This is a genomic window from Halolamina salina, assembly GCF_054653455.1.
Genome location: NZ_BAAIGE010000002.1, coordinates 479503 through 533225 on the forward strand (window position 1 = coordinate 479503; position 53723 = coordinate 533225).

General features: G+C 67.3%; 57 protein-coding genes, 3 tRNA genes, 3 rRNA genes and 1 pseudogene (2 of these 64 only partly in view). 25 read left to right on the forward strand and 39 right to left on the reverse strand.

The window, feature by feature from the left end; translation table 11 throughout:
• A protein-coding gene (locus tag ACYQZ5_RS03035) for an HhH-GPD family protein (protein ID WP_379730873.1) crosses the window boundary here: on the forward strand, window positions 1-63 show its final stretch. Its footprint begins 882 nt before the window's first position; 63 of the gene's 945 nt are visible here — the last part of the coding sequence; its start codon lies off the left edge, out of view; it ends in the stop codon at window positions 61-63.
• Window positions 64-93: 30 nt separating this feature from the next.
• Here ACYQZ5_RS03035 and ACYQZ5_RS03040 read toward each other — a convergent pair whose 3' ends face one another.
• From ACYQZ5_RS03040 to ACYQZ5_RS03080, 9 genes are all read right to left on the reverse strand, one after another.
• Window positions 94-645 carry a cob(I)yrinic acid a,c-diamide adenosyltransferase gene (locus ACYQZ5_RS03040; protein ID WP_379730874.1) on the reverse strand — a complete coding sequence of 184 codons (552 nt, stop codon included), beginning with the start codon at window positions 643-645 and terminating at the stop codon, window positions 94-96.
• A 227-nt stretch (window positions 646-872) separates the two neighbouring features.
• Window positions 873-2003: a hypothetical protein gene (locus tag ACYQZ5_RS03045; protein ID WP_379730875.1), complete on the reverse strand. Its 1131-nt coding sequence runs from the start codon at window positions 2001-2003 to the stop codon at window positions 873-875.
• An 87-nt stretch (window positions 2004-2090) separates the two neighbouring features.
• Window positions 2091-2414: an antibiotic biosynthesis monooxygenase family protein gene (locus ACYQZ5_RS03050; protein WP_379730876.1), complete on the reverse strand. Its 324-nt coding sequence runs from the start codon at window positions 2412-2414 to the stop codon at window positions 2091-2093.
• 90 nt (window positions 2415-2504) lie between these two features.
• Complete coding sequence (locus ACYQZ5_RS03055) at window positions 2505-3167, reverse strand: helix-turn-helix domain-containing protein (RefSeq protein WP_379730877.1); 663 nt, start codon at window positions 3165-3167, stop codon at window positions 2505-2507.
• 150 nt (window positions 3168-3317) lie between these two features.
• Window positions 3318-3944 (reverse strand): DUF7998 family protein, encoded by a 627-nt coding sequence (locus tag ACYQZ5_RS03060; RefSeq protein WP_379730878.1) that lies wholly within the window; start codon window positions 3942-3944, stop codon window positions 3318-3320.
• Between the two features lie 101 nt (window positions 3945-4045).
• Window positions 4046-4336, reverse strand: a complete 291-nt coding sequence (locus ACYQZ5_RS03065) for a hypothetical protein (protein ID WP_379730879.1) — start codon at window positions 4334-4336, stop codon at window positions 4046-4048.
• 2 nt (window positions 4337-4338) lie between these two features.
• Window positions 4339-5514: a DUF2249 domain-containing protein gene (locus ACYQZ5_RS03070; protein ID WP_379730880.1), complete on the reverse strand. Its 1176-nt coding sequence runs from the start codon at window positions 5512-5514 to the stop codon at window positions 4339-4341.
• A 64-nt stretch (window positions 5515-5578) separates the two neighbouring features.
• Window positions 5579-6046: a metal-dependent transcriptional regulator gene (locus tag ACYQZ5_RS03075; RefSeq protein WP_379730881.1), complete on the reverse strand. Its 468-nt coding sequence runs from the start codon at window positions 6044-6046 to the stop codon at window positions 5579-5581.
• 90 nt (window positions 6047-6136) lie between these two features.
• Window positions 6137-7033: a hypothetical protein gene (locus ACYQZ5_RS03080; protein WP_379730882.1), complete on the reverse strand. Its 897-nt coding sequence runs from the start codon at window positions 7031-7033 to the stop codon at window positions 6137-6139.
• Window positions 7034-7288: 255 nt separating this feature from the next.
• Between ACYQZ5_RS03080 and ACYQZ5_RS03085 the strand changes: the two genes are divergently transcribed.
• From ACYQZ5_RS03085 to ACYQZ5_RS03095, 3 genes are read left to right on the forward strand one after another with little or no spacing between them, the layout of a single operon-like run.
• Entirely contained in the window at window positions 7289-8290 is a 1002-nt protein-coding gene (locus ACYQZ5_RS03085; protein ID WP_379730883.1) for a hypothetical protein, read from the forward strand.
• Window positions 8283-8567 carry a sulfurtransferase TusA family protein gene (locus ACYQZ5_RS03090; protein WP_379730884.1) on the forward strand — a complete coding sequence of 95 codons (285 nt, stop codon included), beginning with the start codon at window positions 8283-8285 and terminating at the stop codon, window positions 8565-8567. The genes ACYQZ5_RS03085 and ACYQZ5_RS03090 overlap by 8 nt, the downstream gene beginning before the upstream one ends.
• Window positions 8560-9240, forward strand: coding sequence for a hypothetical protein (locus ACYQZ5_RS03095; RefSeq protein ID WP_379730885.1), 681 nt, complete (start codon window positions 8560-8562; stop codon window positions 9238-9240). The genes ACYQZ5_RS03090 and ACYQZ5_RS03095 overlap by 8 nt, the downstream gene beginning before the upstream one ends.
• A 33-nt stretch (window positions 9241-9273) precedes the next feature.
• On the opposite strand, the gene ACYQZ5_RS03100 is transcribed toward ACYQZ5_RS03095, so the two are convergent.
• The 5 genes from ACYQZ5_RS03100 to ACYQZ5_RS03120 form a co-directional block, all read right to left on the reverse strand.
• Complete coding sequence (locus tag ACYQZ5_RS03100; RefSeq protein ID WP_379818293.1) at window positions 9274-9927, reverse strand: rhomboid family intramembrane serine protease; 654 nt, start codon at window positions 9925-9927, stop codon at window positions 9274-9276.
• 3 nt (window positions 9928-9930) lie between these two features.
• Window positions 9931-10440 carry a hypothetical protein gene (locus tag ACYQZ5_RS03105; protein WP_459845122.1) on the reverse strand — a complete coding sequence of 170 codons (510 nt, stop codon included), beginning with the start codon at window positions 10438-10440 and terminating at the stop codon, window positions 9931-9933.
• Window positions 10441-10489: 49 nt separating this feature from the next.
• Window positions 10490-10921, reverse strand: coding sequence for a histone acetyltransferase (locus ACYQZ5_RS03110; RefSeq protein WP_379730992.1), 432 nt, complete (start codon window positions 10919-10921; stop codon window positions 10490-10492).
• Window positions 10921-12102 (reverse strand): redox-regulated ATPase YchF, encoded by a 1182-nt coding sequence (locus ACYQZ5_RS03115; RefSeq protein WP_379730993.1) that lies wholly within the window; start codon window positions 12100-12102, stop codon window positions 10921-10923. The genes ACYQZ5_RS03110 and ACYQZ5_RS03115 overlap by 1 nt, the downstream gene beginning before the upstream one ends.
• A 395-nt stretch (window positions 12103-12497) precedes the next feature.
• Complete coding sequence (locus tag ACYQZ5_RS03120; RefSeq protein WP_379730994.1) at window positions 12498-13379, reverse strand: polymer-forming cytoskeletal protein; 882 nt, start codon at window positions 13377-13379, stop codon at window positions 12498-12500.
• Between the two features lie 168 nt (window positions 13380-13547).
• Between ACYQZ5_RS03120 and ACYQZ5_RS03125 the strand changes: the two genes are divergently transcribed.
• Entirely contained in the window at window positions 13548-13751 is a 204-nt protein-coding gene (locus tag ACYQZ5_RS03125; protein ID WP_379730995.1) for a DUF5800 family protein, read from the forward strand.
• A gap of 7 nt (window positions 13752-13758) precedes the next feature.
• Here ACYQZ5_RS03125 and ACYQZ5_RS03130 read toward each other — a convergent pair.
• Window positions 13759-14025, reverse strand: a pseudogene (locus ACYQZ5_RS03130) (DUF8002 family protein); the annotation flags it as partial.
• Between the two features lie 37 nt (window positions 14026-14062).
• Window positions 14063-14803, reverse strand: a complete 741-nt coding sequence (locus ACYQZ5_RS03135; protein WP_379730997.1) for a ribonuclease H-like domain-containing protein — start codon at window positions 14801-14803, stop codon at window positions 14063-14065.
• Window positions 14804-14893: 90 nt separating this feature from the next.
• Here ACYQZ5_RS03135 and ACYQZ5_RS03140 point away from each other — a divergent pair, with 90 nt between their 5' ends.
• The gene (locus ACYQZ5_RS03140) at window positions 14894-15070 is read left to right on the forward strand and encodes a hypothetical protein (protein ID WP_379730998.1); all 177 of its coding nucleotides are present in this window, start codon (window positions 14894-14896) and stop codon (window positions 15068-15070) included.
• Here the strand turns inward: ACYQZ5_RS03140 and ACYQZ5_RS03145 are convergent, their stop codons facing one another.
• A complete protein-coding gene (locus tag ACYQZ5_RS03145; protein WP_379730999.1) occupies window positions 15071-16024 on the reverse strand; it encodes an NAD-dependent epimerase/dehydratase family protein in 954 nt (317 codons plus the stop codon).
• 178 nt (window positions 16025-16202) lie between these two features.
• Here ACYQZ5_RS03145 and ACYQZ5_RS03150 point away from each other — a divergent pair, with 178 nt between their 5' ends.
• Window positions 16203-16736, forward strand: a complete 534-nt coding sequence (locus tag ACYQZ5_RS03150) for an Rrf2 family transcriptional regulator (protein WP_379731000.1) — start codon at window positions 16203-16205, stop codon at window positions 16734-16736.
• A 24-nt stretch (window positions 16737-16760) separates the two neighbouring features.
• On the opposite strand, the gene ACYQZ5_RS03155 is transcribed toward ACYQZ5_RS03150, so the two are convergent.
• The 3 genes from ACYQZ5_RS03155 to ligA form a co-directional block, all read right to left on the reverse strand.
• Window positions 16761-17540 carry an MBL fold metallo-hydrolase gene (locus tag ACYQZ5_RS03155; protein ID WP_379731001.1) on the reverse strand — a complete coding sequence of 260 codons (780 nt, stop codon included), beginning with the start codon at window positions 17538-17540 and terminating at the stop codon, window positions 16761-16763.
• Between the two features lie 495 nt (window positions 17541-18035).
• Window positions 18036-18812: an MBL fold metallo-hydrolase gene (locus ACYQZ5_RS03160; RefSeq protein ID WP_379731002.1), complete on the reverse strand. Its 777-nt coding sequence runs from the start codon at window positions 18810-18812 to the stop codon at window positions 18036-18038.
• Window positions 18813-18923: 111 nt separating this feature from the next.
• Entirely contained in the window at window positions 18924-20663 is a 1740-nt protein-coding gene (ligA, locus tag ACYQZ5_RS03165; protein WP_459845130.1) for an ATP-dependent DNA ligase LigA, read from the reverse strand.
• 96 nt (window positions 20664-20759) lie between these two features.
• Between ligA and ACYQZ5_RS03170 the strand changes: the two genes are divergently transcribed.
• Entirely contained in the window at window positions 20760-22295 is a 1536-nt protein-coding gene (locus ACYQZ5_RS03170; protein ID WP_379731767.1) for a glutamate-cysteine ligase family protein, read from the forward strand.
• Window positions 22296-22426: 131 nt separating this feature from the next.
• On the opposite strand, the gene psmB is transcribed toward ACYQZ5_RS03170, so the two are convergent.
• Both psmB and ACYQZ5_RS03180 read right to left on the reverse strand, forming a co-directional pair.
• Window positions 22427-23152 (reverse strand): archaeal proteasome endopeptidase complex subunit beta, encoded by a 726-nt coding sequence (gene psmB, locus ACYQZ5_RS03175; RefSeq protein WP_379731766.1) that lies wholly within the window; start codon window positions 23150-23152, stop codon window positions 22427-22429.
• Between the two features lie 114 nt (window positions 23153-23266).
• A complete protein-coding gene (locus tag ACYQZ5_RS03180) occupies window positions 23267-23434 on the reverse strand; it encodes a hypothetical protein (RefSeq protein WP_379731765.1) in 168 nt (55 codons plus the stop codon).
• A 254-nt stretch (window positions 23435-23688) separates the two neighbouring features.
• Here ACYQZ5_RS03180 and ACYQZ5_RS03185 point away from each other — a divergent pair, with 254 nt between their 5' ends.
• Window positions 23689-24141: a DUF5799 family protein gene (locus ACYQZ5_RS03185; protein WP_379731764.1), complete on the forward strand. Its 453-nt coding sequence runs from the start codon at window positions 23689-23691 to the stop codon at window positions 24139-24141.
• A 19-nt stretch (window positions 24142-24160) separates the two neighbouring features.
• Here ACYQZ5_RS03185 and ACYQZ5_RS03190 read toward each other — a convergent pair whose 3' ends face one another.
• Window positions 24161-24373 carry a hypothetical protein gene (locus ACYQZ5_RS03190; protein ID WP_379731763.1) on the reverse strand — a complete coding sequence of 71 codons (213 nt, stop codon included), beginning with the start codon at window positions 24371-24373 and terminating at the stop codon, window positions 24161-24163.
• A gap of 82 nt (window positions 24374-24455) precedes the next feature.
• Here ACYQZ5_RS03190 and ACYQZ5_RS03195 point away from each other — a divergent pair, with 82 nt between their 5' ends.
• On the forward strand, window positions 24456-24743 hold the full coding sequence (locus tag ACYQZ5_RS03195) for a DUF5779 family protein (protein ID WP_379731761.1): 288 nt from the start codon (window positions 24456-24458) through the stop codon (window positions 24741-24743).
• Between the two features lie 108 nt (window positions 24744-24851).
• Entirely contained in the window at window positions 24852-25331 is a 480-nt protein-coding gene (locus ACYQZ5_RS03200) for an SRPBCC family protein (protein ID WP_379731760.1), read from the forward strand.
• Between the two features lie 7 nt (window positions 25332-25338).
• Here the strand turns inward: ACYQZ5_RS03200 and ACYQZ5_RS03205 are convergent, their stop codons facing one another.
• Window positions 25339-25851: a carotenoid biosynthesis protein gene (locus ACYQZ5_RS03205; protein WP_379818365.1), complete on the reverse strand. Its 513-nt coding sequence runs from the start codon at window positions 25849-25851 to the stop codon at window positions 25339-25341.
• Window positions 25844-26731 (reverse strand): DMT family transporter, encoded by an 888-nt coding sequence (locus tag ACYQZ5_RS03210; protein WP_379732255.1) that lies wholly within the window; start codon window positions 26729-26731, stop codon window positions 25844-25846. The genes ACYQZ5_RS03205 and ACYQZ5_RS03210 overlap by 8 nt, the downstream gene beginning before the upstream one ends.
• 204 nt (window positions 26732-26935) lie before the next feature.
• Between ACYQZ5_RS03210 and ACYQZ5_RS03215 the strand changes: the two genes are divergently transcribed.
• Window positions 26936-27009, forward strand: a tRNA-Tyr gene (locus tag ACYQZ5_RS03215).
• A gap of 188 nt (window positions 27010-27197) precedes the next feature.
• On the opposite strand, the gene ACYQZ5_RS03220 is transcribed toward ACYQZ5_RS03215, so the two are convergent.
• The 5 genes from ACYQZ5_RS03220 to ACYQZ5_RS03240 all read right to left on the reverse strand — a co-directional run bounded on the left by ACYQZ5_RS03220 (window position 27198) and on the right by ACYQZ5_RS03240 (window position 32536).
• On the reverse strand, window positions 27198-28367 hold the full coding sequence (locus ACYQZ5_RS03220; protein WP_379732254.1) for a CaiB/BaiF CoA transferase family protein: 1170 nt from the start codon (window positions 28365-28367) through the stop codon (window positions 27198-27200).
• Between the two features lie 99 nt (window positions 28368-28466).
• Complete coding sequence (locus ACYQZ5_RS03225) at window positions 28467-29228, reverse strand: hypothetical protein (protein ID WP_379818364.1); 762 nt, start codon at window positions 29226-29228, stop codon at window positions 28467-28469.
• An 83-nt stretch (window positions 29229-29311) separates the two neighbouring features.
• Window positions 29312-31207: a DEAD/DEAH box helicase gene (locus tag ACYQZ5_RS03230; RefSeq protein ID WP_459845138.1), complete on the reverse strand. Its 1896-nt coding sequence runs from the start codon at window positions 31205-31207 to the stop codon at window positions 29312-29314.
• A gap of 61 nt (window positions 31208-31268) precedes the next feature.
• Window positions 31269-31880, reverse strand: a complete 612-nt coding sequence (locus ACYQZ5_RS03235; RefSeq protein WP_379732204.1) for a hypothetical protein — start codon at window positions 31878-31880, stop codon at window positions 31269-31271.
• A gap of 95 nt (window positions 31881-31975) precedes the next feature.
• Window positions 31976-32536 carry a TATA-box-binding protein gene (locus ACYQZ5_RS03240; RefSeq protein ID WP_379732203.1) on the reverse strand — a complete coding sequence of 187 codons (561 nt, stop codon included), beginning with the start codon at window positions 32534-32536 and terminating at the stop codon, window positions 31976-31978.
• Between the two features lie 440 nt (window positions 32537-32976).
• Between ACYQZ5_RS03240 and ACYQZ5_RS03245 the strand changes: the two genes are divergently transcribed.
• From ACYQZ5_RS03245 to ACYQZ5_RS03265, 5 genes are all read left to right on the forward strand, one after another.
• Window positions 32977-34448, forward strand: a 16S ribosomal RNA gene (locus ACYQZ5_RS03245).
• Between the two features lie 91 nt (window positions 34449-34539).
• Window positions 34540-34611, forward strand: a tRNA-Ala gene (locus tag ACYQZ5_RS03250).
• Between the two features lie 214 nt (window positions 34612-34825).
• A 23S ribosomal RNA gene (locus ACYQZ5_RS03255) occupies window positions 34826-37737 on the forward strand.
• Window positions 37738-37861: 124 nt separating this feature from the next.
• Window positions 37862-37983 (forward strand): 5S ribosomal RNA (gene rrf, locus ACYQZ5_RS03260).
• Together the 16S, 23S and 5S rRNA genes with 1 tRNA gene alongside form the textbook arrangement of a ribosomal RNA operon.
• 185 nt (window positions 37984-38168) lie before the next feature.
• A complete protein-coding gene (locus ACYQZ5_RS03265; RefSeq protein WP_459845142.1) occupies window positions 38169-38960 on the forward strand; it encodes a DUF7504 family protein in 792 nt (263 codons plus the stop codon).
• Here the strand turns inward: ACYQZ5_RS03265 and ACYQZ5_RS03270 are convergent.
• Complete coding sequence (locus ACYQZ5_RS03270; RefSeq protein ID WP_379731367.1) at window positions 38946-39260, reverse strand: DUF8124 family protein; 315 nt, start codon at window positions 39258-39260, stop codon at window positions 38946-38948. The genes ACYQZ5_RS03265 and ACYQZ5_RS03270 overlap by 15 nt on opposite strands.
• A gap of 117 nt (window positions 39261-39377) precedes the next feature.
• Between ACYQZ5_RS03270 and ACYQZ5_RS03275 the strand changes: the two genes are divergently transcribed.
• Together ACYQZ5_RS03275 and ACYQZ5_RS03280 are read left to right on the forward strand one after the other, a co-directional pair.
• Window positions 39378-40568: a redox-regulated ATPase YchF gene (locus ACYQZ5_RS03275; RefSeq protein WP_379731366.1), complete on the forward strand. Its 1191-nt coding sequence runs from the start codon at window positions 39378-39380 to the stop codon at window positions 40566-40568.
• A 39-nt stretch (window positions 40569-40607) separates the two neighbouring features.
• Window positions 40608-40892, forward strand: a complete 285-nt coding sequence (locus ACYQZ5_RS03280) for a ubiquitin-like small modifier protein 1 (protein WP_379731365.1) — start codon at window positions 40608-40610, stop codon at window positions 40890-40892.
• A 21-nt stretch (window positions 40893-40913) separates the two neighbouring features.
• On the opposite strand, the gene ACYQZ5_RS03285 is transcribed toward ACYQZ5_RS03280, so the two are convergent.
• Window positions 40914-42599, reverse strand: coding sequence for an aldehyde ferredoxin oxidoreductase C-terminal domain-containing protein (locus ACYQZ5_RS03285; protein WP_379731364.1), 1686 nt, complete (start codon window positions 42597-42599; stop codon window positions 40914-40916).
• 147 nt (window positions 42600-42746) lie between these two features.
• Here ACYQZ5_RS03285 and coxB point away from each other — a divergent pair, with 147 nt between their 5' ends.
• The 4 genes from coxB (at window position 42747) to ACYQZ5_RS03305 (ending at window position 47029) form a co-directional block, all read left to right on the forward strand.
• Window positions 42747-43505, forward strand: a complete 759-nt coding sequence (coxB, locus tag ACYQZ5_RS03290; protein WP_379731363.1) for a cytochrome c oxidase subunit II — start codon at window positions 42747-42749, stop codon at window positions 43503-43505.
• Window positions 43506-43508: 3 nt separating this feature from the next.
• Complete coding sequence (locus ACYQZ5_RS03295; RefSeq protein ID WP_459845145.1) at window positions 43509-46040, forward strand: cbb3-type cytochrome c oxidase subunit I; 2532 nt, start codon at window positions 43509-43511, stop codon at window positions 46038-46040.
• Between the two features lie 4 nt (window positions 46041-46044).
• Entirely contained in the window at window positions 46045-46314 is a 270-nt protein-coding gene (locus ACYQZ5_RS03300) for a cytochrome C oxidase subunit IV family protein (RefSeq protein WP_379732407.1), read from the forward strand.
• 94 nt (window positions 46315-46408) lie between these two features.
• The gene (locus tag ACYQZ5_RS03305; protein WP_379732408.1) at window positions 46409-47029 is read left to right on the forward strand and encodes a metallophosphoesterase family protein; all 621 of its coding nucleotides are present in this window, start codon (window positions 46409-46411) and stop codon (window positions 47027-47029) included.
• 9 nt (window positions 47030-47038) lie between these two features.
• On the opposite strand, the gene ACYQZ5_RS03310 is transcribed toward ACYQZ5_RS03305, so the two are convergent.
• The 6 genes from ACYQZ5_RS03310 to ACYQZ5_RS03335 form a co-directional block, all read right to left on the reverse strand.
• The gene (locus ACYQZ5_RS03310) at window positions 47039-47323 is read right to left on the reverse strand and encodes a DUF7410 domain-containing protein (protein ID WP_379732409.1); all 285 of its coding nucleotides are present in this window, start codon (window positions 47321-47323) and stop codon (window positions 47039-47041) included.
• A 2-nt stretch (window positions 47324-47325) separates the two neighbouring features.
• Window positions 47326-48786 (reverse strand): hypothetical protein, encoded by a 1461-nt coding sequence (locus ACYQZ5_RS03315; protein WP_379818791.1) that lies wholly within the window; start codon window positions 48784-48786, stop codon window positions 47326-47328.
• Between the two features lie 49 nt (window positions 48787-48835).
• The gene (locus tag ACYQZ5_RS03320; RefSeq protein ID WP_459845150.1) at window positions 48836-49267 is read right to left on the reverse strand and encodes a hypothetical protein; all 432 of its coding nucleotides are present in this window, start codon (window positions 49265-49267) and stop codon (window positions 48836-48838) included.
• Between the two features lie 141 nt (window positions 49268-49408).
• A tRNA-Glu gene (locus tag ACYQZ5_RS03325) sits at window positions 49409-49483 on the reverse strand.
• Between the two features lie 96 nt (window positions 49484-49579).
• Window positions 49580-50734: a metal-dependent hydrolase family protein gene (locus ACYQZ5_RS03330; protein ID WP_379732134.1), complete on the reverse strand. Its 1155-nt coding sequence runs from the start codon at window positions 50732-50734 to the stop codon at window positions 49580-49582.
• Window positions 50735-50813: 79 nt separating this feature from the next.
• Window positions 50814-51572, reverse strand: a complete 759-nt coding sequence (locus ACYQZ5_RS03335) for an archaeal proteasome endopeptidase complex subunit alpha (protein ID WP_379732135.1) — start codon at window positions 51570-51572, stop codon at window positions 50814-50816.
• 204 nt (window positions 51573-51776) lie between these two features.
• Between ACYQZ5_RS03335 and ACYQZ5_RS03340 the strand changes: the two genes are divergently transcribed.
• Both ACYQZ5_RS03340 and yqeC read left to right on the forward strand, forming a co-directional pair.
• A complete protein-coding gene (locus tag ACYQZ5_RS03340; protein WP_459845152.1) occupies window positions 51777-52598 on the forward strand; it encodes a polysaccharide deacetylase family protein in 822 nt (273 codons plus the stop codon).
• 46 nt (window positions 52599-52644) lie between these two features.
• Window positions 52645-53376 (forward strand): selenium cofactor biosynthesis protein YqeC, encoded by a 732-nt coding sequence (yqeC, locus tag ACYQZ5_RS03345; RefSeq protein ID WP_379731303.1) that lies wholly within the window; start codon window positions 52645-52647, stop codon window positions 53374-53376.
• Here yqeC and ACYQZ5_RS03350 read toward each other — a convergent pair whose 3' ends face one another.
• Window positions 53377-53723, reverse strand: partial view of a molybdenum cofactor guanylyltransferase gene (locus ACYQZ5_RS03350; protein WP_379731302.1) — the 3' portion only. 310 nt of this gene lie beyond the right edge of the window; the window shows 347 of its 657 coding nt (coding positions 311-657); its start codon lies beyond the right edge, outside the window; its stop codon occupies window positions 53377-53379.

The window sequence follows — 53723 nt, forward strand, 5'->3', positions numbered from 1 at the left end:
AATGACGGGCTTGTCGCCGTCGACGAATCCGGCGGAGAGACGACCGTCCGCCTGCAGGGATAAGGAGGGGAACGGAGCGGCGACGTCTCCGCTTCAGTCCGGCTGCAGTTCGTACGTCGGTTGGTCCGGGATACTTCCCTCTCGGTGGTTGCTGAGGCGGGAGTACGTGTACAGGAGGTCCGAGAGCCGATTTAGATACGTCACGACGAGTGGATCGAGGGGCGCCGACATCTCGTCGAGCACGACAGCGCGGCGTTCCGCCCGGCGGCACACCGTACACGCGTGGTGTAACGCCGACCCGGTGTCCGTCCCGCCCGGGAGGAGAAACGAGTCCTGCTTCGGTAGCTCGGCCTCCGCGTCGTCGATCCACTCCTCGAGGAGTTCGACGTGTTCGTCCGTGATCTCCGGGGTCTCCTCGTGGCTCTCCGGATCCGCCAGTTCGGCCTGCAGGACGAACAAGTGGTTCTGGACCGCCTCCAGGGTGTCGTCGACATCGCCTGCGGGTGCCGGACGGACTCGGCCGAGCAACGCGTTCAACTCGTCGACGGTGCCGTAGGCCTCGATACGCGGATGCGTCTTCGAGACCCGGTCGCCGCCCCGCAGGTCGGTGTTCCCGTTGTCGCCTCGACCGGTGTAGACCGTCATCGGGTCACCTCCGCCGTTTGGGGTTTCGAACGGCGACTCGCGTAATCCGGGCGGAGTATCTGGGTTCCTGTGGCGGCTATCGCCGAATCACTCATGCGGGGAGGAGGCGCCGCGGGAACCGAACCAGTTCTCCCGAAGATGTTCACGGCCGCCGTTGTGGTTCGCCTACGGGGAACTCAGCGGTTCGTGTGTTCGCTGCGACGACCCCGTGAGAGGTCCATCGGAACTCACTCTCCGTTCAACCCCCATCGCAGTCGGCGGACCATCAGGTACGCGTACCCGCCGGCGCCAAGGAAGGAGAGAACCCCGCCCGCAATCGGGAGCCAGGGGAGTTCGACGGCCGTACCGAGTGCGTAGAGTCCGGTACCCGTTCCGAGGAGGAGGATCGTGGTCCGTCCGGACCGTTCGGTCGCCCCCGGGAACTGCCCGCTCGTCACGGGGAAGAACTGGTAGGCGTACCCCAGAACCGTCAGGAGCAGAAACCCGTTGAGCGCGCCGACGACGTGAACGCCGATAGCGAGAGGATCGAGAAAGCCCGTCACCCGGGCGACTGCGACGCCGACGGCGAGTACCCCGGCGAGCGCCCCGAGCCAGATGCCGGACAGGCCGACGCGGCGCCGGTCCGTTCGGGAGACGACGATCGTCACCGCGACGCCGTAGCCGACCATCGCGACTAGTTCGAGGCCCGCACCGACGACGAACCACGGCGGCCGGTAGAACGTCGTCGCCAGCAGTCCCGGAGCGATCCCGCCGGAGAGAAGGAGGAGGTACGTCAGCGGCCTGGGCGGCGCGACCCTGAAGAAGCCGGCCATGAGCTGAACCCCGAGCGCGAAGATCAGGAGTGCGACGAACCCCGTCGCGTAGAAGTGGACGACCGTCGGGAACGTGGGGGTGAGGGGTATCGGGAGGTCGAACGCGATCGAGAGGAGTACGACCGTCCCGGCGACGAGGTACCCGAACCCGACGGGGATCGCGACCGTCGCGAGACGCGTCGATCGTCGGGACTGCGTTCCCGAGAGACCCACGAGGTCCTGCGACGTTCCGAGGGCCGGACCGACGGTCCGGAGAAGCGTTGCGACGAAGACGGCGACCCCGATGCTCCAGCAGACGATCCCGGCGGTCATCACGATACGGCGCAGTCCGAACAGCTCGTGGGCGACGAGCAGCCCCGTCCCGACGTAGCTCGCGACGAACTGAACCCCGGGGAGCCGTCCGGTCGAGAGCGTCCGACCGACGTAGGAGGGGATCAGGAGGTACGCCATCCCGAAGACCATCGGGAGCACGGCGCCGAACAGTCCGAGGAGGGCGACGACCCGATAGCCGGCGTCGAACAGCCACGCCGCCTGGAGGCCGACCATGGAAACCGCACTCGCGACAGCGAAGCGGTGAGTCCACCGACTGACGCCCCCTGAGCCAACCATCCCTGTGATCAGAAGCCGCGCTCTCTAATCGGACTGTCCCACGTCGTCGGCCGGCTCCCGTTCGACGACCACCTCGTGGATCTCGACGTCGTTCGGCCGCTCGAAGGCGTCCGCCGCCGACGAGTTCTCGTGTGCGCGTTCGTACGCGCTCCCCTCACGCCAATCCTCGTAGTCGTCGATCGAGTCCCAGAACGTCATCGTGACGTGCCCCTCCGCATCGACCGGGGAGAGCACCTTCATCCCCCGAAACCCAGAGTGGTCCTCGATACCGTGGTCAGTCCGGAGCCGATCGAGAAAGGCGTCGATGCGTGCGTCGGGCACCTGAACCCGGTTCGAAACTACGATCATTACGGAGCCGGCTTCGCGTTCGACTCGCCCGTACAGAAAGCTACAGCCGCATATGTTCGTCCGATCCGGACCGCTGCTGGCGGGGAACTATCAGTCGGGAGACGCCGCGACTTCGGCCATGGCGTCGCGATCGTCGCTCCTGTACTGTTTCAACACTCGCCCCTCCGCTCGGTGGAGGATCTCGCTGCACGTCGACTTCGCCATGCCCAGTTCGTCCGCGAGGTTCACGAGCGTCGTCTCCCGCGGCGTGTCGTAGTAGCCGCGGTCGATCGCCTCGTCGAGGACCAACTGCTGCCGATCGGTCAGTAGCGGGTCCGAATCCACGTCCTGCTGGATCCGCTCGACGGTGTAGTGGATGCCGAACTCGTCGAGGGTTTCGCCGAGTTCGGAGAGCGTCTGCTGTGGGATGGTCGCTTCGAGCGTCATCTCGCCGCCCCGGACCTCGAACGGCATCTCGAGGGGGACGCCGGAGTCCTGCAACGCACTCAGTAGCAGCGGCACCGTCGTTTTGACCTGCACCCGACTCATTCCGGGCTCGGTTTCGAACACCGTCAGATCTGTCACCGAGTCGTAGCCGCGGATCTCCTCGCGGACGGCGTCGGGGTCGTCGCCGATGATCTCGATCCGGGCGACGCCCGTCGCCGTGTTGGCAGTCGCGGCGAGCACCCGGAAGCTCGTGTCGGGGTACGTCTGTGACAGCTCGCCGATCCAGACCGCGTCCGGGACCGTAATCGTGAGTTTTGCGTAGGGCATGGTTCTGGTGGCGCTCCGCCCCTCGACTCCGTCGCCCGAGGGGACCGAACGTCTTCGGTCGTAGTTTTAGCCGTACCTAAAAGTAAGTCAGCGCGAACATCTTCGGATCGCACCTAAGTAGCCGTCGAGGGGCGTGGGGGAGAGCGGCGTTCAGAACGGCGCGTCCGGCGACCCGCGACTGGGGCTTTCGTTCTCCATGCTCCGCTCCATCGGGTTCGATCCGACCTCGTCGCTCTCCTCCGGGACGACGGTCACGTTCTCGGTTTCGAGGTACTTCTCCTCGAGCTCCGCGAGCTGATCGTTGATTTCGGTGCTCTGGTGGTGCATCGGTGCGGCACGGACGCGAACGAGGTCGTACTCGTGCCGGTCGGAGAGACCGTTCCACGCCCGGAACGACCCGATCGTCAGCGTGTGCGTCTGCGGACAGAACGGCGTCGTCGGCGTGAACTCCGCCCGGAGGACGCGTTCGGCGTCCCCGTCGTCGATCGCGTCGTCGGCGTCCCCCCGCTCGACGGCGTAGCGGTAGCCGGCGTTTTTGTGGCGGGTGTCCAGATTCAGCCGGGCGAGGTTGTAGTTGAACGTCATGTCGTACACCTTCCGCTCCTCGAACAGTTCCCGCGTCAGGCGGTGGAACGCGAGGTGATCCAGCCCGTCAAGCACCGCGTGAGGTTCGAGAAACGGGCCGGGCGTCGGTGTGTCGTTCGGGACGAACTCGTCGTAGCCGTCGAACAGGTCCTCGTCGTCGTCCCCGCCGAACGGCGATGGGATGCTCGGCATACCGACCCGTTCGTCGTCGTCCGGGGTACAGTTGCTCCCGGAGATATTCGGGCGGTCGGTTTTCGATGGCGTGAGGCGCGGAACCGGTGAACGACCGGGTCCTACTCGTCCTCGTCGTCAGTTCGGACGTAGTACGGCCCGTCCCAGTTCCGCACCCAGTCCGGCGCCGACGGATGCGACTGCAACAGGTTCGCCTCGTACGATTCGTCGGCGAAGACGGCCCCGGTGTCGTCCGTGGCGTCTTCCCTGGGGACGGTGAACGACACCGGGTCGCTGTCGGGCGCGGGTACCAGCCGTTTCTTGTCCCAGTCGTGCGCCTCCCCAGGTGAATCGACCCACTCCTGCGGGTAGAACGTCACGCTGACCTCGGCGTCCGTCGACGGTTCGGCCATCGTCAGAACGGCGCCCCCGACTCCTCGGTCACCGCGTCGTCCGCGACCGCCGCTTTCCCGACGAGGACTCTGAACTCCTCGGGGTCGCGCTTTCGGTAGGACCAGTGGAACTCCGGCCCCGCCTCGGCCTCGAACTGGTGGTAGAGCGGCTTCGGATCGTGATCGTTCACGAGGACGAACCCTTCGCCGACGTCTAACTCCTCGTACGCCTCGAAGATCTGCTCGTGTCGCTGTGCCGGGGGGAGGTCTCTCACGTCAAGCTCCTCAGCGACCTTGACCGCCTCGTCGTCCGACGATTCTGCCACCTCGTCGTCCGATGATTCTGCCACCTCGTCGTCCGATGATTCTGCCACCTCGTCGTCCGATGATTCTGCCACCTCGTCGTCCGACGATTCTGCCACCTCGTCGTCCGATGATTCTGCCACCTCGTCGTCTGCCGTGGACGAACTATCGCCCTCGTGGGTTCCCTCTTTCGTGATCCGAACGCGACAGCGGCCGACCTTCGATTCGACGACCTCCCAACTGAACGACTCGCCGTACCGCTCGCGGAACTCTCGGTGGAGCGGTCGCGGTTCGTGAGGGGCGACGAGCTCCATCGTCCCGCCCTCCGGGATCATCCCGTAGCGATGGTGGATCGTCGGGTGGCGCTCCTCCTTGGGGATCTCGCGGACGTCGTACCGCGTGACGACGTCGTCCTCGGTTGGTGCGGAGTCGCCGGTCTTGGTCACCTCCACGCGCCACTCTCCGGACTCTCGGCTCGTGTACTCCCAGTCGACTATATCGCCGTGCATCGACCGGAGCTCGTGGTAGAGCGGTTTGGGGTCGTGGTCGTTCACGAGAACGAACCCCTCGCCGTCCCCGAGTTCGTCGAAGGTGTCGAGCAGCGCCTCGTGTCGGCGCTGTGGCTTCAGGTCGCGAACGTCGATCGTCCCCGCGGCGGCGTCGTCGAGCGCATCGCCGACGGTCAGCCGGAGTTCCCGCGGCTCCGCGTCGGGGTCCGCGTACTCCCAGTCCAGGCTCCGACCGCGTTCGATCTGGTAGCGGACCAGGTGTGAGTCGATATCCCGATCGGCGACGATGTCGAGGGAGTCGCCGGATTCGGACGCCTCCAACGCGTCGAACAGTTGTTCACGGTGTTCCGCTTCCGGCCGGTCGCGCAGATCGACCTGCGTACTCATTGCTGTAGTCGGTAGTCGTCGAGTAGCCGGATACACCCTCTGCCGAAGCGATTCGGGGGTCCGGTCAGGCGACACACCGTTCGGCGCCTCCCTCCGCCTCCGGGCAGCAGTTCAGACACTCCGATTCGACCAGATCACGGAGGCGGAACACGCCGTCTTCGGGCAACGCGAAGCTGATCTCGAGCGCCGTCTCCTCGTCGAGCGCCGCCCCGAGTACGGAGTCGAAGAACGTGGAGACGACGCAGAACCGCCACCGCGCTTCCGTGGCGAGGCTCTCTCCCCGGTCTGTCAGCGTCGCTCCGCGGTACTTCTCGTACTCGACGAACCCCCGACCGTCGAGCTTCGAGAACATCTCCGTGACGCTCGCCGGCGCCACACTCAGGTACTCCCGGAGCTCGCCGGTCGTAACCCGGCCGGTCCCCGACTCCGAGAGCACGGAGATGGCGAAGAGGTAGCGTGCCGTCCCGGGCTCGACGTCGGATAGCGACGGTGTGAACGACGGCGACGGCCCGGACTGTGTCTCTGAAGACATACCGCGTACTCTCCCAGCGACGTCGGAAAGCGTACTCCCGAATTTCTTCGGTTTCGACCGGTGCGCTCTGGCCGGCCCGACGGGCGACACTCACTCCGTTCGGGACTCCCTGATCCGGAGTCCGATGTGGCCGGTAGCCAACTGCGCCAGCTCCGGCTCCGCGCCGGTGTGGCGGCCGAACGCCGTATGAGCGAACGCCTGCCAGAGCACTCGTTCGGGGTAGGGTCGCCGTGACAGATCGACGCCCAACGCTTCCGCGAGGGCGGTGTCGTCGAGTTCGCGGGCTGCGGTCGGTATCGGTAGCGGGTTCGGGAGCTGGTCGACGTCGATGTCGAACGAGGGGAACAGCCGGTACGTCGCGCCGTGAGCCGGGTGGTGGAGTTCGCGCCGACCCGGGAACCGGACGCCGATCTCCGGGGTGACGCTCGTCGATTCGCCGTCCTCGCCGACGAGTTCGACGTGTCGTTCCTCGAGCGCAATCTGCCGGCGTTCCCCCGCCGCGATACTGTACTCGGCTCCGTCGACCGTCAGTTCGACCGCCGAGTCCGAACAGTTCTCGACGGAAACGTCGGGGACCGAGTACGACGACACGACCGTCGTCGTCGTCTCGCCGCCGATCGTGCCGTCGACGGCGACCACCGTCCGGTCGTCGCCCCGAGTGACGAGCCGCGGAGCGTCCGCCGGGAGCGAACTGACTCCGCGGAGTTCGTGCGTCGTCGCACAGGCCAGTTCCCAGTCGCTCGGCTCCCCGGCTGACGACGCCATCGACGGCCGCCAGTAGAAGACCCGTCGAGTCCCGTCGAGTTCGTACGGAACGGCGTCGGGGAAGAACCGATCGCCGATCCCGGACGGTTCGAGCTCCGGGTGTTCGAGCTTCAGTTCGAGGTAGGGGAGCCGACGAACGATGGGTGACGGCAGTTCACCGGGCGACAGCCGCCGCCACTCGACGGTCTCTCGGGACCCGCCCGAAGGTGTCCGCTCGGTCATCGCACTCCCCTACGCTGTCAGTTCGGGAAAGCTCTCTCCCTGAGATGTTCGCGAACGCGTCCGGTGGTCGGTCCCGAGAGCAGAGGCTGTGATGTGCCACGTGTGACCGTCGCCGTACTTCGAACGTTCGGGTGGGGGCGAGCGACGCTGACGGCGCCCCCCGAGCGAGACGGCAAGTGCTCTCGCCCGAATATCTCCGCCCCGGTGCTTAGCTTTCGGCCGGGCTAACCCCTCGCCGAGGGGAGGCCACACCTCATGCCAGAACCCCAAACCGGAACCACCGCGGAACAGCCCGACGCCCTCTTCGACAGGTACACGCTTCCGAAAGTCGCCCTCGGCGTCATTCTGGCGGCATCGCTGGCCGGCACGTGGGTGACAGCGACCCTCGACGGGACCGCGACTCTCGCCGGTGCGGTGGCCAAGTGGCTGTACCTCGTCGGACTGGGCGTTCTCACTGGCGGACTCGTCTGGAAACACGTCTTCGTCCGACCCGCCGACCTCGGCGACGACGCCGCCGACTACTGCGCGGAGATGTACGATCGCTTCGACCGCATCGCGGCCGGCGCGACCGTCGTTCTGGCCGTCAGCGGGGCCGTAGTTCTCCGGGAGTACGTCGCCGTGTTCGGACCGACGACCGCCCTCGTCGGGTACGCCGCGTTGGTCGGCGCGCTGCTCGCGATGGCCCTCGTGCAGATACTTGGAAGCGAGGCTGTCGAACGGCAGTTCCGAACTCCGACGGGCGTCGTGACGCTCGGGCTCGCACTCGCGGTCGTCGTCGCGACGGCCGTCGCAGAGGTCGCGGTGACCGGCCTCGATCCTGCCGCAGTGGTGGTGCGCGTCCTCCACCTCGTGGCGTTCGCGGTGTGGGTCGGCGGTGCAGTGTGGAACATCTTCGTCGCCGTCCCGACGGGGCAGAAGCGGCCGACCGTCCCGGTCGTCCGAGCGGCCGGCGAGCAGCTCGAGCGGTTCCGCTGGGCGGTCCGGTTCGTCATCCCGACGCTGTTCCTGACCGGCCTCTACCAGGCCGTCGATGGACTCGGGGTGAACGCCGAGGCGTATCTGGGAAGCGCCGTCGGCCTGACGGTGCTCGCGAAGGTGGGGTTCATCGGCGTCCTCGTCGTCGTGTTCAAGCTCTGCCCGATGTGGCGGGCCTGTTCACCGATCGAGGGTGTCTGTGAACTCGACGAACTCGGCGGGGAGGGGACGGCGGATAGCGATCCGACCGCGGGTGGCTCGGAGGTGCGGAGCGATGACTGAGGCCACAGCACCGGACGCGGGAGCCGGCGTCGAACCCGACATGACCGTCGACAACCGCGGCCGCGGGTGTGCGAGCGGGATCGCCCGGGTCCAACGGGCGCTCGAAGACCTCCCGGAGGGAGCGGTGCTCGTGGTGAAAAGCACCGACAGACGGGCGAAACAGGAGTACCCACGGCTGGCGGAACAGACGCCACACGAACTGCTCGGCATCGAGAGCGAGCGCGGACGACTTCTCAGAAAGGAGTACACGACCTACCTGGAGATCCACCATGAGTAAGATCGATTCACCGACTGCCGACGGAACGGTACAGGCACCGACTGACACGCACTGGGAGCGTCTCCCCGAGGCGGACCCGATCCGGATCCGCGACCCGCTCGCCGAGGTTCTCGGAACGGTTCCGGCGGGTGAACCGTTCGTCCTGACGTTCGGTGACGTCGTGAAAGCCGCCGGACACGCCTGCCCGGCCGTCGCCGGTGCGTACCGGTCGACCCAACTCGCGCTCGAACGGCTCTACCCGGACACGCTTCCGGTACGCTCGGAGATCGAGGTCACCGTCGGGGGGAGTCCGGGGGACTCCGGACTCGGCCCGATGGCGAACGTCGTCCGGCACATCACCGGCGCGGCGGACGAGACGGGGTTCGCCGGCTTCGGCGGATTCGGGGGCCGCGAAAAGCTCCTGACGTTCGGCGAGGTGGACGCCGCCGGCCGGGCGTTCCGCTTCGAACGAACGGACGTCGATTCGGCGGTCGTCGTCTCGTTCGACCCGTCAGCGACCGGCGCGGATTCCGAGGGCGGCGGGCCGCCGATGCGGATGCTCTCGAAGCTCGTCGCTGGCGACGCTGACGAGGCGGAAGCCGCGACGTTCCGGGACCAGTGGCACGACCGCGTACAGGGGATCCTCGACGCGCCCCCCGGCGACGGCCCGTTCACGATCGAGGACACTGCGTAACCCCGCGGAGTTCGATACTTCCGTCGGAGCCGGTCAAGCTGTGTTCCGCCCGACCTCGACCAATGCGTAGCCGGCACCGAGGAGCATTCCCGTCAGGTGGGCGACGCCCGAGCTCTCCGGGGCAATCGCCGACGCGCCGACGAAGTCGTTCAGCAGCTGGAGCGTAACGACAACGGCCGCGCCCGACACCAGCCCGCGGCGCAGCGCCGGGCTCTCGACGGGGCCGCGCCCCCGCGCCAGCGCCACGGCGGCGAACGCGGTCGTGGCCTGTGCCGCGCCGCTGGCGCCGACGATCCCACCGGTGACGCCCGCGACGACGTACTGGGCGACCTGTGCCAGTATCCCGGCGACGCCGGTCGCGGCGAGGAAGCCGGCGTAGCGTCGCGCCCCCAGCGCGTGTTCGGCGATCGTCCCCCAGATCACCAGAAAGAGGAGGTTCGCTGTGAGGTGGTTCAGGTCGGCGTGACTGAGCACCGCGAGCAGCCACCCCGGCGAGGGCGACGCTCGCGCGACGAACCACGCCCCGAAGCGGTCCGCCCCGAACGCGGCGGCGAGCCACGGGGCGAGCGCGTGCCAGCAGAGCAACAGCGCGACGGCGCCCCACGTGACTGGGGCGCCGCCGAACCAGTCCCGCAGGTCCGCGGCGACCCGACGGGACGGTCGCTCCGGGTCGGGTTCGCGGACCATGGCCTACTCGTCGTTAGTCGCCTCCGGCTCCTGCCACAGCCCCTGTTCGGCGAACAGCTCCTTTCCGCGTTCGTAGGCGCCGAAGCCGTAGAGCCGCGAGGGACAGAGCACGTAGCGCCGTTTCACGCCGCCCTCCGAGCGGTAGCGGATCACGAACCGCGGCCGGGTCAAAAGCGGGAGCCCGTACTCGGGTTCGACGCTCTCGACGGCGTCGTACTGGATGCTGATCTCCTTCTCGGGCTGCCCGCCGTGGAGCCGCGACCAGACGAGCCACGCGAGCAGCAGCCCTACGCCGGCGCCGGAGAGCCACACCGGCAGCGTCCGGACCGCCAGCACGACGCCGACGACGACCGCGAGGCCGAACAGCGCGACGCCCGCGCGCCGAACCGGGGGAATCTCCTCGTCGGTCAGCGCGTCGCGGAGCGTCCCCAGCGGGCTCCGCTCGCCGACCCGGATGCGGAGGCCGTCCTCCGCGACGATACAGCGGCCGTCCTTGGTGCGGAACTCGCCCACCACTGTGTTGTCGGTGGGAGAACGGCGGAATAGCGTTTTTGGGTCGCGCTCACTCCTCGGCGACCGCCCGACACCGCTCGACCCACTCGGTCCGGAACGTCTCGTCGCTCACCATCCGCCCGACGAGATCCGCGGGCCGACGGACGCCCTCGTCGATACACCAGCCGAGACACTCCCTGTAAATCCCCATCGAGAGCTCCTCCCTGTCGGGGTCACGGACGACCGGCACCGTCTCGGTGCCCGAGAGGACCGTCGCGAGTGCGCGCGTGTGGCCGTCCGCGAGCACGACCCGGCCCGGCTCGACCGTTCCGGGGTCGAGTCCAAGATCCTCGACAGGGTCCAGATACGGCAGCGGCTCCGGATCGGGGTCGTCGGCGTCCCACCACTCGAACACGCCGCGGAGCTTCGCGGCGCTCACGAGCAGTTGGCTCGGGTGGAGGTCGGCGAGCGGTCGCTGTTCGATTTTCTCACCGTCGGCCATCAGGAGGCGGTGGAGACGATCTTGATCACGTCACCCTCCTCGAGTTCGTGATCCTCGCCGATGCGCCGGCCCGCGCGGGCGTCGACGGCGTGGACGTAGCCGTCGCCGATGTCGGAGTGAACGGCGTAGGCGAGGTCTTTCGGCGTCGACCCCTCGGGCAGCAGGAACGCGTCGGGGAGGACGTTGCCGGTGCCGTCGGTCCACTTCGACTCGTTCTGGACGGGGTAGGCGGTGAGTCGGTCGAGCAGGCCGTACACCGCCTCGTTCAGCGACTGCTGGACGCCCGTGCCGCCGTGGTCGGCCATCGTCTCCCGAATCGTCTCGAGGCCCTGCTCCTGTTTCTCGCTCACGTCGCCGACGATCTCGAAGTCCTCGTCGCCGGGGTCGTAGTTCAGGATTCCCGCCTCGGCGCCGTTTCTGAGCGCGAGTTCTCCGTCGGCGGTGCAGGGGACGACCGGCTTGTCGGTTTCCCGTAGCGCCTCGACGTTCTCCTCGGGCGCGATGTCGATCTTGTTCGCGACGAGGACGATCGGCTTCGTGCGCGCTCGCAGATCGCGGGCGAGCGTCTCGCGGTGGTCGTCGGTCCAGTCCCGGGGGTTGTCGGGGTACTCCATCCCGCGGAGCGTCGCGGTCACGTCGTACTCGTCGGCGCCGAAGCCCGTGAGCAGGTCGTGCAGCGCCTCGTCGATGTCGAAGTCGGGCGAGCGGGACTTTCGCTCGACGGACTCCCAGTTGCGGTCGACGATGCCGGTGAGCCAGCGGTCCATCTCCTCCTCGATGAACGTGGCCTCCTCGGTCGGGTCGTACGTGCCGACCTCGACGGGTTCGCCCTCCTCGTCGGTCGCGCCGGCGGCGTCGACGACGTTGAGGATCACGTCGGCGTCGGTCAGCGCGTCGAGGAACTGATTGCCGAGGCCGCGGCCCTCGTGGGCGCCGGGGACGAGGCCGGCCACGTCGAGCAGTTCGACCGGGACGTAGCGCTTCCCGTCGCGGCAGTTGTCGCTGTCACAGCGCTGTTCGCGGTCGAGGCAGGGGCACTCGGTGCGGACGTGGCTGACGCCGCGGTTCGGGTCGATGGTGGTGAACGGGTAGTTGCCGACGTCGACGTCGGCCATCGTGGCGGCCTTGAAGAACGTGGACTTGCCGGCGTTGGGTTTGCCGGCGAGCGCGACCGAGAGCATTTAGTTGGGGGTTGGTTCAGTGGACGGGAGGAACTGCCTTTCGGTCGATACTGGGGATTCTGAGTTGGGAAGGTGGTAGACTCTCTATCCGCTCGCACCGGGCACAGTGGCGTATGGTGAGTAAACAGGATCAGCAACACCGTGAAAGCCCCTGGCGGCTCGACTCCCGGGACTCGCTTCGCTCCTCAGTCGCTTCGCTCCTTGCGGTGCTTGCGTCGTCCGGGTTCGTCGAGCCGACAGCCCCTTTCAGTCCCACCCGACAGCACAGCCCACACGCCTCCCCAGCCGACTCACTCGTTCACTCCGTTCACTCGTTCGTCCCTCGCGCTCGCTCGCGCACGGCGGCGCGAGCGCTTCGCGCCGACAGCGTTCCCTCGCCGAGAAAATCGTGAAACTCAGAAATCAGGCGTCTGCTCCTGTGGGTCCGTCGGCGCCGAGTCGTCGGACTGCACCAACTGGATCTCGCCGTCGGCGCGCATCGTCCCCTCGACGTTCGCGCGCTCGTGGACGCGCAGGTCGCCACACGACACGTCGCCGCGGACGTTCGCGCCGGCGTCGATCGTGACGCGGCCGTCCCGCGTGCTCACGTCGCCGTGAATCACGCTGCCGGAGTGGAGGTGCACGTCGCCACGGGCGCGGACGCTGCCGAACAGCTCCGAGCGCTCCTCGATCGTCACCTCCGTCGCGCGGATGTTCCCGTGGAGTCGGCAGTCCGAGCCGATCGTCGCGGGCGTCGAGACGCGCCACGCGTCGTCGGAGACCGACGATCCCCGCGGGATCACCAGCGGCGCCTGCTCGGCCTCGCCGCCGTCGGCCAGCGCGTACGCCAAGTCGTCGGCGGCCTCCTCCTCGCCCAGCCGGAGAAGTTGGGAGAGCACGATGAAGTAGAACACCAGCGTCGGCATCGGGTTCCGGATCGTGATCCAGCCGTTGGCCTCGAACCCCTCCTCGATCTCCACGTCGTCGCCGATGTCCAGATCGCCCGAGACCATCAACTGCCCGCCGATCCGGGCGCGTTCCCCCAAGTAGGCGTCCTCGCCGACGAGCACGTCGCCGTCCACGTCGGTCCACATGTCCAGCCGACAGTCGTTCTCGGCCTCGATGTGGCCGCCGAAACTGCTCCGTTCGCCGGCCGCGACCGAGCGGCCGCGGACTCCGAACTCGACGGTCGACTGGCCACCGACCAGCACGTCACCGTCGGTGACGAGGTCGTGCTCCTCGACCACGGTGCCGCTGGGGATGGACAGTTCGTCGAGCGGGTCCTGACGGAGCGACATACACGCGATAGGTCGGTCTCCATACTTAAAAGGCTCCGTCAGACATACATCTGGTTCTCGACAGTTGTTGCCGGCATCCGCGGCTGGACGGCCGCGTTCGGCGGTGACGAGGCCGAGGCTCGCCCCGGAAGCGTGAGGTTAACCCCCGGCGGCGTCGTACGTCGGCGCATGACCGCACTTTCGTTCGACGATGAGGGCGTCGACGTCGTCTACGAGGGCACCGAGTTCCGACTGGAGAAGGCGCTGATCGAGGAGGCGACCGAGAAGTCCTACCCAGACGTGACCGACCACGAGGTGCTCAAGATCGTCGAGGAGGACCCCAACATCTCGGGGGAACCCCGCCGAATCGGCGACATCGTCGAGTCGATCTGACGCCCGATCAACTCAGCCCGTACTCGTCGTGGTCGTCCTCCAGTCCGTCGGCCTCCGCGACGAGGTAGCCCATCAGGTCCTGGGCGCTCTCCGCGACGGCCTCGAGGTCGTCGTCCGACCGGCCGGTCACCGACACCGACAGCTCCCGCAGCCCCAGATCGACTCGCGGGACGGTCTCGTCCTCCCCGGACGCGTCGGCCGCGCGTCGACGGGCCTCGCCGCCGGACGCGTCACTGCTCTCGTCGCCGCCGTTCTCTCCCATACCCGCGGGACTCTGGCCGGTCGTACAAAAGTCTCCGGGCCGCCCCGCCTCAGCCGTCGACGAACGTCCGGCGGTCCAGCCGTTCGGTCGCCTCGTCGGCCAGCGTCCGGAGGTTGACGGCGTCCTCGCGGTTGTAGGAGATCAGCGTCTCCAGCGAGCCGTCCTCGCCGCGCTCGTGCTCCTTCCAGAGGCGGACCGCGTCGCGGCCGGAGATGTCCGGTCGGTCGCGCTCGATGCCGATCTCCTGCTCGATCGGCTTCAGGCCGCCGGAGAGCCCGAGTTTCTTGCAGGTGTACATCAGGTCGAGGTGGGGCGTCTCCACGTCGAGGCCGAACGAGGTCTCGAGGAACGGCACGTCGAAGCGCTTCCCGTTGAACGTCACCAGCAGGTCGGCGTCCGCGAACTGCGCCCGGACGTTCTCGGCGGTCAGGTCGTCGCCGTTGACGAGCGTCGTCGTCTCGCCGTCGCGGTGGAACGAGACGGTCGTGACCTCGTTCCGTTCCTGATCGAGCCCGGTGGTCTCGATGTCGAAGAAGCAGGCCGAGTCGCGGAAGTTCTCGTAGAGCCGCCAGCGCTCGCTGGAGGGGAACTGCTGGTCGAAGAAGGCGGCGTCGCCGGCGTCGAGGCGGGGCCGGGCCTCGTCGATGAACGATTCGACGCGCTCGCCGGTCTTGCGGCCGACCGCGCTCGGGTGGAAGTCGTCCCAGTGGGTGATGTCGTCTTCCCAGAGCCGGCGTTCGGTCGTCTCGCCGACCCCGCGGACGGGGATGAAGGAGTTCTCGACGCGCATGGCTGGAGTGGGGCGGTTCCGGGTGATAAACTCGGCGCTCCGTGGGGGAAGGCGAAAGAACGAGGTAGCGACCGCGGGAAGCCGTGGGCCGTGAACCAGACAGTTTACCGACTCGGGCTGTTGACGCTGCTCCTCGGCGGTTTCGTATCGCTCGGCGCGGCGACTGCCGGCGGCGGGGTCGGCCTCCTGTTGCTCGCCCTCGGGTATCTCTTCGGGCTGATCGGCGTCCTCCAGCCCGACTCCTCCGGGCTGGCGGACAGCGAGTAGCTACTCCTGTAGCCGTTCGCGCTCGCTCTCGCCGTCCTCGCGTTCCTTGTACGGCTCGCACACCCGGCTCACGCCCTCCTCGAAGCTGATCTCGGGCTCCCAGCCCGTGGCGTCCTTGAACTTCGAGGGGTCGGCGTGGGTGTGGAAGACGTAGTTCTCCAGCGGCACCGGCTCGTAGACGGGGTCCACGTCGGTCCCCAGCTCCTCGTTGATCATGTCGACCATCTCGTTGAACGTGTAGGGGTCACCGACGCCGAGGTTGTACACGCCGTCGAGTTCGTTCTCGGCGGCGAGTTCGAGGCCGCGGACGATGTCGTCGACGTGGGTGAAATCGCGGGTCTGCGTGCCGTCGCCCCAGAGCACCGGCGACTCGCCGTCGGCGATCGCGTCGGCGAACTGGGCGATCGTGTTTGCGTACTCCCCCTTGTGTTCCTCGTTGCCGCCGTACCCCTGATAGACGGAGAAGAAGCGCATCCCCGCGAGCGTGAGGTCGTGGAAGTCGGAGTAGTACTCTGCGTAGCGCTCCCGGCCCATCATCGACGCGTCGTACCCCGTCGACGCCTCGACGGGCATCGCCTCGCTGCAGGGGTCCTCCTGACTCCCGTAGATCGAGGAGGTCGAGGCGTAGACGAACGTCTCGCAGCCGTCGTCCATCGCCTGCTCGACGACGTTGACGAACCCCTCGATGTTGACGCGGGCGCCCTGCCGGGGGTTCTCCTCCAGCATCTCGCGGGAGGAGAGCGCGGCGAGGTGGAACACGGCGTCCACGTCGGTCGGGAGGTCGTCGTCGAGCACGTCCGCCTCCGCGAAGATCACGTCGTCGTCGAGGTTCTCTGGCGTGCCGAGGTAGCAGTTGTCCAGCGCGATCACCTCGTTGTCGGCCGCGAGGTGGTTCGAGAGGTTCGAGCCGATGAACCCCGCGCCGCCGGTGACGAGCACGCGCTTGCCGTTCATGTGCGAGCCTCCACCCGGCGGCGGCAAAGGCCTGTCGTTCGGCGATACCCACGTCCGTCCGGACCAAGCCTATTTCTGAACAGTTCTGTGGAACGATCCGGGTATTCTCCCCAAACATCCTCACTTCGGCCGCCGGTGTGCGCAGATTTATGTGCTTCCGCCGGTCACATCTCGACAAATGTCTTCGATCGAGCTCACGGCCAGCCAGCGTACGATTCTTAGGGCGCTCGTCAACCTCCACGGCGAACGCGAGTCCGCGGTCAAAGGCGAGGCGATCGCCGAGGAGGTTGGCCGAAACCCCGGGACGATCCGCAACCAGATGCAGAGCCTGAAGGCGCTCCAGTTGGTCGAGGGGGTCCCCGGCCCGAAGGGCGGCTACAAGCCGACGACCAACGCGTTCAACGCGCTCGACGTGCAGCAACTGGACGAGCCGGCGTCGGTGCCGCTGGTCCACGAGGGCGAGGAGCTATCCGGCGTCAACGTCGAGGAGATCCGCCTCACCAGCGTCCACAACCCCGACCTCTGTCGGGCCGAACTCCACCTGCGCGGCTCCGTCAAGGAGTTCCACGAGGGCGACGAGGTGCGCGCCGGCCCGACCCCGCTGTCGGCGCTGGTCGTCGAGGGCACCGTCGACGGGAAGGACACGACCGCGAACGTGGTCATCCTCGAGATCGAGTCGATGGCGGCGCCGGCCGGAGACGCCGCGCACTGAGCGCACGGTCCACCGCTCGCTGTTCTACCCCTCCCGTTCGTCCAGCACCACCGGCACACCCCGTTTGGCGACGTCCGCCGCGAACGCGCCGGAGTCGGCCTGCAAGATCTCGATCGTGTTGTAGTGGACCGGCAGCACCAAGTCCGGATTCATGCGCTCGGCGAGGTCGGCCGACTCCGCGGCGCTACTGACGACCGTCCCGGCGATGTTCGCGAGGAACAACGACACTGACAGCTCCGCGAACGCGTCCAGCGCGTCGCTGTCGCCCGGCCAGAACACCGACGTGCCGCCGATGGCGAGCCGGTAGCCGACGCCGAACCCCTTCGGGTGGCTGACGTTCCCGTCCACGTCGGCCCGCGGGCCGTCCGGCTCGTTGTACGCCGGGACCGACCAGACGTCCGCACCGCCGTCCGGCCCGTCGACAGCGAGGTGGTCCTCCTCGCCGATCCGGACGACGTCGCCGGGGAGTTCGGAGACGGGCGCTACGTCGCGGTCGATTCCTGCCGGGTCGACGGCTTCGTAGACGACGACGGTGGTGTCCTCGTTCGCGACGCGATCGATCCCGTCGGAGTCGTAGTGGTGATCGTGGGTGACACAGACGAGATCGGCGTCCTCGGGGCGGTAGTCGGTCGATCGCGGGTGGGCGGCGTCCGTGGGGTTGCCGCCGCCGACGGGGGTCCAGTCGCCCGTGAGCACGCCGTAGCGGCCGGGGTCGAGGTAGGCGACGAAGCCGCCCGGGGTCTCGATTCGGGTGGTCGCGTAGCCGAGCCACGTGACGGCGAGGCCGTCGTGATGGACAGTCATAGTCGGGGGTGGGGTCGGGGGGTCCTTAGGGGTTGTTGGAGCGGTATTCGGCGAATATTCAGTGGCGGGGTTTCGGGGCAGCGTCGTGGTGTAGTTCGCCGATTACTGCGGCAGCAACAGCATCCCGGTGCTAGACCACTTGCGACCGCAGTGTGCTGAGCACGAGGCTCGGCACAGTACCGATTCCCCACCCCTCCCCCCGCGGCCGGTGGTGGCGCGCGACGTGAGCGCCTCCGTGGGCGAACGAGCGCGCGAGGGATGAGCGACCGAACGAAGTGAGGGAGCGAATCGGCTGGGGAGGTCTGTGGGCTGTGCGGAGCGGTGCGGTCACAAGGTGCCAACGAACGAGATGCTGTTACAGTTACAGTACCCGTCACTCGTAGCACGGCTTCTCCGTTCAGAATAGGCTGTGGAACAGACGACAGATATGCGGGGTCGGAGAGCAGCCGCGTCCAACTCGGGGGTACGACCGAATCAGAAGTGAAACACGTCCGCCTATTGGATCGTGTACTCTTCGAAGTCGGCCCCCAGTTCAGCACCGGCCGCTTGTGCGTTCTTCTCTAATTCGTGAGTGTGCTCACGACGTGCGTGCTCACTGGCGTTTACGAGGACAGTTCTATCGGCGTCAAGTTTCGCTATCGCCGCACTCAATTCGTCTGCTGGCCCGTGATTGAGGCCCACGAACGGTGACCCCTCACAGACGAAGAGGTCGATATCTGTCGCGGGCGGTTCATCCACGAAGCTCTCCATATCCGGGGCGTATGCGATCGCTCGATCACCTTCTCTGACGACGAAACCGACGGTTTCGTACTCAGGACGCATATGTTCGACAGCGAACGGGCTGATCTCCAGTTCTCCGATGGAAACGCCAGTCGGACTCCACGTCGGTTCCAGTAGGTCGAGAAAGTAGTCGAACGAATCTCGGAGGTGGTCGGTAGCCGTCTCGGTCATATGGAGATCGAACGAATGTGCATCCCCTGCGCCGTTCCACGCCGTCTCGGTTCCGGAACGGAGGGTCTGGAGCAGTCCGAGCAGTCCATCAGCGTGGTCACGATGGAAATGTGTCAAAAAGAAGGCGTCTACCTGATAGGTCTCTGTCTGCTGAAGTTGGTCGACCAGGTCCGGTCCGATATCGAGTACAACTGTGGTGTCGCCGCTCTCGACGAGGACTGCGGGTCGACGACGTGGTGCGCTCTGCTCGCAGTATTCACAATCACAGAGTGCTGCAGGCATCCCTGTCGCGTCGCCAGTCCCGAGGAGGGTGACACGCATAGCCAACCTGTTCCCGAGTCAACTAATAAGGATTCTCAATCGTCGTCTGAGATGGGTACAGACGATGCACTGGGAAGCTCGTGGCCCGTACCGAAAGTTCTCCTCAACCGATCAGTCGTCCACCGAAACCGAATCCACACCTTCGGCCAACCGCTCCACACGCTCGACTGTATCCGCGTCTTCCGCCGACTTATCTTCCCGAACGCCCACGAACCGCGGGAAGCGCAGCGCGTAGCCGGCGCCGTAGGTCGGCGACTCCTGAATCTCCTCGTACCCCACCTCGAACACGACCTCGGGCCGGAACTCCACGGTCTGCCCGTCCTCGCTGACGACGTGGGGTTCGAGCAGCTCGGTGAGCTCGGCGAGCGTCTCGTCGGTGATCCCCGTCGCGACCTTCCCGACCGTCTCGTAGCCGTCGTCGCTCCCCACCGCGAGCAGGAACGTCCCGAACTCGTTGGCGCGGCGGCCTTCGCCCCACTCCGCGCCGACGACGACGCAGTCCAGCGTCTCCACGTCGGGCTTGCGCTTGAGCCAGTCCTGCCCGCGGTCGCCCGGGGTGTACGCCGAGTCGGGCCGCTTGAGCATGATCCCCTCGTGGCCCGCTTCGAGCGCGTCCTGCTCGAACGCCTCGATCTCGTCGGCGTCGTCGCTGTACAGCACCTCGCTCGCCGCCTCGGGCAGGAGCGCCGAGAGTCGGCCGTGGCGCTCCCGGAACGGGCGTTCGAGGAGATCAGTTCCTTCGACCTCCTCGCGGCCGTCGAGCAGGCAGTCGAACGCGTGAAGTTCGAGTTCGACGGTCTCGCGCATCCGCTCGACGTCGTGTTTCCGGCGGAACCGTCGGAGCACCTCCTGGAACGGCAGCGGGCCGCCGTCGTCGTCGACGGCCACGACTTCGCCGTCGAGGATCGCCGGCGCCGTCAGTCGCTCCTCCGCGAACTCCCGGATCTCGGGGAGCGCGTCGGTGACCTCCGAGGTGTTCCGCGAGTAGAGCCGCACCGTCGGGTCGTCGGGCGTCGGCTCGCGGTCGGCCTCGGGCGGCGCGATCCCGTCGGGGTGGTGGTGGAGTTGGACGCGCGCGCCGTCGAACTTGATCTCCGCGGCCACCGCCTCCCAGGACTCCAGCGCGCCGGTGACGGTGCCGGCCTGCGCGAGCATCGACTGGACGGGGCGGCCGACGGTGAGGCTCATCTCGGCGAGCCCGTCGTCGCCCTCGTCGCGGGCGATCCGGGCGACCCGGCCGTAGTCGTTGCTGACCTGGAGCGCGTCGGCGACGAGGCCGGCGTCGACGTCGAACGCCTCGGCGATCGCGTCGCGGACGGTGCCCTCGCCGACGCCCAGCCGCATTTCGCCGAGCACCAGCCGGGCGAGATAACGGGCTTCGGCGTCGCTGACCCGCGAGAACAGGCCGAACAGCGTCGCGAGCTTGGTGTCCTCGCTGCCGGCCCCCTCGGCGGCGGCGACCTCCCGGAGCGCCTCGTCGACCTCGGCGAGCGTCGGACCGTCGCTCCCGCCCCCACCGCTCGCGAACGCGCCCAGCCCCTGCTGGCCGCCGAGGTGCAGCCCCTCGGCGACGGCGCCGATCTCGCCCTCGTCAGCCAGCCGCTCCTCGATATCGTCGGCGGTGACGTTCGTGCCGGCGGCTTTCGCGAGCGCCTCGTAGCAGAGCGCGGGCCCCACGTCGAGCGTGCGGGCGTCCCAGCCCGGGAACACCCGGCCCTGCAGGACGCGCGCGACGGTCTCGATCTCGCTGCCGGCGTCCCGGAGCAGGTCCGCGACCAAGGAGACGGTCTCGAGGTCGGCGGGCTCGGCTTCCAGTTCGGCGGCGCGGTCGGCGAAGGCGGCGAACTGCATCTGACTGGGGTAGGAGCAACCCCCAAAAAAGGCCGCCGATGCGGCGCCGGCCGTCGGCCCACGGGCTCTTCCCTCTCCGTACACACAGCCACGGGCATGGAACAGACGCTCGCCGACCGGGTCAGGGAGTTGCAGTCCGTCGACGCCGACGCGTTCGCCCAGCGGGCCGCACAGGACGCGGAGGTCGTGAAGTCGCTGCTCCGCGAGGGGGCGTTCGACAACCACCGCGCCGTGGTGGGGATGGAGTACGAGTTCTACGCCGCCGCCGACGGCCGGTGGGCGGAGAACGACGCGACCGACGGCACGCTGATGCGGGTGCCACGGCGGCTGTTCGACCTGCTCGACTTCGAGAAGGAGCTCGGGCTGCACAACGCCGAGATGACCACCAGCCCGCAGCCGTTCAACAGCTACGGGATGGCCGCACAGTCCGCCGAGATCCGGTCACACCTCCAGAACGCCCGCGACTGCACCAAGGCAGAGGGGATGCGGCTGGTCAGCGACGGCATCTGGACGATCCCGCCCGCGGGCGAGACCGCACGGGAGTATCTCACCGACAGCGTCGTCGACGACGGCGTCCGGGTCGCGGTCAACATGAGCGACGCCGTGCGCTACCACGCGATGTCCAACAGCGGCGCGCTGGCGGGGCCGATGACCGTCGACGCGCCCAACGTCGACATCGAAGCGGACACGGTGATGCCCGAGAGCCTGATCACGTCGATCCAGCCTCACTACCAGATGAGCCGGGCGGCCGACCTCCCCCGGCACCACACGTACGCGCTGCGGATCGCCGGCCCGCTGCTCGCGCTCGGGGTGAACGCCCCGTTCTTCCCGCCGGACCTCTACGCCGACGGCGTCGACGCCGAGACGATTCTCGACGAAGCGCACGCGGAGCACCGGATCGCCGTGTTCGAGTCGGTGCTCAACACCGACGACGCCGAGAAGGTCGCGTTCCCGCCGGATCTGGACACCGTCGAGGAGGCCGTCGACCGCATCGCGGGCGACGACGTGGTGGTGCCGATCCCGACCGACGACGACGGCGACCGATTCGACGACCAGTTCCCGACGTTCCGGGCGAAACACGGCACGTACTGGCGCTGGGTGCGGCCGGTGTTCGGCGGCTCGACCCGCTCGGCGGCCAACGCCCGCATCGAGTTCCGCCCGCTGCCCGGCCAGCCGACCGTGGCCGACACGGTCGCGTTCCTCGCGGCCTTCGCGGGGCTGATGCAGCAGCTCCCCCGCCACGCCCACCCGGTCGACGAACTCGACTGGGCGACCGCCGAGTCGAACTTCTACGACGCGATGCGTGAGGGGCTGGACGCCGACCTCCACTGGATCACCGCCGACGGCGCGCGGACGACCGACACCGACGAGTTGTACGACGACCTGCTCGCGAACGCGAGCGCGGGGCTGCAGTCGGCTGGCTGCTCGGAAGCCGCCGCCGAGGAGTACCTCGCGCCGCTACGCTACCGCGTCGAGAACCGCGTGACTCCGGCGTCGTGGAAGCTCGACCGCGCACGCGACCGGACCGAGGACGGGGAGCCGTTCGCCGACGCGGTGCAGGACACCAAACGCGAGTACGTCCACCAGCAGCGTGAGACGCTGCTGCAGGGGTCGTTCGCGGATTGGGCGTAGGACGGTCACACGGCTGTTCGACGGTGGAAAGCGGGAGAACGTGAAACGCGGCGTTTTGCTACAGACACCATCGCGGCATCGGCTCCGAGCAGCGACACGACGGTCGCTGCCGGTCGCCCGCCGCGATCGGTTTAGAGCAGCTTGTCGATCTCCTTCTCCTTCGTGACCTCGACGCCCTCGTCGGTCACGACGGCGATGTTGATCCCGTTGCCGGAGGCGGTGTCGCGCTCCATCGCGCTCTTGATCGCCTTGGTGGCGACGGTCTTCGCGTCCTCGATCCCCATCTCCTCCTCGAACTGCTGTTCGAGCACGCCCAGCGCGAACTGGGAGCCGGAGCCGGAGACCGCGTAGTCCTCCTCGGTCGTGCCGCCCAGCGCGTCGATGGAGTAGACGTGCGCGCCGGTGTCGTCGACGCCGCCGAGGATGGGGGAGACGATGTAGAACGCGCCCGAGCGCAGGAGGTTACCCGTCAGCGTGGAGAGCGCCTGCATCGACATCTGCTTGCTGCGGCGGACCTCGAACAGGTTCGACTCGGCTTTCAGCGTCTCGATCAGCGACTGGGCCGCCGACACCGAGCCGGCGATGGTGAGCGCGCCCGTCGGGTGGATCTGCTCCACCTTCTGGACGTCCTTGCTGGAGACCATGTTGCCCATGCTGGCACGCATGTCCGTCGCGAGCACGACCGCGTCGCCGGCGTTGATGCCGATCGTGGTCGTCCCGGTCTTCATCCCATCGTCGGTCGCGGCCTGTGCACGACGCTCGTCGGCGTGGGGGAACTCCCCGAGTTCGGGGCCGAAAACGTCGGACTGGTCGCCGCTCAGCGGGTCGAGTCCTGACCGATCAGCAGGTGTTCGCATTGACGAACGCTAGTCGGGGAACGCTGATAAAGCCACCCCTTCGGGGAGAACTCCCCGCTTTCGAAACCCCGGCGGCGCCGCTTCGCGGGCGGCGCTCGAAGAGAAAGCCCTCGGCTACTCCGTCGCCTCGTAGGCGGCCTTCGTGCCGTCGACGGCTCGACCGAGCGGCAGCGGGACGCCGAGGCGGCGGGTGAACAGCGCGACCGGCAGCAGCGCGATCCCGAGCAGGACCGTGAGCTGGTAGAGTGCGAACAGCGCGACGCGGCGGATGGTTCGGCTCATCTGCGTGGTGGTTCCGATCGGGTCGCGGTATAAGTACTTGTCGGGCTCGACTCTGGCGACACCCCAATGCCTGCGTGCGTTTCTACTGTAGTTGTGGCGAGGGAAAGCGGACTGGGATATCTGATAAAGACGGGCGATAACGCACGGCGCTCATACGGAGTATCGCTGTAAGTTATGCAGGCGTTCGGCGGATGGTGCGCGGGGGCAGCGTCGGTGGGGAAACCCTGAAACGCACCGTCGGCGTACGGGGCGGTATGAGCGACTCAGACTGGACCGACGCCATCGTCGGCGAGCGCATGGCGGTCGATCAGCAGTTCGCCGCGGAGGTCCGTGACTCCCCGTTCTCGAACCAGGAGTGGGGACTGATCATGACGGCGGCGGAGTTCGAGATCGCCGACGCCGACGATCCCGAGGACGCCCGGATCGTCCCGGACACCGACAAGGTGGCGGGGATCATGCCCGAGGTCGAGAAGATGGAGCGCGGGATGGGCGGCGCCCCCGCCGGCGCCGGCGGCGATAGCGGGGGAGACGGCGACGGCGTGTTCTCCTCGGTGAAAGACGCCCTTGGCGTCGGCGGCGACGGCGGCGGCGAACCCGACCGGATGGACGAGGCCGAGGAACTGCTCGAACGCTACGCGGAGACGCTACAGGAACACTTGATCGAGAAGGGGCGGTGGGAACAGGTCCGCATCGCCTATCAGGAGTAGGGCGCTCCCGAGGCCGGCGTTAGCTGTTGGCGATCTCCGCGTCGTCGAGCGGGAAGTCGACGTCGACCTCCTCGCGGCTCTCCTCGCTCAGCGTGAGTTCGAGCGCCTGCCCGCAGTCCGGGCAGGGGACGACGACGTCGATACGGAGCGACTCGCCGGCACCGCGGATGTCCGTGACGGTGCTGTCGGTGGTCGTGAGGTACTCGCTGTCGAGTTCGTGATCACAGGCCATACCACCCCTTGTGAGGCCACCCGTTTCAGTACATCGGCCCGTTGCCGACTCCTTTTTAACCGTCTCCCGCCCAACGGCGAGTATGAGCGATTTCGGCCTCGACCTCACCCGCGCCGAGGAGGAGCTCCCCGACGACGACGGGGCGGGTGACGTGGTGCTCGGGGTACTGGACGGCGAAACCGACCCCGACGAGTGGATCGACGCCGTCCGGTCGGGCGACGTGCTCGTCCTCGACGTGGCGGGCGACCTGAACACGCTGGCCGCGGGGTTCGCCCGCGAGATCCGGGCGGAAGGCGGGTCGCTGACCCACTTTCGAGGGTTCCTCGTCGTGGCGCCGTCCGGCGTCGATATCGACGCCGACAGGCTGTAAGCGCCGGCTCCGACTCGGTGTGACCGCTGACGACCGAGCGCGACCTTTCTCGACACTCGACGGCCGGTAGCCCCCGCTGTTATCCCGACGCCGCCCGTAGTTCTCCCCATGCCCACGTACACGCGCCGCACTCGCGTCGACGCCCCGCTTTCGGAGGTCTGGGCGTTTCACTCCCGGGTCGAGGGGCTGGAGGCGCTCACCCCCGGGTTCATGCACCTCGAGGTCGGCGAGGTCCGCGGCCCCGACGGGGAACCCGACCCCGAGGTGCTGATGCAGGGCAGCGAGATCGAGATGTCGCTGCGTCCGTTCGGTGTCGGGCCGCGCCAGCGCTGGACTTCGGTCATCACCGACCGCGAGGAGGGCAACGGCGTGGCGTGGTTCCGCGACGAGATGCGCGGCGGCCCGTTCCCGCGCTGGAAACACACCCACCGCTTCCGCGGGGACGGCGACGGGACGGTGATCGAGGACCGCGTCGTCTACCGGCTCCCGCTTGGCGGGCTCGGTCGGGCGCTGGGACCGCTCGGCGTCGTCGGCTTCGAGCCGATGTTCCGCTACCGCCACCGGCAGACGAAGAAGCTGCTGGAGTAGCGACGTCTCACACGGCGGCCGGCAGCAGCGCCGTCACGAACACGACGCCGAGCCAGCCGGCGGCGTTCCACCACGGCACCCCGCGGACGCGCGGGCCGGGGAGGGCGTCCGCGTACGCCCACGCGCCGTCGCGGACCGCGCTCGGTTCGACCGCGGCGTCGGCAAGCGTCGCCAGCACCGCGGCCAGCCCGGCGACGGCGACCGGACCGTCGACGATCAGCGACGCCGTCCGGACTGCGAGGTAGACGACGGCGGGCCACGCGAGCAGGATCGAGACGGGGACGCCGACGAGTCGCGGGCGGAGGTAGTGGGTGAACAGCCCGGCCCGGATCGCGGGCGCCTCGACGGCGAACGCGACCGCGATACCGCCGGCGAACAGCACGACCGTCTCCGAGGGCGGCCACGTCAGCAGCGCGTGAAGCAGCGTCGCGAGGAACAGCGCGATCTGGCTCCCGACGTAGCGCCGCGCCGTGGCGTCGTCGATGGGCCGGCCGGCCGTGGCATCGGTCGAGTCAGTCACGGTTCCGTGCCTCGGCAGTGAGGTAGATGCCCAGCAGGACGACGGCACCACCGACGATCGTCGTCGGCGTGGGCACCTCGCCGGGGAGGAGAAGCAGCGCGAGCACCGTGCTCCCGACTGGCTCGCCCAGCAGGCTGACCGAGACGACGCCGGACTCGACGTGGGCGAGCGCCCAGTTGATCACGGTGTGGCCGAAGATCCCCGGGCCGACCGCCATCCCGAGGAACAGGAGCCACTCGTGGCGCGGGTAGTCGACGAGCGGGGCGCCCTGTGCGACGGCGACGACGAGCAGGACGACCGAGCAGGCGACGTACACCACGACGACGTAGGGGACGAGCGAGACGCGCTGGCGGAGCGACCGTCCGGCGAGTACGTAGGCGGCGGCGCAGACGGCGCCGACGAGCGCGAGCGCGTTGCCGTACGTCCCGGTTCCCGCCAGTCCGTCCGAGCTGCCGAACCCCATCGCCGCCAGCAGCGGGTCGCCCAGCGACATCGTGGCGGCGCCGAACAGCGCCACGAAGATCCCGACGAGCATCCGCCGGGTGAGCCGCTCGTCGAGCAGCGCCCACGCGCCGACGGCGACGAACAGCGGCTGGCTCTGGACCAGCGTCACGCTGGCGGCGACGGAGGTGTGGTTCAGGCTCTCGAACCACGACGCGAAGTGTAGCGCGAGCGCGACGCCGGTAAGCCCCGCGACCCCCAGATCCCGGAGCTCGATCGCCCGGAACTCGTGGCGGTAGCGGCCGACCGCCCACGGCAGCAGGAACGCGGTCGTGAACACCACCCGGTAGAACGCCTTCACGACGCTCGGCGCGCCCGACCAGCGGATCAGGATGGCGCTGGTGCTGACGGCGACGACGGCGACGGCCAGCGCGGCCATCGGCGGCACTCGCTCCTCGACGGCGGCGAAGGACACGCCGAACGCTCCTCTCGCCGGGCGCTTACCCGTTTCGAAGGGAGCAATCCAGTGTCCTCCCCGGCCGATGTGGTCGTCAGAGGGACCGTCGTCGTCGGGCGATACTGACTCACGTAGCGAGGACAAGAGACAATCCTTAAGTCCGAACCGGGACCTACGTGGAAGTGCCCGCCCTTAGCTCAGACTGGTAGAGCAGCCGACTGTAGATCGGCTTGCCCCCCGTTCAAATCGGGGAGGGCGGATTTCTCCTGCGAACGGAGTGAGCAGAGAAATCCAACTGAGCCGATTTGAGCTTGTGAGTCGCAGCCGACGAGCGTAGCGAGTCGGATCGTCTCACAGTGTTCAAATCGGGGAGGGCGGATTTCTCCTCCCGACGCTCGATCGACGAGCAACGCGTATGTCGTCGACGCCGATGGTCCGAGCTCACGGGCTAAATGACGTCCCGTTCGCGGAGCGCCTCGATCGTCGCCTCGTCGACGCCGACCGATTCGAGTACCTCTCTCGTGTGTTCGCCCATCCCCGGAAGCCCGGAATCCGGCCCGCGCCGGCGTTCGGGCGTCGATTTCGCGGGGAAACCGACCCGAGGCACACCAGACCCGTCGTCCTCGACGATTCCGCGACTCCTGATGTGGGGATCGCCGATCGCCTCCTTCGGCGTCCGAACAGGTGCGAACATCACGTCCTGCTCACCCAGTTCCTCCTCCCACTTCGCCTGCGTCTTCGACCGGAACGTCGTCGCGAGGGTCTCCCGGACCGCCTCCCGAACGGCCTCGTCCTCGGCGTGGTGGTTCTCGATCAGTTCGGGGTGATCCAACGCCTCACAGAGGGTCCGCCAGAACTTCGGCTCGAGCGCGGCGATCGAGACGTATCGGTCGTCCGCGGTCCGGTAGAGGTCGTAACAGGGGAGCTTCCCGGTCAGTTCTGTCCCCCGCGGCCGTGGATCGCCCCCGGCGAACGCCGCCGACGCCACCGGCTGTGCGAACGACAGTATCGCGTCGGTCATCGAGACGTCGACGAAGCTCCCGGCTCGGTTACCGAGCGACCGACTGAGCAACGCGCTCACGACACTGAACGCGGCGAAGAGGCCGCCGGCCATGTCCCCGATGGGGTAGCCCGGGATCGCGGGCTTCCCGTCGGTCCGTTCCCGCGTCATGTCGACCAGCCCCGCGACGCTCGCGTAGTTGAGGTCGTGCCCGACCCGATCACGGTACGGCCCCGCCTGTCCGTATCCGGAGAGCGAACAGTAGACGATCTCCGGATTGTGCTCGCGAACCGACTCGTAGTCGATGCCGAGTTTCTCGGCGACGCCCGGCCGGAACTGCTCGATCACCACGTCGGCCTCCGCGACCAGTTCGTGGAAGAGTTCGCGCCCGTCGTCGTCCTCGAGGTCGAGCGTGATGCTCCGCTTCCCCTCGTTGACCGCCGCGAAGATCGTCCCGACGCCGTCCGGCGTCTTCGGCGCCATGGACCGGGCGTAGTCACCGACGCTCGGCTCCTCGACTTTGACGACGTCGGCGTTCATGTCCGCGAGGAGCTGCGTCGCGTACGGGCCCGGTAGCAGCCGCGTCAGGTCGAGAACGCGAACCCCCGTGAGATCCATACGCCGTCTCCACTGCGAACACGCTTAAAAAGTGGTCCCGCGGGGAATCTGTCTCACCGTCTCCCGATGGATCAGCGGTGTCGGCGACGAGCCGACTGCCTACGAATCCGGATCGGCCCACGGGTCCTCAGCGTCCGTGGGCTCCAGTGCCCGCTCGATGTCTGCCTCGTCGAACTCTGTCGAGGACAGCACCATCGCGAGGCGCTGCCAGCGGGCGCTGAGGTCGCCCTCGCCCTCGGGCCCCACGCGGGCGCCGTGGGTCTTGAAGAACTCCGTGCCGCGGTCGCGGCGCGACCCCTCGCCGGTGTGGCCGTCGAACACCGCGTCGAAGCGGCCGCCGGGTTCGAGGTCGCTGACGGGGAAGTCGTGGCTCGGTTCCTCGCCGCGTTCGTGGGCCTCCGCGCGGCGCTCCGCGACGGCGCCGAAGTACTCGTCGGCGTTGGCGGCCTCACGGGAGGACTGCGCGCGGGCACACGCGAGCGCCGCGTGCACGGCACAGAGGCGGCCGCGCCACTCGTCTGGCTCCCAGCGTTCGGTCGCCAATTCCTCGTAGCGCGCCACCTGCGTCGCGACGTCCTGCCCGGCCCGGAGGTCCTCGACGACGTAGAGGTTCAGCCGCTCCCAGAGGTTCCAGCCGAACCCCGAGCGCGCGAGCTCCCACGCCGCCCACGCCGCGATCTCCTCGTCGGAGCGCCGGACAGCCTTCTGGAGCAGGCTGGAGACGACGTACCGACTGAAGCCGCCGTCGGTCTCGTCGGGGTCTTTCTCCTCGCCGAAGTCGTCCTCGCCGGTCGCTTCCGGCGGCCGATCGGTCTCCAGCGTGCCGTCGCTGCCGAACGTCGCCTGTCGCTCGTCGCCCATGTGCTCGTCGCCGGCGGCCGGCGCCTAAACGCTCTCGGTACGGCGGGTGGCCGGCGTCGATCCGCCGGTGCCCATATCCCGACTCACTCGGTCGTCGTCGCTCCGTCTCCGTCGTCGCTCACGTCGTCGTCGCACCCCTCGTCGCTGCTCGTGTCGCCGCTCGGTTCGTCAGTCTCCTCGCCGACGACTGTCTCGTGGACACGAACGCCCTTCTCCGCGAGGTGGCGCATCTGCTTGCGGGCGAACTCCTCCTCGCGGGTGCCGTGGGTCGCGAGCACGACCACCTCCGCGCGCCCGACCGGGCGCATCGTGCGGCCCGCGCGCTGGGCGCCTTGTCGGCGGGAGCCGCCGAGCCCCGACGCGACGACCGCGAGTTCGGCGTTCGGGAGGTCGATCCCCTCGTCGCCGACGCGGGAGACCACGAGCGCGTCGCGCTCGCCCGTGCGGAACGACTCGAACAGGCGCTCGCGCCGGTGGTGGGGCGTCTCGCCGGAGACGAACGGGGCGTCGAGTTCGTCGGCGATCGCCTCGCCCTGATCGAGGTAGTCGACGAACACCAGCGCCTTGCCGTCGTGGTCGGCGAGCAGTCGGCCGATCTCCTCGATCTTGCGGGGATTGGTGGCTGCCAGTTGGTGGCGCTCGCGGCCGTCGGCGCTGGCGTACTCGTTCTCGGCCAGTTCGTCGTCCCACGGGAGGTAGCGGAGTTCGACCTCGGGCTCGGCGACGAAGCCGGCGTCGAACAGCGCCGACCAGTCAGTCCCGAGCGGCGGGCCGATCAGCGTGTAGATGTCGGTCTCGTCGTCGCTCTCCCGGACCGGCGTGGCGGTGAGGCCGAGGCGGTGTTTGCTCTGCAGCGCCGCGGACCGTCTGAACACCGGCGCCGGGACGTGGTGGGCCTCGTCGAACACGATCAGCCCCCACTCGCGATCGTCGAACAGCGTCCGGTGGCGGTCCATCCCCGCGATCTGGTAGGTGGCGATCGTGATCGGCCGGAGCTGCTTCGCGCCGCCGTGGTACTCGCCGACCTGCTCCGGGTCGACGGTGGTGTGGCGCTCGATCTCCTCGCGCCACTGTCCCGCGAGTTCGCGGGACGGAACGAGAATCAGCGTCTCGCCGCCGACTGCCGCGAGCGCGCCGAGCGCGGCGACGGTTTTCCCGGAGCCGGGCGGGCCGACGAGGACGCCGGCCTGCTTCTCGAGGAAGCTGTCGACCCAGGACTGCTGGTACTCCCGGAGGTCGGTCGTGAGTTCGGCGTCGATCGGGTCGCCGCTCTCGAGGTCCCGGTCGTCGACGACCGGGTAGCCCGCCTCGTAGAGCGTGCGCTTGATGTTCGCGATGGCGTCCTCGTTGACCCACGCCTCGGTGTCGGAGATGGGCGCCCGGATCGCGTCGTCGTCCAGTTTCTCCATCGCGACGTTGCCCATGAGGTCGTCGGTGGCCGCGGTGAGGACGGTGTAGCCGTCCTCGTGGGTGTCGAGCCGGAAGCGGTTGGCCCGTTTCCACTGGCTCTCGACCCACTCCTCCAACCCCTCGTAGCGCCGGGGGAACACGCCCCGCATCGTGAGGATCAGGTCGGCGACGCCGTCGAAGGGGGCGGACCAGACGTCCTCCGGGCGAATTCGGTAGAGGTAGCCGCGCGTGCCGGGCTCGGTGCCGGTGGTGTCGACGAGGTGGGCGAACTGCGAGAGGCGGGCCTGCGTGTACTGCGTCGGACGGTCGACGACGATCTCCCGCCGTTCTGGGAAGACGACCACGCGCTCGCGCGAGGCCAGCTCACCCCACTCCGTCGGGTACCAGATCACGGGGTCGTTCTCCACGTCGACGCGTTCGAGCAGCCCCTCGTCGGCGAGCCGGGAGAGCGCGTTATCGGCATCGGCTTGGTTGGCGTCGAGGCGGCGGGCGAACTCGCCGGCCGTCAGCAGCGGCCGACCCTCCGCCTCGACGGCGTCGTAGAACTCCGAGAGGGAGAGATCACTCATTACCCGCGGTTGGCGGTCGGGGGGAATACGCCTTGCGAGTGACGGCGCACGCCCGCGAAACTCAGTGCGAGCAGTCCGCGCGGTCGAGCTCGCCCTTCGAACGGAAGCGGCCGTGACAGTCGACACAGCGGAGGTGGCCGTCGCCGGGCTCGGTGACCAGCTCGTGGCCGCGGACGTAGAACGGCCGAGGCACGTCGCGCGGGCGGATGTGCTCGGGGACGTGCTCGTCCGAACGCTCCGAGAGCGTGCTGCGGAGCCGGATCGTCTCCACGTCGGTCCGGTCCCACTGCTCCGAGCGCTGGGCGGCGCCGATGTCGGCGACCTCCGTCCACGCGGTGACGACGACCGGCGAGGTGGTGTCGGTGTCGCAGACGACCACGACGAGCCGGACCCCCTCCTCGACGCGGGCGAACCGCCAGCCGTCGCTGCTGTTCCAGCGGAGCTGTCCCCCGCGGATCGCGGCGTCGATGCCGTCGAGGGTGACGTAGCGGCCGCCCTGTGCGAGCCGCTGGCGGACGTGGTCGGTCAGGGAGTACTGTCCCGGGTTCCGGATCGGCGGGTCTTCGGGCCGCCGCCGGGTCGCCTCGGGGACCGCCGCCTGCTCGGCCGTACGGTGCTTGGTGTCTGGGCCCGGGGCGCCCCGGCCGTCCGGGCCGTGGTCACGGGATGCCACTACCGGCGGCTTCGTACTGGAGGGTTATTCCTCTTGCGCCGGTATCACACTGCGTCAGCGCGACGAAAAACGGGTCGGGAGGCGGCGTCGACGGTTCAGCTGAGGAGGCCGAGCCCCTCGATGCGCTCGACGATCTGCTCGACTGCCTCCTGTGCGTCCTCGGTACGCTTCCCGCCCGTGATGACGATCTTCCCGGAGCCGAACAGGAGGATCACCACGTCCGGCTCGTCCATGCGGTAGACGAGGCCGGGGAACTGTTCGGGCTCGTACTCCACGTCCTCAAGCCCCAGCCCGATCGCGAGCGCGTTGAGGTTGAGGTTGTGCCCGAGGTCGGCGCTCGAGACGATGTTCTGGACGGTGATGTCGGGGTCCTCCTCGACCGGGATGGTGAGGTCGCGGAGCTTCTCGAAGATGATGCCCAGCGCCTCGTGGACGTCGTCGATGCTCTTCGCGCCCGTGCACACGATCTTCCCGGATCGGAAGATCAGCGCCGCCGCCTTCGGACTCTGCGTCCGGTAGACGAGGCCGGGGAAGTTGTCGGGGTTGAAGTCCGCGCCCGGGAGGTCCTCCGCCAACGCTTCGAGGTCGAGCTCCTGCCCGATACCCGTCGATGCGACCACGTTCTGGATCTCGATTGATTCTGCCGGCGAACTCATCGTTCACCCTTTATTGCTCACCCTGCCCTTATAAACGGTTCCCTTATATACCGGTTCGCCGGTGTCGATGGCGGATCGTGCGAACAATCTCTCACGGTAACGCCACCCAGTGGCCGATCGAAACATCAGGGTTAAGTGTTCCACACCCATCGGATGGAATGCGAAGAACGCGCCGCGGCCCGGGACGATCCGGGACGGTGCGTGGACCCGACTCGCTTCGATGGGTTTATGACCCATCGAGCGAAACATACGGGTCCGAAGAAAGATGAGGACGCCGCCCCCGTGGTCCGCCACAGGACGGCTTCTGATGTGAGCCCTGGTAGTTCGGTGTCCCCCGGTTCGGCCGGCGGACAGCGAACGGTAACCGATACGCAATACCAGATTGGTAACGATCACGTCGTGTGATCCGACCCGCCACCCACGTGCAATAGCACGTACACATTCCGGTTGATCCTGCCGGAGGTCATTGCTATCGGGGTCCGATTTAGCCATGCTAGTCGCGCGGGTTAGACCCGCGGCGTATAGCTCAGTAACACGTGGCCAAACTACCCTACAGACGGGAACAACCTCGGGAAACTGAGGCTAACTCCCGATACGCGTCGACTGTTTGAATACACCGACGCTCAAACGCTCCGGCGCTGTAGGATGTGGCTGCGGCCGATTAGGTAGACGGTGGGGTAACGGCCCACCGTGCCAATAATCGGTACGGGTTGTGAGAGCAAGAGCCCGGAGACGGAATCTGAGACAAGATTCCGGGCCCTACGGGGCGCAGCAGGCGCGAAACCTTTACACTGCACGCCAGTGCGATAAGGGGACCCCGAGTGAAAGGGCATATCGCCCTTTCTTTTCTGAACCGTAGGGAGGTTCAGGAACAAGAGCTGGGCAAGACCGGTGCCAGCCGCCGCGGTAATACCGGCAGCTCGAGTGATGACCGATCTTATTGGGCCTAAAGCGTCCGTAGCTGGCCGCGCAAGTCCGTCGGGAAATCCACCCGCTTAACGGGTGGGCGTCCGGCGGAAACTGCACGGCTTGGGACAGGAAGGCTCGAGGGGTACGTTCGGGGTAGGAGTGAAATCCCGTAATCCTGAACGGACCGCCGATGGCGAAAGCACCTCGAGAGGACTGATCCGACAGTGAGGGACGAAAGCTGGGGTCTCGAACCGGATTAGATACCCGGGTAGTCCCAGCCGTAAACGATGTTCGCTAGGTGTGACACTCACTACGAGTGAGTGTTGTGCCGCAGGGAAGCCGCTAAGCGAACCGCCTGGGAAGTACGTCCGCAAGGATGAAACTTAAAGGAATTGGCGGGGGAGCACTACAACCGGAGGAGCCTGCGGTTTAATTGGACTCAACGCCGGTAACCTTACCAGCCCCGACTACGGTGATGACGGCCAGGTTGATGACCTCGTCACGACGCCGTAGAGAGGTGGTGCATGGCCGCCGTCAGCTCGTACCGTGAGGCGTCCTGTTAAGTCAGGCAACGAGCGAGACCCGCGTCCCTAATTGCCAGCATGCCCCTTGTGGGTGATGGGTACATTAGGGAGACTGCCGCCGCCAAGGCGGAGGAAGGAACGGGCAACGGTAGGTCAGTATGCCCCGAATGGGCTGGGCAACACGCGGGCTACAATGGCCGAGACAATGGGTTCCAACCCCGAGAGGGGACGGTAATCTCAGAAACTCGGTCGTAGTTCGGATTGCGGACTGCAACTCGTCCGCATGAAGCTGGATTCGGTAGTAATCGCATTCCAGGAGAGTGCGGTGAATACGTCCCTGCTCCTTGCACACACCGCCCGTCAAAGCACCCGAGTGGGGTCCGGATGAGGCCTGTTTCACAGGTCGAATCTGGGCTCCGCAAGGGGGCTTAAGTCGTAACAAGGTAGCCGTAGGGGAATCTGCGGCTGGATCACCTCCACTGACCGGGATCTGCCCTTTCGGGCAGACCCACCTTTCGCCGTTCGGTGTGCCGGTTCGACCGGGCACCTCAGAACTACCAAGGCTCCATAGGGCTCGTAGCTCAGTGGGAGAGTGCCTCCTTTGCAAGGAGGATGCCCGGGGTTCGAATCCCCGCGAGTCCATCTCGGATAGAAGGAAACCGTGCGGGTTATATGCCCCACGGAAGTACGATGGAATCCAGAACGATCGATGCACCAGACCGCGAGAGCGCGTCTGGGAAGGGTCAGAGTACGCTCCCGTGACACCCACGGGACGTACGTTGACGACCGTGTGTAAGCGTAGTCCAGGCACCCACTGGACCCGTACGATATCGGGTTGCAGTGGAACGACGATTACCGACAGACGGCTACTATGCCGGCTGATGGATTGCTCGGCTCGAGTGCCGAAGAAGGACGTGCCAAGCTGCGATAAGCCTCAGGGAGCTGCATGGAAGCGTAGAACTGAGGATCTCCGAATGGGAATCCCCACCGCAATTGCCTCGCGCAATGGGGAACGTCCTGAATTGAAACATCTTAGTAAGGACAGGAAGAGAAAGCAACTGCGATGTCGTTAGTAACCGCGAGTGAACGCGATACAGCCCAAACCGAATCCGCAAGGACATGTGGTGTACAGGCTGGCTCCCAGCACTCGACAGATCACGAGAAGTCTCTTGGAACAGAGCACGAAACAGGGCGACAGTCCCGTACCGTGATCCAGTAGAGTGTGCGCCAGTTCTAGAGTAGCGGGGGTTGGATATCCCTCGTGAATGTCGCGGGCATCGACCGCGAAGGCTAAACACTCCTCGAGACCGATAGCGAACAAGTAGCGTGAGCGAACGCTGAAAAGCACCCCGAGAAGGGCGGTGCAATAGGGCATGAAACCAGTCGGCGATAGAGCGACGGGGCTTGAAAGGCCCTCTTCAAAACGACCGAGGCGCGAGCCTCCAGTAGGACGAAGAGGGAGCCGAAGTTCCGTCGTACGTTTTGAAAAACGAACTAGGGAGTGTATCTCTTTGGCGAGTCTAACCTGATTATCAGGGAAGGCGTAGGGAAACCGATAGGGGCGCAGCATTGCCAGGCCCACCGTGTTCAAGCGCGGGGAGTCGAAGGGATACGACCCGGAACCGAGCGATCTACTCTGGAGCAGGGTGAAGCGTGCCGAAAGGCACGTGGAGGCCCGTTAGGGTTGGTGTCCTACAATACCCTCCCGTGACTCGAGAGTAGGGGTGAAAGGCCCATCGAGCTCGGCAACAGCTGGTTCCAACCGAAACATGTCGAAGCATGACCTCATCCGAGGTAGTTTGCGCGGTAGAGCGACCGATTGAGAGACCCGCCTCCGAGAGGAGTCGGCCTCTCTGTCGAACTCCGAACGTGCAAACGCCGTGGACGATGGGAGTCCGGTGCCCGGGGTAAGCTTGGGTACCATGAGGGGAACAACCCAGAGCTGGGTTAAGGTCCCAAAGTGTGGATTAAGTGCGATTGGAAGGTAGTCTCGAGCCCTAAACAGCCGGGAGGTGAGCTTAGAAGCAGCTACCCTCTAAGAAAAGCGTAACAGCTTACCGGCCGAGGTTCGAGGCGCCGAAAATGATCGGGGCTCAAATCCACCACCGAGACCTAGCGGCGCTGGTAACACAGCGACCCAGTAGGTTGGCATTCTGGACGGGTGGAAGCTCGGGCGAGAGCTCGCGTGGACCGTCTAGTAACGAAAATCCTAGTCATAGTAGCAGCGAAAGTCGGGTGTGAACCCCGACGGCCAGAAGAGTAAGGGTTCCTTGGCACTGTTAGTCAGCCAAGGGTTAGTCGATCCTAAGGTCCCTCGTAACTCGCAGGGATCGAAAGGACAGCTGGTTAATATTCCAGCACCATCGTGCAGTGAAACCGACGCTTTCGGAACCATCGAGCCGGGTCTTCGCCCGGTCGAATCGAGGAAGCTCGTGGACGCCGTAACGGCAGGAAGCGAGCGAAGCTCGAGATAGCGAAAGTCGATGTTACCAAGAGCCCGTGAAAAGGGAGCACGATGACCGTACCGAGATCCGACACAGGTACTCTGCCAGAGCAAGGCGCGGCCTGTCGGGACAACCGACGTTAGGGAATTCGGCAAGTTAGTTCCGTACGTTCGCAATAAGGAATGCCTGCCTCAAGCGAGGCAGGTCGCAGTGTCTTGGGCGCTCCGACTGTCTAGTAACAACACAGGTGACCGCAAATCCGCAAGGACTCGTACGGTCACTGAATCCTGCCCAGTGCGGGTATCTGAACACCAAGTACAATTGGACGAAGGACCCGTCAACGGCGGGGGTAACTATGACCCTCTTAAGGTAGCGTAGTACCTTGTCGCTTCAGTAGCGACTCGCATGAATGGATCAACGAGAGCGCCACTGTCCCAACGTTGGACCCGGTGAACTGTACGTTCCAGTGCGGAGTCTGGAGACCCCCAAGGGGAAGCGAAGACCCTATAGAGCTTTACTGCAGGCTGTCGCTGAGACGTGGTCGCTACTGTGCAGAGTAGGTAGGAGCCGCTACACAGGTACCCGCGCTAGCGGGCCACCGAGGCACACATGAAACACTACCCGGTAGTGACTGCGACTCTCACTCCTGGCGGAGGACACCGGTAGCCGGGCAGTTTGACTGGGGCGGTACGCGCTCGAAAAGATATCGAGCGCGCCCCAAGATTTCCTCACTCGGGTCGGGAACCCGAGGAAGAGCGCAAGAGCAAACGGAAGTCTGACAGTGTCATTCCCAACGAGTGACGCTGACGCGAAAGCGTGGTTTAGCGAACCAACCATGGTCCTTGATGGGCCAGGTTGCTGACAGAAAAGCTACCTTAGGGATAACAGAGTCGTCACGCGCAAGAGCACATATCGACCGCGTGGCTTGCTACCTCGATGTCGGTTCCCTCCATCCTGCCCGTGCAGAAGCGGGCAAGGGTGAGGTTGTTCGCCTATTAAAGGAGGTCGTGAGCTGGGTTTAGACCGTCGTGAGACAGGTCGGCTGCTATCTATTGGGGGTGTAATGGTACTTGACGAGAACGATCGTATAGTACGAGAGGAACTACGATTGGTGGCCACTGGTGTACCGGTTGTTCGAGAGAGCACTGCCGGGCAGCCACGCCACACGGGGTAAGAGCTGAACGCATCTAAGCTCGAAACCCACTCGGAAACGAAGTACCGTTGAGGTCACTCGTAGAAGAGGAGTTAGATAGACTCGGGATGTACGCGCCAAGGCAACGAGGCGTTGAGTCCGCGAGCACTAACAGACCGAAGCCATCATTCATCCGGTAATCTCTCTGCACTGCGCCCGTATCGAACGGGTCCAGGTGCGAACTGGACTACGCTTATTCACACGGTTCGATCCACACCGAGCATGGTATTTCGTGGTTCGATTCCACGACTCGGCGTGAGACGGCCAGAGTGGTGAGGCAACACCCGTACCCATCCCGAACACGGAAGTTAAGCTCACCTACGTGTGGGCGAGTACTGGCGTGGGCGACCCGCTGGGAAAGTGCACTCGCCGTCTCTCTACTCATTGCGGCATTCTCGAACCTTCGAGCGGGAAGCGAAGCGATCGCTCCCCGCTCGTTTTCGATACCTCGAGCGGATATCCCATCCGCCGCAACACGTATTTTTATACCCGTTCGGGTGTTGTAATCGACAACGATGCCCGACGCTGGCCCGGCACTCCTCTCGTTTGGAGTGGATCGGGCGATGCGGGCGCTACGCGAGCACGCGGCCGGACAGAACGTCATCGCGGTGGTGACCGACTCGACGGCCGACGAGTGGCATCGCCGCTGGGAGCGATCCGGCGGCGACGCGACACAGCTGGCGATCGTCGACTGCTTCGACTTCAGCCGTGGCGCCACGACGGAGACACGGACGAACGTCGTCTCGAACGAGCTCGTCGTCACCGAACTGGAGCGCCCGCTCACCGGCGAGGCGATCCGGTCGGTGTGCGATCGGTTCCTCGACGGGTGGGACGAGAGCCCGCGCGGGACCGTGGTGTACGTCGAGTCGCTGCGTGACCTCCGCGAGGATACCGATCGGGAGACCGTCGAACCCCTCCTCGATCGGTTCCGTGCGCGCACCACACAGGACGGTTCGGGGATCGTCGCCGGCGTCCCCGAGGATACGCTGTGCGACGCCGTCGCCTTCGGCGACGCGTTCGCGGAAACCGTCGGCGAACCGGCGTTCGACTCCGACGCGCCGACCGCGGTGCGACGGCTCCGGGCGATCGACCCGACAACGTTCGGCTACTTCCGGCAGTACTGGCGGGACGCGATCGAGATCTTAGATCGGGTCGACCGCTCGTACGTACAGGCCGGCCAGCTCGACACCGATCTCTCCTCGCGTACGCTCGGCGCGACGCTGTCAGCGTTGGCACAGTTGGACGCACTGGCGGTCCGAGCCGACACGAACGGACCGAACCGGTACGACTGCCGGCGCTACGACCGCGAGCGCGCCGCGGAGCTCGGGCTCGCGGTCGAGCTACTCCCCGACTGACGGCGCCGCGAGCGAACTCTCGACGACGGTGCCGTCCGGGCGGAGCGTCACCGTCCCGAGCATCGTGGTCTCTCCGGGTTCGGTCGTTGCCGCGATCGCCTGAAGCGTCTCCTCCTGATCGAGCCGTTCCCAGAGCACCTGCTCCACCATCCCTTGGAACGAATCGGGGTCGGTCCATCCCGAGTCGATGTCCGACGGCACTCTGACCACCACGCGCAGCTCGCTCTCCGTCACACGAATCCCGACGCCGAACGTGTCACCCTCGCGTGCCTCGTCCGTCCCGTCCGCGTCGTCGCTCATGCCCGGCACTCGGGTCCGACGGGGCAAATCCCCTCCGGCTCGCCCGTGTGTGAGAGTCTCAGCCCCGGACGGCGCCGATGGGACGGCTTTTGTCCGGGAACCACGTCGGCTGTTCCAATGAGTTATCGGATCGGACTCGTCGGCAAGCCCTCCGTGGGCAAGTCGACGCTGTTCAACGCCGCGACGATGAACGACGTGCCGGAAGGCGCCTACCCCTTCACGACGATCGACCCGAGCGTGGGCGAGGCGTACGTTCGCGTGGAGTGTGCCGCCCCGGAGTTCGATGAGACGTGTACACCGAGCGTCGGCTACTGCGACGACGGCACCCGGTTCGTCCCGGTCAAGCTCGTCGACGTGGCCGGCCTGATCCCCGGCGCCCACGAGGGGAACGGACTGGGCAACCAGTTCCTCGCGGACCTGAACGAGACTGACGTGCTGGTCCACGTCGTCGACTTCTCCGGCGAGACCGACCTCGAGGGCGAGGCCACCGAGGGCCACGACCCGCGCGAGGACATCGCGTTCCTCGAGAACGAGATCGACATGTGGTATCTCGACGTGCTGGAGAAGGGGATCGAGCGCCACCTCTCGGGCTACCACGGCGGCGACGGCGACGTGGAGGAGGCGCTGGGCGAGCAGATGGACGCGTTCGGCATCGTCGCCGAGGAGATCAAGCAGATCATCCTCGGGCAGGGGATCGGCTTCGACCCCGAAGCGTGGGACGACGACGAGCGCGAGGAACTGGCCCGCGAGATCCGCAAGCGCACCAAGCCGATCGTGATCGCGGCCAACAAGATGGACACGCCCGCCGCACAGGAGAACTGGGCCGAGATCACCGAGGAAGAGCAGTACGACCACCTCGACTTCGTGCCCGTCAGCGCCCACGCCGAGAAGTCACTGAAGAAGGCGAACGACGCCGGCGTCGTGGAGTACACCCCGGGCGAATCCGACTTCGAGATCGTCGGCGACGTGAGCACGGAGCAGGAACAGGGACTCGAACAGATCCGCGAGTTCGTCGGGAACTACGGCGGCACCGGCGTGCAGGACGTGCTCGAGACCGCGCTGTTCGAGACGCTGGGCTGTATCGGCGTGTTCCCGGGCAGCGCCAACGGGTCGAAAGACGAGAAGGGCGTGTTCCGGGACTGCTTCGTCCTCCCCGAGGGCGGCACCGTCGAGGACTTCGCGTACACCATCCACTCCGACGTGGGCGACGGCCTGCTCCACGGCATCGACTGCCGTTCCGGCCGACAGGTCGGCGCGGACCACGAGCTCGCCCACCGCGACGTGGTCGAGATCGTCACCACCGGCTGACCGCTGGCTACTTCTCCCCCGACGCCCGACGTGCCGGCCGTGCAAGTCGACTGCAAGCTGTTCGGTCCGTTCCGCGACGACGCCGGCGTCGAGGACGTGGGCGGCGAGTACGACCCCGGAACGACCGTCGGCGAACTTCTGCGCGGTCTGGAGGCCGAGTACCCGAGCCTCGACGGCCGGCTCGTCGACGAGGAAGCGGGCGAGACTGAAGGATCGACGGTCGTGACGGTCGACGAGAAGAACGTGACCCACCTCGACGGGCTCGCGACCGAACTCGAAGACGGTGACGTGGTCCGGATCGTCCCGTCGGTGTACGGCGGGTAGCCCGCGGGCGCGCCCGAACCCTCAGTCGTCCGCGGCCACAGGCGCGACCGAGTCGATTGCCGCGTCCGGGACGGTGCCGTCCTCGTTCCAGCCGCGGGCCTCGTAGTACTCCTGGACGGCCTCGGCCAGATCCGGAATCTCGTAGGGCAGGTCGTCGTCGTCGACGCCCTTGCCGCGCTTGTTGTTGAAGTGGCGCTCGCGCTCGATCGTCTCGGCGCCGAGCGACTGGAGCCGCTCGTAGTCGACGCCGAGTAGCTGTTCGAGCCGTTCGTCGGTCATGTAGTCGCCGCCGAAGGCGCAGATCACCGCGGAGTCGCGGACGACGTTGTGGTTCTCCAGTCCGACGAGCGTCTCGGCCTTGCCGAGCGTCCCCTCGGGATCGACCTCGCCGGAGTACTCCAGCCCGAGCATCCCGCCGTACATGTGGTCGGCGCCGCGGTTCGCGACCGCGTAGGAGAGCCCCTGTCCGTGGAGCGTGCGGCCGTCGTGGGCCGCGAACTCCATCCCCTTCACGGTGTAGTTGTCGACGCCCAGTTCCTCGTGGGCGCGGGCGGTCCCCTCTGCGAGCAGGTCGCCGATCCCCTCGCGGTGGGCGATCTTCTCCAGGGTCTCGTGGGCCAACTCCGCGTCGCCGAAGGCGTCCTCGCTTTTGAGGTAGGCGGCGACGGTGACGCCCGCGGAGATGGTGTCCATCCCGAGTTCGTCACAGAGCTCGTTCGAGATCATCACGTCGACGATGTCGCCGACGCCCTGACAGGTGCCGAAGGAGTACACCGTCTCGAACTCCGGCCCCTCCGTCTCGACGCCGCGCTCCTCGTCCCGCGTGGGGAGCTTGCAGGCGTAGGCACACTGCGAGCAGGCGCCCTTCTTGTACTTCTTCTCCTCGACGGCGTTGCCGCCGATGCTCTCGATGCTCTCGAACTCGTAGTCGTCGAAGTACCGCGTCGGGATCGAGAAGTTGTCGTTGATGAACTCCGTGTTGCCGGTGGTCCCCTGCCGGCGCATCAGGTCGTCGCTGGTGGCGGCCTCGCGGTGGACGTCCATCGCCGGCGGGTCCGGGATCTCGATGTCGGGCGTCGAGTCACCCTCGAAGGTGACGCACTTGACGTTCTTGCTGCCGAGCACGGCGCCGATGCCGCCGCGGCCGAACGCCCGGGAGTCGAACGTCATCACCGACGCGAACCGGACGAGGTTCTCGCCGGCGGGGCCGATCGTGATACAGTTCTCGGGGCCGAGATCGTGGTGGCTCTCCATGTACGCGGAGACGCGGCTGGTCTCGGCGCCCTCGAGTTCGGGCACCTCCTCGAACTCGACTTCCGGTCCGTCGGGACCGTCGGTGACGTGGATCGCGAGCAGCTCGTCGCTCTCGCCGGCCAGTTCGAGCACGGAGAGCCCCGCGCCGGCGAAGTTCCGCGAGAGGTAGCCGCCGGCGTTGGTGGAGACGAGGCCGTCGGTCAGCGGCGAGAGCCCCGTCATGTTCATCCGGCCGGTGAAGGAAGTCCGGCTCATCTGCATCGGCCCCGTCGAGAGGTACGCCCGGTTCTCCGGGCCGAACGGGTCGGCGTCGAACGGTATCCGATCGTGGGCCAGCGCGGTCGCCGTCGCGCGCCCGCCGATGGTTCGTTCGAGCACGCTGTCGATGTCGACGGTGTCGGCGCTGCGCTCCCCCACGTCGACGGTGAGCATCGGCCCCTCTGCGTGAAGCATACACACGACATGGGATCGGCCGACCTTATTCCTATCTCTCGGCGGGAGCGTTGCCGGTCGTCGACGCCCGATCGCCTCGCGCGCGTGCGAAACCGTTCGAAACCACTAAGGTCGGAGCGGAGCGAATGCCCACTATCAAGGTCGCCGATGATACCTGATGCTACAGCCGCATCCGTGCTCCAGAGCGGGCTGGTCCCCGACGGGACACGGGTGCAAGTGTTCAACGAGATCTACTGGGTGTTCCTCGTACTCGGGACCCTGGTGGGAGCCGTCGTTATCGGCTACATGTTGTACAATGCGTACAAATACAGCTACGAGGGCGGCAGCGACGAGAAGGACCGCCCGAAGCTGGGTGAGGTCCCGACCGGCGGGGGGAAGGGGAAGAAGCTGTTCCTCTCGCTGAGCCTGAGCGCGATCATCGTCATCTCGCTCATCGCGTGGACCTACGGGACGCTGCTGTTCGTCGAGGGGCAGGCCGGCGATCAGGGCGTCGACGTCGAGGTCGAGGGGTACCAGTTCGGCTGGAACTTCCACTACCTTGAGGACGACGGGAGCTACGCGGGGGTGAACACCTCCGGGACGCTCCGCGTTCCGGTCGACAGGCAGGTCAACTTACGGGTGACCTCGTCGGACGTGTTCCACAACTTCGGGATTCCGGAGCTTCGGGTGAAGTCCGACGCGATCCCCGGCGAGACCACGGAGACGTGGTTCGAGGCCTCCGAGACGGGGACGTACTCGGCCCACTGTTACGAGCTGTGTGGGCAGGGTCACTCCTACATGGACGCGGAAGTGATCGTGATGCCGCAGGACGAGTACCAGGACTGGTACGCGTCCCAGACCGCGTCCGCGAACAACCAGTCGGCGAGCAACGAGTCCGCCGCCAGCGTCGCGGCGGCGGGGGTGTAACGCATGACAGACGACACACAACCACGAACTGACGGCGGCACGGCACTGCCGGGTGACAGCCACGACGACGGCCACCTCCCGCCGCGGTGGTCGCTGAAGCGCTGGCTCGTCACGACCAACCACAAGGACGTCGGCATCCTCTACATCGCGACGGCGATGTTCTTCCTCATCTTCGGCGGGGTGCTCGCGCTGCTGATCCGCTCCCAGATGTGGTCGCCGCGAGCGCCGGGCGAGGGGATCCTCTCGGCGATGGCGTACAATCAGGCCGTCTCGCTACACGGCCTGATAATGGTGTTCTGGTTCATCTCGCCGTTCGCGACCGGGTTCGCGAACTACGTCGTGCCGCTGCAGATCGGCGCGGAGGACCTGGCGTTCCCGCGGCTGAACGCGCTCTCCTACTGGCTCTACCTGGCCTCGGGCATCCTGGTGTTCGCGTCGTTCTTCCAGGGCGCCTCCTACGCGGGCGGGTGGACGCTGTACGCGCCGCTGAACATCCCGGCGTTCATGCCGAGCATCGGGGCGACGACGACGGTGTTGGCGATCGTGGTGTTCTGTGCCTCGGTCACGGTCGGTGGGGTGAACTTCATCACCACCATCCACCGCATGCGGGCGCCCGGCCTGACGATGCGCTCGCTGCCGCTTTTCACCTGGTCGTGGCTGCTGACGGTCTGGATGATGCTGCTCGCCTTCGCGGCGCTGCTGGCGGCGGCGATGATCCTGCTGTCGGACCGCATGCTCGGGACGACGTACTTCGCGGCGACGACCGCGGGCGGGTCCGTGCTGTGGACCCACCTGTTCTGGTTCTTCGGCCACCCCGAGGTGTACATCGTGTTCTTCCCGGCGCTGGGCGCGATGGCGGAGATCTTCCAGACGTTCTCGGGTAACCGGATCGTCGGCCGGAAGTGGTTCATCGTCTCGATGGTGCTGGTGGCGCTGCAGAGCTTCATCGTCTGGATGCACCACATGTTCCTCACCTCGATCAACCTCGAGGTGAAGACGCTGTTCATGGCGACCACCATCGGGATCTCGCTGCCGTTCGACCTGATGGTGTTCGCGCTGATCTACACCCTCATCAAGGGGCGGATCAGGTGGGACACGCCGATGCTGTACGCCTTCGGTGCGCTGGTGCTGTTCATCGTCGGCGGGATCACCGGCGTGTTCCTCGGCGCGGTCGTGCTCGACTACGAGTTCCGCGGCACCTACTGGGTCGTCGCCCACTTCCACTACGTGATGGTCTCGGGGGTGACGGGCCTGATCGCGGCGCTGTTCTACTGGTTCCCGAAGATAACCGGGAAGACGTACGACGAGTTCCTCGGCAAGGTGAGCTTCGCGGTGTACTTCACCGGGTTCAACCTGCTGTACTTCCCGCTGTTCCTCGCGTGGGGGACGCCCCGGCGCGTGTTCGCCTACCGGCCGGAGTACGTCCCGTGGCACCGCCTCGCCTCGGTCGGCGCGGTGGTCCTCGGGGTCGGGTTCCTGCTGATCATCTACAACCTCGCGAAGAGCATCGTCGCGGGCGACGACGCCGCGGCGAACCCGTGGCCGTACTCGACGACGGCGGAGTGGGCAGTCTCCTCCCCGCCGCCGATGGAGAACTTCCCCGGCACGCCGTCGTACGCCAGCGGCTCGCTCGAGTTCCTGCGTGACGACGAACCGGCGGGCGCGGCCGCCGCCGACGGCGGTACGACCGCGACCGACGGCGGCCACGCGGCCGCACTCGAGTCGGCACACGACGACGGCGGGCACGTCGACCACGCCAGCCACTGGCCGTTCGCGATCGGCCTGTTCACGGTGATCACGGCGATCGGCTTCTCCGGCCTCCAGACCGGGAGCTTCCCCGCCGGCCTCGAAGGGACGTTCTACGCCGCGTCCTCGGTGCTCGGCGTGCTCGGCCTGATCGGCTCGGTCTCGTTCATGGGCTACGAGAACTTCACCGCCCACGAGGGCGGCTTCGGCGAGACGTGGCCGTTCGGCGGGGTCGAGAACACGAAGATGGGGATGTGGGTGTTCCTGGCCTCCGACGTGGTGCTGTTCGGGGCGTTCATCGGTGCCGCCATCTTCCTGCGTGTGGCCTACGGCTGGACGCACTGGCACCCGGTGCCGCACAACCCCATCCCGGGCTTGGTCAACACGTACCTGCTGTTGACCAGTTCGTTCACGGTGATCCTCTCGCTGGTCGCCGCCCAGAAGCGCAGTCGGAAGGGCGTCGTCGCAAGCCTCGTCGTGACGTTCCTGCTCGGGCTGGCGTTCCTCGTGAACAAGGCGATCGAGTGGGTCGTCCTGTTCCAGGGGACCGAGGAGTACGCGCCGATCGCGCTCGACTCCAGCGTGCGCGCCTCGACGTACTTCCTGACGACGGGCCTGCACATGGGCCACGTCATCGCGGGGCTGCTCGTCACGGCCTACCTGATCTGGCGTGCCTGGAACGGCGCGTACGTCAACGGCGACGACGAACCCCTGGAGTACTTCGGGCTGTACTGGCACTTCGTGGACATCGTGTGGCTGTTCCTGTTCCCGATGTTCTACATCGTCTAGACCAATGGCACGAACAAAACTCTACACCGGCATCTACGTGGCACTGTTCGTCATCGCGACGATGCAGGTCGGCGTCGAGCAGATCGGCCTGCTCGAGAACAGCTACCTGCTCGCGCTCGGCCTGATCACCGCCCTCTCGCTGATCAAGGCGGTGATGGTCGCGGGCTACTTCCAGCATCTCGTCTGGGAGCCCCGCTCGGTGACGTACGTGATGCTGCTGGGCTTCGTCGGCTTCCTGGCGCTCACGGTCGCGGCGTCGTACTCGATCCAGTAAGGCGCCGTCGCGGTCGCGACTTTTTCGAAGTACAGTGTGGTAACGCTCCTCTACCCGCCGGAACCGTTATTCCGGGTCCTGACAACAAGGGGACATGGAGTTCGCAGTCATCTCCGACAGTCACGTCCCCGAACGCGAAGCGGCCCTCCCCTCGCAGTTCCGCGAACGCGTCGCGGCCGCGGACCACACGATCCACGCCGGTGACTTCGAGACGGCCGACGTGCTCGACGACGTGCGCGACCTCGCCGCCGAACTCACGGCCGTTCACGGCAACGTCGACCCCGAGGACCTCGGCCTCCCCGCGGTGGCGGCAGTCACGTTCGAGGGCGTCACGTTCGTCGTCACCCACGGCACGATCAACCCCGTCGCTGCGGCCGTCGACGCGGCGAGCGTGGATACGGAGATGGAGGTAGGCGAGGAAGGCGAGATCACGTCGTTCGAGGCACGGCTGGAGAGCGACGCCGGACTCGTCCTCGGCGGCGAGCAGTGGGCCGACGCCGTCGCGGACACGGCCCGAGCGCGCGGCCGGACCGAGCCGGGCGAGACGGTCGTCGGTATCGGCGGCCACACCCACGTCGTCGAGGACACCGTCCACGAGGGTGTACGCGTGCTCAATCCGGGATCGGTGACCGGCGCCGACCCCGCCGAGCGGGCGACGATGATGACCGTCACGGCCGAGGACGGCGAGGTCGACGTGACGCTCCACGAGGCCTGACGCCCCGTTTCAGGTCCAGACGAACGTGTAGCTGTAGAGGAACACGAAGGAGATCAGCGTCAGCACCGCGAGCACCTTGATGTGGAACTTGAACAGCTCGTCGCTCTCCAGATCGTCGGCCGCGGCGTAGCGCTCGGCCTCGTCCTCGGTCAGCGCGTCGGCGTGCTCCTCGCCGAGGTGGAGCGCGTGGAGGTGCTCGGTGGCGAACGGGCGGCCGCAGTACGGACAGCGCTCGGCGTCGTCGTCGACCGCGAACGCTGCCTCGGCTCGATCTGTGGTGGATTGGTCGCTCATGGTCAGATGAAGGGTGCGTCGATGGTCGGCTGGGCGAGCAGCCACAGCCCCGTGATCGTGTACAGCACCATCACGACCACGTAGGGGTACTGGCTCCGGATCGGCTGGAGCCGGCCGGTGAACAGGTCGAACGCCCGGGCGTGGGCGGCCCACACCGCGAGCAGGTGGCCCGACAGCACCGCGACCGGGCCGACCCAGCTGATCCACCCCGGCAGCCCGAGCACCGGCGGCGCGAACGGCGGCGACAGCGGGCTCAGAGTGACGACGATCGACGCCGGGAGCTGGGTCAGGAAGTACGGGAAGTAGTGGCCGAAGTGATAGCCCGCGGCGATGGGCACCAGCGCGGGCGCGAACGCGGCGGCGATCCGCGGCGCCGAGCGGTACGTCTTCCCGCTGATCCGCACGCGCTTGGAAGCGCCCCAGTAGACGCCGAAGAACAGCGCGTAGCCGCCGAGCATCGCCCCGAAGTACGCCAGCTCCGCGGGCACGCCCGCCCGGACGACCGGCGCCGCGATCGACTGCCAGCCCGGGGTCGCGACGAACCCGTCGAACGTCGTCACCCACAGCAGCGCGATCACGAAGCCGATCTCGCTGGCGACCGTCGTCGCGTCGGCGTCCGTCTCGGCCAGCGCCGCGCCGGGCGCGGCCAGTTCGAGACCGTCGTCGGTGCGCTGGATCGGCGCGACGCGGCCGTACAGCTCGAACACGCCCGATATCGGGTCTATCTGTTTTCGCCACGTCTCGTGGCCGAGCAGCGCACTCCCGGCTACGGTCGCGACGATGTACGCCCCGACGACGACGGTCAGCTGTGTCGGGTTCGACGCCACCGCGGTGACGACCTCCAGCCAGACGAGCAGCAGCAGCCCGGCGACCGCGGGCCAGCGCCCGACCCAGTCGGGTAGCGAGACCGCGCCGTCGCCGGAAAGCGGCGCCGCGAGGCGGCCGAACGGGTCGAGCGCCGGCCAGCTGTTCCCGACGAGGTAGGTGCTGGCGGTGAACCCCGCCCACCAGACGACCCAGACCAGCAGCACCGCGAAGTTCCGCGCAGCCTCGGGCGGGCCGAACACGCCCGTCGCGACGACGCCGGCGAGACCGAGCAGGCCGACCACGCCGCCGACAGGCCCACCCCACCGGCGGATCGCTGCGCCGCCGGGGATCGACACGCGGCGGTCGTGGTAGGACTCGAGCAGGTCGCGGTCGGTGACGAAGCTGGTGAGCAGGAAGGAGACGGCGACGACGCCGCCGCCGGTCATCAGGAACAGCCACGTCGGCGTGTCGACGTTGCCCGAAGTGATCCCCGGGCCGCCGTGGGCGCGGGCCGGCGCCGCGAACAGCGTCACCGACAGCAGCACCGCGAGCCAGCGCGTTCCCGTGCCGGCCACGGCCGATCGGACGGACGCTGCGAGTCGGCGGGCGTCGTCCCGGTGACGGGCCGACACCGAGCGCTGGCGGTGTGTACTCACGTCTCTCCGGAACTCGGGTCGGGAGCTACAGGAACGTTTCGCAACCGGCTCAGGCGCCGGTCAGCAGGTTCACCGTGATCACGAGCACGACCAGCAGGCCCAGCACCCACGAGCCGGCCATCACGGCCGCCGCGCGTCGGTACCCACGCGACTTCGCGGCCGCGTAGGTGCCGAAGAAGAGGTAGAAGACGAACGCCGCGGCCAGCGCGACGCCGACCGCCGCGCCGCCGACGGCGACGATCGATCCGGAGAAGGAGTCCCCGCTCACGAACAGCGTCGCGCCGCCGCCGACCGCGAGCGCCGCGACGATGAACGCCAGCGTCCACGCCGACTCGCTGCCGGCGAGGGAGCTCCAGACCGACTGATCGTGCTGCAGCCCCGGCGTGTACTTTTTCCAGCCCCGACCTACCGTCGCCGCCACGACGGCGACGAGGAGGACTGCCATCAGCGCCGCACTCACGAGGTAGATCGTCGATGCCATGGTACGCTCCGTTAGCGAAGAATGGCCACGGCGAGGGTATAAAGATTCGTTTCCTCCGTCGGGACGGTCGTCCGTACCCCTGCGAGTACGGAGGTTCGTCGACAGAGAGTACCGCTGTTAGACGGTTAGCGTCGAGAGAAATGCTCCGGCTGGGATTCGAACCCAGGTCATCACCGTGAGAGGGTGATATGATTGGCCGGACTACACCACCAGAGCGCTTCGCATCCAACTGTATTCGGGTAGAACGTAAAACCGTTGCGTTTCCTCGCCGCCGTGTGGCGGATTCGCAGGTCACGAGGGGGCGTCGACGCCCTACTGGAGCCGCTCGCCGCCGAGGTACACCCGCTCGGGCGACTGCCACGCCTGCACGTCCTCGAGCGGGTTCTCGGGCAGCACCAGCAGGTCCGCGCGGTACCCCTTCTCGACCAGTCCCGTGTCGTCGAGGCCGAGCAGGTCGGCGGCGTTGATCGTCGCGGCCTCCAGCGCGCCGCGCTCGTCGAGGCCGTACTCGACCATGTACGCGAGCTCGTGGGCGACGTCGGCGTGCTCGTTGAACGGCGTGCCCGCGTCGGTCCCCATCGCGATCGGCACGCCGGCGTCGAGCGCGTACTCCCACGCGGCGGCCATCCGCTCGGCGGCGTCCTGTCCCTTCTCGACGGCTTGCTTCGGGATGCCGGCGTCGCTGTTCTCGACGATTCCCTTCAGCGCCGACAGCGTCGGCACCCAGTAGGTGTCGCGGTCGGCCATCAGCTCGGCGGCTTCCTCGTCCATGAACGTCCCGTGCTCGACGCTGTCGATCCCTGCGCGCACGGCGTTTTTGATCCCCTGCGTGCCGTGACAGTGGGCCGCCGTGGGTCGGCCGGCGGTGTGGGCGGTGTCGACGAGCGCCTTCAGCTCCTCGGGCGTGAGCTCGGGCGCGCCGGTCTGAGCGCCCGTCGTCAGCACGCCGCCGGTGGCCATGCACTTGATCACGTCGGCGCCGGCCTTGAGCTGTTCGCGGACCGCCTTCCGGACTTCGTCGGGACCGTCGGCCTCGCGACCGAACCAGTGGCCGTGGCCGCCGGTCATGACGACGTTCTGTCCCGCGGCCTGCACGCGTGGGCCGAGGAGGGTGTCGTTCGCGACCGCCTCGCGGGCGTCGATGGCGACCGTCGCCGGCGCACCGAGATCCCGGGTCGCGACGACGCCGGCCTCGGCTTGATTCCGGAGGGTCTCGGCGGCGCGGTAGGCAAGTGTCGCCTCGCTGTCGCCCTGTACGCTCTCGGCGTCGGGGCGGGCGTCCATCATCAGGTGGACGTGGCTGTCGATCATCCCCGGCACGACGAACTGTCCCGACACGTCGACGCGCTCGTCGGGCTGTTCGTCGCTCGCGTCGCCGACGACGGCGACGCTGCCGTCGTCGATCAGTACGTCGGCCGCCCGCGCGCCCTCGGCGTCGACTACCGTGCCGCCTTCGAGTAGCTGCATGGCTGTCGGTGGTGGCGCCCACTACCTAAAGCGTCGGGTGGCGGCGAGAAGCGGTCCGCGGCGGGAGATCGGGGGTGCGTTACTCCTCGGAGTCGTCGTCGGACTCGTCCTCGAGCGCGCCGAGCAGTTCGGCGATCTCCTCGGTCTCGTACGTCTCGTAGCCGTCGTCGATCGTGATCGAGACGACCGAGAGCGAATCGGCTTCGATCTCCTCCTCGTGCTCGCGCAGGCTGCGGAGCACGAGGTTAAGCCCCTCGTCGAGGCTGAGGTCGTCGGACCAGCCGTCCTCGAGCACGCCCTGGATCTCCTCGCGGCCGCCGCCGATGATGGTGGCCTTCCACTCGTGGGGCGTCCCCGAGGGGTCGGCGCTGAACAGGCGCGGGGTGCCCTTCTCGCCCTCGACGCCGCCCTCGATCCCGCCGATCAGGAGCGCGGCGCCGTACGGCCGGGTCCCACCCATCTGGGTGTTCTCCTGGATGTGGTCGGTGATGTACTTGGTGAGCGTCTCGACGCCGATCGCCTCGCCGTAGCGCAGATGGTTGCTCTGGGCCATCTGGCGGGCGAAGTCGATCAGCTGGCGCGCGTCGGCCACGTGGCCGGCGGAGGCGCCGCCGATGTGGTCGTCGAGCTTGTGGATCTTCTCGATGCTCTCGGACTCCATCAGCTCCGAGCTCGCTTGGGCCTGTGCGGCGAGAACGACGCCCTCCTCCGTCCGAACGCCCACGCTGGGTGCGCCGCGCGAGACGGCCTCGCGGGCGTACTCCACCTGGTAGATGCGGCCGTCCGGGGAGAACAGCGACGTCCCGCGGTCGTAGGCCTGCTGGTCGTTTCCTCTCATCGGGAACCCTCCGCCGCAGAGACGGCTTCGCTGTCGGTCATCGACTATTGGTACGCCCCCCCGACTGAAAAACCCTGCCTAAGCGGGATTTTACAACCCCTATCGCTGCTGGCGATCTGGGGTCGCCGCATGAGGCGGTGCGGGCAGCCGAGGCCGCCCCGGTCGGTTCGAGGATTTATGCCGTTCTGGTCCCCCGGCGTCCGTATGGCCCGCGCCACCGTCTGTCTCACCGTCGACTTCGACGCCGTCTCGCCGTGGCTCCACGCCGGCGAGTTCGGCGACTCGCCCGTCCAGCGCTCCCGCGGCCGCTTCGGCGCCGAGGTGGGCGCGCCGCGGCTGCTCGACCTGTTCGACCGCCTCGACGTGCCGGCGACGTGGTTCGTCCCGGGGCACACGATCGACTCCTTCCCCGAGCCCTGCGAGCGCGTCGTCGACGCCGGCCACGAGATCGGCCACCACGGCTGGAGTCACACGCCGCCCGGCGAGTACGAGAGCCGCGAGGCCGAACGCGCCGACGTGGCCCGCGGGATCGAGAGCATCGAGTCCCTCACTGGCTCCCCGCCCGCGGGCTACCGCTCGCCCTCGTGGGACTTCTCGCCATACACGGTGTCGATCCTCCGGGAGTTCGGCTTCGAGTACTCCTCCAGCGGGATGGCCCGGGAGTTCGAACCGTACGAACTGACCGACGAGCACGCGCCCGTCGACGAGCCGTACGAGGTCGGCGAGCCGGTGGGGATCACTGAGGTCCCCGTGTCGTGGCAGCGCGACGACTACCCCGCGCTGGCGTTCTCGGGCAACCGCGCGTTCGCCGACGAGGCCGCGGTGTTCGACCACTGGCGCCGGCAGTTCGACTGGATGTACGAGCAGTACGAGGGGACGCGATCCGGCGAGGGCGGAGTGTACGTCCTCACGCTCCACCCGCAGGTCAGCGGCCGCAGCCCCCGGCCGTCGATGCTCCGGGAGCTGATCGAACATATGGCTGCCAAGCCCGGCGTCGAGTTCGCGACGGTCGGCGAAGTCGTCTGATCCCCGTCCCGAAACTGTTTGGCCCCTCGCGGCCCCACCTCGTTCCATGTCCGAACTCACTGCCGCCCTCGACGCCGAGGGGCTGGTCTGCGTCGTCGGCGCCGGCGGCAAGAAGACCACCATGTACGCGCTGGCGGCCGAGAGCGACCGCGCGGTCGTTACCGCCACCGTCCGCATCCCCATCTTCGACCCCCACGTCGCCCGCGTCGAAGTGACCGAGGACCCGCTCGCGACGCTTGTCACCGCCGACGACTGGCCGCTCGGTCTCGTCCCCGAACGGGAGTTCGAGGACCGCTACCGCGGCTACGAGCCCGACACGGTCGACGAGATCGGGGCGGCCCACGACGGGCCGGTCCTCGTCAAGGCCGACGGCGCCCGGATGCGCGACTTCAAGGCGCCCGGCGCGAACGAGCCACGAATCCCGGAGCAGGCCGACACCGTGATCCCGGTCGCCAGCGCCCACGTCGTCGGCGAACCGCTCTCCGAGGAGCTGGTCCACCGCCCGGAACGCGTCGCCGCCGTTGCAGGAATCGAAGTCGGCGACGAGATCACCCCCGAGGTCGTGGGGCGAGTGCTCGCGAGCCCCGACGGCGGCCTCCGGGGCGTTCCGCCCGGCGCGACGGCGATCCCGCTGGTGAACAAAGTCGACGACGAGGGAGACCTCGAAGCGGCCCGCGAGATCGCCGACGCGGTGCTCGAACACGCCGACCGATCGATCGTCCCGCGGGTCGTGCTCGCGCGGATGGTCGACGCCGAGGTTCGCGAAATCGTCGAGTAGCTACTCCAGTCGCGCGGCGGCCTCGTCGAACTCCGCCTTCGTGTTGATGTTCTCGAACGTCGTGAGATCGGTCACGGCCTCCAGTTCGGCCTCGCTCACGACCGCGTAGGTCAGGTCCTCCAGCGGCGCGAGGATCTTCCGGTCGCCCCGCTCCAGCGCGGCGTCGCAGGCGTCGGCCATCGCGTCGGGCCGGTACACCGCCTGCGTCGTCTGGTACCAGCCGTCGCCGAGCCGCGGCACCGCGCCGTCGAACGGCGGCGTTCCTTCGTCGTCGGCGTCTGCTGGCGGTTCGATCTCGCCGCTCGCGCGGTCGAACAGGTAGCTGATCGCGTCGGGGTCGACGAAGG

Bases quoted from the DNA above. Each gene is read 5' to 3' on its own strand.
- ligA (WP_459845130.1), bottom strand. From the start codon at position 20,663: ATGCAGTTCGCCGCCTTCGCCGACCGCGCCGCCGAACTGGAAGCCGAG.
- ACYQZ5_RS03295 (WP_459845145.1), top strand. From the start codon at position 43,509: ATGACAGACGACACACAACCACGAACTGACGGCGGCACGGCACTGCCG.
- ACYQZ5_RS03040 (WP_379730874.1), bottom strand. From the start codon at position 645: ATGACGGTCTACACCGGTCGAGGCGACAACGGGAACACCGACCTGCGG.
- ACYQZ5_RS03135 (WP_379730997.1), bottom strand. From the start codon at position 14,803: ATGCGCGTCGAGAACTCCTTCATCCCCGTCCGCGGGGTCGGCGAGACG.
- ACYQZ5_RS03115 (WP_379730993.1), bottom strand. From the start codon at position 12,102: ATGCTCTCGGTCGCGCTCGCCGGCAAACCCAACGCCGGCAAGTCCACG.
- ACYQZ5_RS03265 (WP_459845142.1), top strand. From the start codon at position 38,169: ATGCGGGCGCTACGCGAGCACGCGGCCGGACAGAACGTCATCGCGGTG.
- ACYQZ5_RS03330 (WP_379732134.1), bottom strand. From the start codon at position 50,734: ATGCAGCTACTCGAAGGCGGCACGGTAGTCGACGCCGAGGGCGCGCGG.
- ACYQZ5_RS03070 (WP_379730880.1), bottom strand. From the start codon at position 5,514: ATGAGTACGCAGGTCGATCTGCGCGACCGGCCGGAAGCGGAACACCGT.
- ACYQZ5_RS03050 (WP_379730876.1), bottom strand. From the start codon at position 2,414: ATGATCGTAGTTTCGAACCGGGTTCAGGTGCCCGACGCACGCATCGAC.
- ACYQZ5_RS03065 (WP_379730879.1), bottom strand. From the start codon at position 4,336: ATGGCCGAACCGTCGACGGACGCCGAGGTCAGCGTGACGTTCTACCCG.
- psmB (WP_379731766.1), bottom strand. From the start codon at position 23,152: ATGCGAACACCTGCTGATCGGTCAGGACTCGACCCGCTGAGCGGCGAC.
- ACYQZ5_RS03085 (WP_379730883.1), top strand. From the start codon at position 7,289: ATGCCAGAACCCCAAACCGGAACCACCGCGGAACAGCCCGACGCCCTC.
- ACYQZ5_RS03300 (WP_379732407.1), top strand. From the start codon at position 46,045: ATGGCACGAACAAAACTCTACACCGGCATCTACGTGGCACTGTTCGTC.
- ACYQZ5_RS03220 (WP_379732254.1), bottom strand. From the start codon at position 28,367: ATGGATCTCACGGGGGTTCGCGTTCTCGACCTGACGCGGCTGCTACCG.
- ACYQZ5_RS03190 (WP_379731763.1), bottom strand. From the start codon at position 24,373: ATGGCCTGTGATCACGAACTCGACAGCGAGTACCTCACGACCACCGAC.
- ACYQZ5_RS03170 (WP_379731767.1), top strand. From the start codon at position 20,760: ATGGAACAGACGCTCGCCGACCGGGTCAGGGAGTTGCAGTCCGTCGAC.
- ACYQZ5_RS03155 (WP_379731001.1), bottom strand. From the start codon at position 17,540: ATGACTGTCCATCACGACGGCCTCGCCGTCACGTGGCTCGGCTACGCG.
- ACYQZ5_RS03285 (WP_379731364.1), bottom strand. From the start codon at position 42,599: ATGCTTCACGCAGAGGGGCCGATGCTCACCGTCGACGTGGGGGAGCGC.
- ACYQZ5_RS03320 (WP_459845150.1), bottom strand. From the start codon at position 49,267: ATGGCATCGACGATCTACCTCGTGAGTGCGGCGCTGATGGCAGTCCTC.
- ACYQZ5_RS03120 (WP_379730994.1), bottom strand. From the start codon at position 13,379: ATGTCGCTCCGTCAGGACCCGCTCGACGAACTGTCCATCCCCAGCGGC.
- ACYQZ5_RS03210 (WP_379732255.1), bottom strand. From the start codon at position 26,731: ATGGCCGCGCTGGCCGTCGCCGTCGTCGCCGTCAGCACCAGCGCCATC.
- ACYQZ5_RS03275 (WP_379731366.1), top strand. From the start codon at position 39,378: ATGAGTTATCGGATCGGACTCGTCGGCAAGCCCTCCGTGGGCAAGTCG.
- ACYQZ5_RS03080 (WP_379730882.1), bottom strand. From the start codon at position 7,033: ATGACCGAGCGGACACCTTCGGGCGGGTCCCGAGAGACCGTCGAGTGG.
- ACYQZ5_RS03270 (WP_379731367.1), bottom strand. From the start codon at position 39,260: ATGAGCGACGACGCGGACGGGACGGACGAGGCACGCGAGGGTGACACG.
- ACYQZ5_RS03340 (WP_459845152.1), top strand. From the start codon at position 51,777: ATGGCCCGCGCCACCGTCTGTCTCACCGTCGACTTCGACGCCGTCTCG.
- ACYQZ5_RS03200 (WP_379731760.1), top strand. From the start codon at position 24,852: ATGCCCACGTACACGCGCCGCACTCGCGTCGACGCCCCGCTTTCGGAG.
- ACYQZ5_RS03095 (WP_379730885.1), top strand. From the start codon at position 8,560: ATGAGTAAGATCGATTCACCGACTGCCGACGGAACGGTACAGGCACCG.
- ACYQZ5_RS03160 (WP_379731002.1), bottom strand. From the start codon at position 18,812: ATGCGTGTCACCCTCCTCGGGACTGGCGACGCGACAGGGATGCCTGCA.
- ACYQZ5_RS03195 (WP_379731761.1), top strand. From the start codon at position 24,456: ATGAGCGATTTCGGCCTCGACCTCACCCGCGCCGAGGAGGAGCTCCCC.
- ACYQZ5_RS03180 (WP_379731765.1), bottom strand. From the start codon at position 23,434: ATGAGCCGAACCATCCGCCGCGTCGCGCTGTTCGCACTCTACCAGCTC.
- ACYQZ5_RS03100 (WP_379818293.1), bottom strand. From the start codon at position 9,927: ATGGTCCGCGAACCCGACCCGGAGCGACCGTCCCGTCGGGTCGCCGCG.
- ACYQZ5_RS03185 (WP_379731764.1), top strand. From the start codon at position 23,689: ATGAGCGACTCAGACTGGACCGACGCCATCGTCGGCGAGCGCATGGCG.
- ACYQZ5_RS03045 (WP_379730875.1), bottom strand. From the start codon at position 2,003: ATGGTCGGCCTCCAGGCGGCGTGGCTGTTCGACGCCGGCTATCGGGTC.
- ACYQZ5_RS03090 (WP_379730884.1), top strand. From the start codon at position 8,283: ATGACTGAGGCCACAGCACCGGACGCGGGAGCCGGCGTCGAACCCGAC.
- ACYQZ5_RS03335 (WP_379732135.1), bottom strand. From the start codon at position 51,572: ATGAGAGGAAACGACCAGCAGGCCTACGACCGCGGGACGTCGCTGTTC.
- ACYQZ5_RS03125 (WP_379730995.1), top strand. From the start codon at position 13,548: ATGACCGCACTTTCGTTCGACGATGAGGGCGTCGACGTCGTCTACGAG.
- coxB (WP_379731363.1), top strand. From the start codon at position 42,747: ATGATACCTGATGCTACAGCCGCATCCGTGCTCCAGAGCGGGCTGGTC.
- ACYQZ5_RS03055 (WP_379730877.1), bottom strand. From the start codon at position 3,167: ATGCCCTACGCAAAACTCACGATTACGGTCCCGGACGCGGTCTGGATC.
- ACYQZ5_RS03150 (WP_379731000.1), top strand. From the start codon at position 16,203: ATGTCTTCGATCGAGCTCACGGCCAGCCAGCGTACGATTCTTAGGGCG.
- ACYQZ5_RS03145 (WP_379730999.1), bottom strand. From the start codon at position 16,024: ATGAACGGCAAGCGCGTGCTCGTCACCGGCGGCGCGGGGTTCATCGGC.
- yqeC (WP_379731303.1), top strand. From the start codon at position 52,645: ATGTCCGAACTCACTGCCGCCCTCGACGCCGAGGGGCTGGTCTGCGTC.
- ACYQZ5_RS03240 (WP_379732203.1), bottom strand. From the start codon at position 32,536: ATGAGTTCGCCGGCAGAATCAATCGAGATCCAGAACGTGGTCGCATCG.
- ACYQZ5_RS03310 (WP_379732409.1), bottom strand. From the start codon at position 47,323: ATGAGCGACCAATCCACCACAGATCGAGCCGAGGCAGCGTTCGCGGTC.
- ACYQZ5_RS03230 (WP_459845138.1), bottom strand. From the start codon at position 31,207: ATGAGTGATCTCTCCCTCTCGGAGTTCTACGACGCCGTCGAGGCGGAG.
- ACYQZ5_RS03110 (WP_379730992.1), bottom strand. From the start codon at position 10,921: ATGGCCGACGGTGAGAAAATCGAACAGCGACCGCTCGCCGACCTCCAC.
- ACYQZ5_RS03075 (WP_379730881.1), bottom strand. From the start codon at position 6,046: ATGTCTTCAGAGACACAGTCCGGGCCGTCGCCGTCGTTCACACCGTCG.
- ACYQZ5_RS03060 (WP_379730878.1), bottom strand. From the start codon at position 3,944: ATGCCGAGCATCCCATCGCCGTTCGGCGGGGACGACGACGAGGACCTG.
- ACYQZ5_RS03305 (WP_379732408.1), top strand. From the start codon at position 46,409: ATGGAGTTCGCAGTCATCTCCGACAGTCACGTCCCCGAACGCGAAGCG.
- ACYQZ5_RS03225 (WP_379818364.1), bottom strand. From the start codon at position 29,228: ATGGGCGACGAGCGACAGGCGACGTTCGGCAGCGACGGCACGCTGGAG.